Annotated in this window: 55 protein-coding genes and 1 pseudogene (1 of these 56 cut by a window edge); 32 read left to right on the top strand and 24 right to left on the bottom strand. The window is 66.7% G+C overall.

Features of this window, described 5'->3' with window-relative positions:
• The 9 genes and pseudogenes from AC6LJW_RS15670 to AC6LJW_RS15630 form a co-directional block, all read left to right on the top strand.
• On the top strand, positions 1–1,230 hold the 3' portion of the coding sequence (locus AC6LJW_RS15670) for a CmpA/NrtA family ABC transporter substrate-binding protein (protein WP_082579078.1). 69 nt of this gene lie to the left of the window's left edge; the window shows 1,230 of its 1,299 coding nt (coding positions 70–1,299); the start codon falls outside the window, past its left edge; it ends in the stop codon at positions 1,228–1,230.
• A 25-nt stretch (positions 1,231–1,255) separates the two neighbouring features.
• A complete protein-coding gene (gene ntrB / locus AC6LJW_RS15665; RefSeq protein ID WP_056571656.1) occupies positions 1,256–2,086 on the top strand; it encodes a nitrate ABC transporter permease in 831 nt (276 codons plus the stop codon).
• A 4-nt stretch (positions 2,087–2,090) separates the two neighbouring features.
• Positions 2,091–2,969, top strand: coding sequence for an ABC transporter ATP-binding protein (locus AC6LJW_RS15660; protein ID WP_056571653.1), 879 nt, complete (start codon positions 2,091–2,093; stop codon positions 2,967–2,969).
• A 10-nt stretch (positions 2,970–2,979) separates the two neighbouring features.
• Positions 2,980–4,188 (top strand): annotated as a pseudogene (locus AC6LJW_RS15655) (NAD(P)/FAD-dependent oxidoreductase); the annotation flags it as partial.
• Positions 4,189–4,200: 12 nt separating this feature from the next.
• Positions 4,201–6,921, top strand: coding sequence for a nitrate reductase (locus AC6LJW_RS15650; RefSeq protein WP_498087728.1), 2,721 nt, complete (start codon positions 4,201–4,203; stop codon positions 6,919–6,921).
• 106 nt (positions 6,922–7,027) lie between these two features.
• The gene (locus AC6LJW_RS15645; protein ID WP_498087737.1) at positions 7,028–7,753 is read left to right on the top strand and encodes a hypothetical protein; all 726 of its coding nucleotides are present in this window, start codon (positions 7,028–7,030) and stop codon (positions 7,751–7,753) included.
• An 84-nt stretch (positions 7,754–7,837) separates the two neighbouring features.
• Positions 7,838–8,155: an ElaB/YgaM/YqjD family protein gene (locus AC6LJW_RS15640; RefSeq protein WP_056326638.1), complete on the top strand. Its 318-nt coding sequence runs from the start codon at positions 7,838–7,840 to the stop codon at positions 8,153–8,155.
• 68 nt (positions 8,156–8,223) lie between these two features.
• Positions 8,224–8,640 carry a phage holin family protein gene (locus tag AC6LJW_RS15635; RefSeq protein ID WP_056571644.1) on the top strand — a complete coding sequence of 139 codons (417 nt, stop codon included), beginning with the start codon at positions 8,224–8,226 and terminating at the stop codon, positions 8,638–8,640.
• A gap of 3 nt (positions 8,641–8,643) precedes the next feature.
• Positions 8,644–9,006 carry a hypothetical protein gene (locus tag AC6LJW_RS15630; RefSeq protein WP_056571642.1) on the top strand — a complete coding sequence of 121 codons (363 nt, stop codon included), beginning with the start codon at positions 8,644–8,646 and terminating at the stop codon, positions 9,004–9,006.
• Between the two features lie 63 nt (positions 9,007–9,069).
• On the opposite strand, the gene ubiD is transcribed toward AC6LJW_RS15630, so the two are convergent.
• Positions 9,070–10,614, bottom strand: a complete 1,545-nt coding sequence (ubiD, locus tag AC6LJW_RS15625; protein ID WP_056571639.1) for a 4-hydroxy-3-polyprenylbenzoate decarboxylase — start codon at positions 10,612–10,614, stop codon at positions 9,070–9,072.
• Positions 10,615–10,695: 81 nt separating this feature from the next.
• Between ubiD and AC6LJW_RS15620 the strand changes: the two genes are divergently transcribed.
• Positions 10,696–11,514, top strand: coding sequence for a lytic transglycosylase domain-containing protein (locus tag AC6LJW_RS15620; RefSeq protein ID WP_056571636.1), 819 nt, complete (start codon positions 10,696–10,698; stop codon positions 11,512–11,514).
• Between the two features lie 56 nt (positions 11,515–11,570).
• Here the strand turns inward: AC6LJW_RS15620 and AC6LJW_RS15615 are convergent, their stop codons facing one another.
• Complete coding sequence (locus AC6LJW_RS15615; protein ID WP_498087727.1) at positions 11,571–12,731, bottom strand: pyridoxal phosphate-dependent aminotransferase; 1,161 nt, start codon at positions 12,729–12,731, stop codon at positions 11,571–11,573.
• A 43-nt stretch (positions 12,732–12,774) separates the two neighbouring features.
• Here AC6LJW_RS15615 and AC6LJW_RS15610 point away from each other — a divergent pair, with 43 nt between their 5' ends.
• The 4 genes from AC6LJW_RS15610 (at position 12,775) to AC6LJW_RS15595 (ending at position 17,775) form a co-directional block, all read left to right on the top strand.
• The gene (locus tag AC6LJW_RS15610) at positions 12,775–13,680 is read left to right on the top strand and encodes an FAD-binding protein (RefSeq protein ID WP_498087726.1); all 906 of its coding nucleotides are present in this window, start codon (positions 12,775–12,777) and stop codon (positions 13,678–13,680) included.
• A gap of 132 nt (positions 13,681–13,812) precedes the next feature.
• Positions 13,813–16,101, top strand: a complete 2,289-nt coding sequence (locus tag AC6LJW_RS15605; RefSeq protein ID WP_498087725.1) for an NADP-dependent malic enzyme — start codon at positions 13,813–13,815, stop codon at positions 16,099–16,101.
• Positions 16,082–17,311, top strand: coding sequence for a patatin-like phospholipase family protein (locus AC6LJW_RS15600; RefSeq protein WP_235512334.1), 1,230 nt, complete (start codon positions 16,082–16,084; stop codon positions 17,309–17,311). The genes AC6LJW_RS15605 and AC6LJW_RS15600 overlap by 20 nt, the downstream gene beginning before the upstream one ends.
• A complete protein-coding gene (locus AC6LJW_RS15595) occupies positions 17,308–17,775 on the top strand; it encodes a barstar family protein (protein ID WP_056570977.1) in 468 nt (155 codons plus the stop codon). Before AC6LJW_RS15600 ends, AC6LJW_RS15595 begins: the two co-directional genes overlap by 4 nt.
• A gap of 1 nt (position 17,776) precedes the next feature.
• Here the strand turns inward: AC6LJW_RS15595 and AC6LJW_RS15590 are convergent, their stop codons facing one another.
• Positions 17,777–18,508, bottom strand: coding sequence for a 16S rRNA (uracil(1498)-N(3))-methyltransferase (locus tag AC6LJW_RS15590; RefSeq protein ID WP_056570975.1), 732 nt, complete (start codon positions 18,506–18,508; stop codon positions 17,777–17,779).
• 205 nt (positions 18,509–18,713) lie between these two features.
• Here AC6LJW_RS15590 and tkt point away from each other — a divergent pair, with 205 nt between their 5' ends.
• From tkt to AC6LJW_RS15570, 4 genes are all read left to right on the top strand, one after another.
• A complete protein-coding gene (gene tkt, locus AC6LJW_RS15585; protein ID WP_056570973.1) occupies positions 18,714–20,750 on the top strand; it encodes a transketolase in 2,037 nt (678 codons plus the stop codon).
• Between the two features lie 15 nt (positions 20,751–20,765).
• Entirely contained in the window at positions 20,766–21,776 is a 1,011-nt protein-coding gene (gap, locus tag AC6LJW_RS15580; RefSeq protein WP_056570971.1) for a type I glyceraldehyde-3-phosphate dehydrogenase, read from the top strand.
• A gap of 93 nt (positions 21,777–21,869) precedes the next feature.
• Positions 21,870–23,066, top strand: a complete 1,197-nt coding sequence (locus tag AC6LJW_RS15575) for a phosphoglycerate kinase (protein ID WP_498087724.1) — start codon at positions 21,870–21,872, stop codon at positions 23,064–23,066.
• 359 nt (positions 23,067–23,425) lie between these two features.
• Positions 23,426–25,114, top strand: coding sequence for a SulP family inorganic anion transporter (locus AC6LJW_RS15570; RefSeq protein WP_200949482.1), 1,689 nt, complete (start codon positions 23,426–23,428; stop codon positions 25,112–25,114).
• Positions 25,115–25,147: 33 nt separating this feature from the next.
• Here the strand turns inward: AC6LJW_RS15570 and fabI are convergent, their stop codons facing one another.
• From fabI to AC6LJW_RS15540, 6 genes are all read right to left on the bottom strand, one after another.
• The gene (fabI, locus tag AC6LJW_RS15565; protein WP_498087723.1) at positions 25,148–25,921 is read right to left on the bottom strand and encodes an enoyl-ACP reductase FabI; all 774 of its coding nucleotides are present in this window, start codon (positions 25,919–25,921) and stop codon (positions 25,148–25,150) included.
• Entirely contained in the window at positions 25,918–27,102 is a 1,185-nt protein-coding gene (locus AC6LJW_RS15560; RefSeq protein WP_056570965.1) for an acetate/propionate family kinase, read from the bottom strand. Before AC6LJW_RS15560 ends, fabI begins: the two co-directional genes overlap by 4 nt.
• Before the next feature lie 69 nt (positions 27,103–27,171).
• Positions 27,172–28,116: a phosphate acetyltransferase gene (locus AC6LJW_RS15555; RefSeq protein WP_056570963.1), complete on the bottom strand. Its 945-nt coding sequence runs from the start codon at positions 28,114–28,116 to the stop codon at positions 27,172–27,174.
• Between the two features lie 5 nt (positions 28,117–28,121).
• On the bottom strand, positions 28,122–30,731 hold the full coding sequence (locus AC6LJW_RS15550; RefSeq protein ID WP_498087722.1) for a DUF3141 domain-containing protein: 2,610 nt from the start codon (positions 30,729–30,731) through the stop codon (positions 28,122–28,124).
• Positions 30,732–30,920: 189 nt separating this feature from the next.
• Positions 30,921–31,553, bottom strand: a complete 633-nt coding sequence (gene yfcF, locus AC6LJW_RS15545; protein WP_056570959.1) for a glutathione transferase — start codon at positions 31,551–31,553, stop codon at positions 30,921–30,923.
• A gap of 116 nt (positions 31,554–31,669) precedes the next feature.
• Positions 31,670–31,999 carry a DHCW motif cupin fold protein gene (locus AC6LJW_RS15540; protein WP_056570958.1) on the bottom strand — a complete coding sequence of 110 codons (330 nt, stop codon included), beginning with the start codon at positions 31,997–31,999 and terminating at the stop codon, positions 31,670–31,672.
• Positions 32,000–32,201: 202 nt separating this feature from the next.
• On the opposite strand from AC6LJW_RS15540, the gene AC6LJW_RS15535 reads away from it, so the two are divergent.
• The 5 genes from AC6LJW_RS15535 to AC6LJW_RS15515 all read left to right on the top strand — a co-directional run bounded on the left by AC6LJW_RS15535 (position 32,202) and on the right by AC6LJW_RS15515 (position 35,228).
• On the top strand, positions 32,202–33,143 hold the full coding sequence (locus AC6LJW_RS15535) for a DnaJ C-terminal domain-containing protein (RefSeq protein WP_056570956.1): 942 nt from the start codon (positions 32,202–32,204) through the stop codon (positions 33,141–33,143).
• Positions 33,144–33,145: 2 nt separating this feature from the next.
• A complete protein-coding gene (locus AC6LJW_RS15530) occupies positions 33,146–33,460 on the top strand; it encodes a chaperone modulator CbpM (protein ID WP_056570954.1) in 315 nt (104 codons plus the stop codon).
• Positions 33,461–33,592: 132 nt separating this feature from the next.
• Positions 33,593–34,228 carry an AzlC family ABC transporter permease gene (locus tag AC6LJW_RS15525; protein ID WP_498087736.1) on the top strand — a complete coding sequence of 212 codons (636 nt, stop codon included), beginning with the start codon at positions 33,593–33,595 and terminating at the stop codon, positions 34,226–34,228.
• Positions 34,225–34,572: an AzlD domain-containing protein gene (locus AC6LJW_RS15520; protein WP_056570952.1), complete on the top strand. Its 348-nt coding sequence runs from the start codon at positions 34,225–34,227 to the stop codon at positions 34,570–34,572. The genes AC6LJW_RS15525 and AC6LJW_RS15520 overlap by 4 nt, the downstream gene beginning before the upstream one ends.
• Before the next feature lie 44 nt (positions 34,573–34,616).
• Positions 34,617–35,228: a glutathione S-transferase family protein gene (locus tag AC6LJW_RS15515; protein WP_056570950.1), complete on the top strand. Its 612-nt coding sequence runs from the start codon at positions 34,617–34,619 to the stop codon at positions 35,226–35,228.
• Positions 35,229–35,237: 9 nt separating this feature from the next.
• On the opposite strand, the gene AC6LJW_RS15510 is transcribed toward AC6LJW_RS15515, so the two are convergent.
• The 4 genes from AC6LJW_RS15510 to AC6LJW_RS15495 all read right to left on the bottom strand — a co-directional run bounded on the left by AC6LJW_RS15510 (position 35,238) and on the right by AC6LJW_RS15495 (position 38,808).
• The gene (locus AC6LJW_RS15510; protein ID WP_498087721.1) at positions 35,238–35,894 is read right to left on the bottom strand and encodes a DsbA family protein; all 657 of its coding nucleotides are present in this window, start codon (positions 35,892–35,894) and stop codon (positions 35,238–35,240) included.
• A gap of 108 nt (positions 35,895–36,002) precedes the next feature.
• Entirely contained in the window at positions 36,003–37,478 is a 1,476-nt protein-coding gene (locus tag AC6LJW_RS15505; RefSeq protein ID WP_056570946.1) for an inorganic phosphate transporter, read from the bottom strand.
• Positions 37,479–37,561: 83 nt separating this feature from the next.
• On the bottom strand, positions 37,562–37,687 hold the full coding sequence (locus AC6LJW_RS15500; RefSeq protein WP_255357224.1) for a hypothetical protein: 126 nt from the start codon (positions 37,685–37,687) through the stop codon (positions 37,562–37,564).
• Positions 37,684–38,808, bottom strand: coding sequence for a D-alanyl-lipoteichoic acid biosynthesis protein DltD (locus AC6LJW_RS15495; RefSeq protein ID WP_498087720.1), 1,125 nt, complete (start codon positions 38,806–38,808; stop codon positions 37,684–37,686). The genes AC6LJW_RS15500 and AC6LJW_RS15495 overlap by 4 nt, the downstream gene beginning before the upstream one ends.
• 264 nt (positions 38,809–39,072) lie before the next feature.
• On the opposite strand from AC6LJW_RS15495, the gene mog reads away from it, so the two are divergent.
• The 3 genes from mog (at position 39,073) to AC6LJW_RS15480 (ending at position 41,028) form a co-directional block, all read left to right on the top strand.
• Positions 39,073–39,705: a molybdopterin adenylyltransferase gene (gene mog, locus AC6LJW_RS15490; RefSeq protein ID WP_498087719.1), complete on the top strand. Its 633-nt coding sequence runs from the start codon at positions 39,073–39,075 to the stop codon at positions 39,703–39,705.
• A gap of 112 nt (positions 39,706–39,817) precedes the next feature.
• Positions 39,818–40,156, top strand: a complete 339-nt coding sequence (locus AC6LJW_RS15485; RefSeq protein ID WP_427986709.1) for a hypothetical protein — start codon at positions 39,818–39,820, stop codon at positions 40,154–40,156.
• 5 nt (positions 40,157–40,161) lie between these two features.
• Entirely contained in the window at positions 40,162–41,028 is an 867-nt protein-coding gene (locus AC6LJW_RS15480) for a peptidoglycan DD-metalloendopeptidase family protein (RefSeq protein ID WP_056570938.1), read from the top strand.
• Between the two features lie 96 nt (positions 41,029–41,124).
• Here AC6LJW_RS15480 and AC6LJW_RS15475 read toward each other — a convergent pair whose 3' ends face one another.
• From AC6LJW_RS15475 to AC6LJW_RS15440, 8 genes are all read right to left on the bottom strand, one after another.
• Positions 41,125–41,412 (bottom strand): hypothetical protein, encoded by a 288-nt coding sequence (locus tag AC6LJW_RS15475; RefSeq protein ID WP_056570936.1) that lies wholly within the window; start codon positions 41,410–41,412, stop codon positions 41,125–41,127.
• Positions 41,413–41,572: 160 nt separating this feature from the next.
• Positions 41,573–41,836 carry a translation initiation factor IF-1 gene (gene infA / locus AC6LJW_RS15470; RefSeq protein ID WP_056570934.1) on the bottom strand — a complete coding sequence of 88 codons (264 nt, stop codon included), beginning with the start codon at positions 41,834–41,836 and terminating at the stop codon, positions 41,573–41,575.
• A 14-nt stretch (positions 41,837–41,850) separates the two neighbouring features.
• Entirely contained in the window at positions 41,851–42,216 is a 366-nt protein-coding gene (locus AC6LJW_RS15465) for a hypothetical protein (protein ID WP_498087718.1), read from the bottom strand.
• Between the two features lie 154 nt (positions 42,217–42,370).
• Positions 42,371–42,910 (bottom strand): SRPBCC family protein, encoded by a 540-nt coding sequence (locus AC6LJW_RS15460; protein ID WP_498087717.1) that lies wholly within the window; start codon positions 42,908–42,910, stop codon positions 42,371–42,373.
• Between the two features lie 36 nt (positions 42,911–42,946).
• Positions 42,947–43,399, bottom strand: coding sequence for a GFA family protein (locus AC6LJW_RS15455; protein ID WP_056570999.1), 453 nt, complete (start codon positions 43,397–43,399; stop codon positions 42,947–42,949).
• Between the two features lie 211 nt (positions 43,400–43,610).
• Positions 43,611–44,117, bottom strand: a complete 507-nt coding sequence (locus tag AC6LJW_RS15450; protein ID WP_498087716.1) for a GAF domain-containing protein — start codon at positions 44,115–44,117, stop codon at positions 43,611–43,613.
• A complete protein-coding gene (locus AC6LJW_RS15445) occupies positions 44,114–45,088 on the bottom strand; it encodes a Bug family tripartite tricarboxylate transporter substrate binding protein (RefSeq protein ID WP_498087715.1) in 975 nt (324 codons plus the stop codon). The genes AC6LJW_RS15450 and AC6LJW_RS15445 overlap by 4 nt, the downstream gene beginning before the upstream one ends.
• Before the next feature lie 59 nt (positions 45,089–45,147).
• Positions 45,148–46,983 (bottom strand): gamma-glutamyltransferase family protein, encoded by a 1,836-nt coding sequence (locus AC6LJW_RS15440; protein WP_427984797.1) that lies wholly within the window; start codon positions 46,981–46,983, stop codon positions 45,148–45,150.
• A gap of 111 nt (positions 46,984–47,094) precedes the next feature.
• Here AC6LJW_RS15440 and AC6LJW_RS15435 point away from each other — a divergent pair, with 111 nt between their 5' ends.
• The 3 genes from AC6LJW_RS15435 (at position 47,095) to AC6LJW_RS15425 (ending at position 48,770) form a co-directional block, all read left to right on the top strand.
• Complete coding sequence (locus tag AC6LJW_RS15435; protein ID WP_056570924.1) at positions 47,095–48,051, top strand: LysR family transcriptional regulator; 957 nt, start codon at positions 47,095–47,097, stop codon at positions 48,049–48,051.
• Positions 48,048–48,209, top strand: coding sequence for a hypothetical protein (locus AC6LJW_RS15430; RefSeq protein ID WP_200949480.1), 162 nt, complete (start codon positions 48,048–48,050; stop codon positions 48,207–48,209). The genes AC6LJW_RS15435 and AC6LJW_RS15430 overlap by 4 nt, the downstream gene beginning before the upstream one ends.
• Positions 48,210–48,335: 126 nt before the next feature.
• Positions 48,336–48,770 (top strand): hypothetical protein, encoded by a 435-nt coding sequence (locus AC6LJW_RS15425; protein WP_056570922.1) that lies wholly within the window; start codon positions 48,336–48,338, stop codon positions 48,768–48,770.
• A 27-nt stretch (positions 48,771–48,797) separates the two neighbouring features.
• On the opposite strand, the gene AC6LJW_RS15420 is transcribed toward AC6LJW_RS15425, so the two are convergent.
• Both AC6LJW_RS15420 and AC6LJW_RS15415 read right to left on the bottom strand, forming a co-directional pair.
• Positions 48,798–49,211 carry a hypothetical protein gene (locus tag AC6LJW_RS15420; protein WP_235512332.1) on the bottom strand — a complete coding sequence of 138 codons (414 nt, stop codon included), beginning with the start codon at positions 49,209–49,211 and terminating at the stop codon, positions 48,798–48,800.
• 110 nt (positions 49,212–49,321) lie between these two features.
• Positions 49,322–50,635 (bottom strand): dicarboxylate/amino acid:cation symporter, encoded by a 1,314-nt coding sequence (locus AC6LJW_RS15415; RefSeq protein WP_427984792.1) that lies wholly within the window; start codon positions 50,633–50,635, stop codon positions 49,322–49,324.
• A 275-nt stretch (positions 50,636–50,910) separates the two neighbouring features.
• Here AC6LJW_RS15415 and AC6LJW_RS15410 point away from each other — a divergent pair, with 275 nt between their 5' ends.
• On the top strand, positions 50,911–51,810 hold the full coding sequence (locus tag AC6LJW_RS15410; protein WP_056570918.1) for an SMP-30/gluconolactonase/LRE family protein: 900 nt from the start codon (positions 50,911–50,913) through the stop codon (positions 51,808–51,810).
• A 147-nt stretch (positions 51,811–51,957) separates the two neighbouring features.
• Positions 51,958–53,022, top strand: coding sequence for a class II fructose-bisphosphate aldolase (gene fba, locus AC6LJW_RS15405; RefSeq protein WP_056570916.1), 1,065 nt, complete (start codon positions 51,958–51,960; stop codon positions 53,020–53,022).
• A gap of 106 nt (positions 53,023–53,128) precedes the next feature.
• Here the strand turns inward: fba and AC6LJW_RS15400 are convergent, their stop codons facing one another.
• A complete protein-coding gene (locus AC6LJW_RS15400) occupies positions 53,129–53,581 on the bottom strand; it encodes a GFA family protein (RefSeq protein WP_105240185.1) in 453 nt (150 codons plus the stop codon).
• Between the two features lie 243 nt (positions 53,582–53,824).
• On the opposite strand from AC6LJW_RS15400, the gene AC6LJW_RS15395 reads away from it, so the two are divergent.
• Entirely contained in the window at positions 53,825–54,706 is an 882-nt protein-coding gene (locus AC6LJW_RS15395; RefSeq protein WP_056570912.1) for a phosphoribosylaminoimidazolesuccinocarboxamide synthase, read from the top strand.
• Positions 54,707–54,871 lie beyond the last annotated feature (165 nt).

Genomic DNA, 54,871 nt, shown 5'->3' with positions numbered 1-54,871 from the left:
CGCAAATGGCTTGGCGGAACGGCGCGCGCGGTGGCCGGCGCCGGCCTGCTTTCGCTGGTCGACCCGCTGGTGCGCGCCGGCGCCTGGGCGGCCGGGACCGATGCGCCGGAAAAGACCGAGGTCAAGATCGGCTTCATCCCGCTGACCGACTGCGCGTCGGTGGTGATGGCGTCGGTGCTGGGCATCGACAAGAAGTACGGGGTCAAGATCACGCCCTCGAAGGAAGCGTCGTGGGCCGCCGTGCGCGACAAGCTCATGAACGGCGAGCTGGACATGGCGCACGTGCTGTATGGCCTGGTCTACGGCGTGCACATGGGCATCGGCGGACCGAAGAAGGACATGGCGGTGCTGATGAGCCTGAACCAGAACGGCCAAGCCATCACGCTTTCGAACAAGCTGCTGGAAGCCGGGGCGCGCGACGGCGAGTCGCTTGCGAAACTGATGGCCGCGGACAAACGTGAGTACACCTTCGCGCAGACCTTTCCCACCGGGACTCACGCGATGTGGCTGTATTACTGGCTGGCCGCGCATGGCATCAATCCCATGAAGGACGCCAAGGTGATCACCGTGCCGCCGCCGCAGATGGTGGCGAACATGCGCGTGGGCAACATGGATGGCTATTGCGTGGGCGAGCCCTGGGGCGCGCGCGCCATCATGGACAAGATCGGCTTCACCACCGTGACGTCGCAAGGCATCTGGACCGATCACCCCGAAAAGGTCCTGGGCGCCAGCGCAGACTTCGTGAACCGCAATCCCAATACCGCGCGCGCGGTCACCGCCGCGATCCTGGAAGCCGGCAAGTGGATCGACGCCTCGCCCGAGAACCGCCGCAAGACGGCCGAGACCATCGCCGCCAAGTCCTACGTCAACACCGACGCGGGCGTCATCGTGGACCGCATGTTGGGGCAGTACGAGGATGGCTTGGGCAAGAAGTGGTCGGACGCGCACGCCATGCGCTTCTACGCGGACGGCGCGGCAAATTTTCCGTACCTGAGCGACGGCATGTGGTTCCTGACGCAGCACAAGCGCTGGGGCTTGCTGAAGGAGCACCCGGACTACCTGGGTATCGCCACGCAGATCAATCGCGTCGACGTCTACAAGCAGGCCGCGCAGGCCGCGGGTGTCGCGCTGCCCGCCAGCGAAACGCGCACGTCCAAGCTGATCGACGATGTGGTCTGGGACGGCAGCAATCCCGCGGCGTATGCCGACGGTTTCAAGGTCAAGGCCTGACGGCCGCCACGAAAGGGGACTCGCAATGTCTACCGTAACGATGACAGGCCGCGGCGACGCATTCGCCGCCTTGTGGCGGGAACGCCTGGAAGCCGCGTTGAAGGCGGTCGTGGGGCCGGTCGCCGGCTTTGCGCTCTTCGTGTTGGTCTGGCAGGTGGTGGCGATGCGCATACCGGAGATCCCGACGCCCGGCGTCACCTGGCATGCTGCCGTCGATCTGTTCTCGGACCCGTTCTACGACAACGGCCCGAACGACAAGGGCATCGGCTGGAACCTGCTGGCCTCGCTGGAACGCGTGGCAGTGGGATTCGGTCTGGCGGCGCTGGTCGGCATCCCCGTGGGCTTTGCAATTGGCCGCTATGCCGCCGTGCGAGCCATGTTCTCGCCGATCGTCAGCCTATTGCGGCCGGTGTCGCCGCTGGCGTGGCTGCCGCTGGGGTTGCTGCTGTTCAAGGCGGCCAATCCCGCTGCGATCTGGGCCATCTTCATCTGTTCGATCTGGCCGATGATCATCAACACCGCCGTGGGCGTGTCGCGCGTGCCGCAGGACTACCTGAACGTGGCGCGCGTGTTGAACCTGTCGGAATGGAAGGTCACGACCAAGGTGCTGCTGCCCGCGGTGCTGCCCTACATGCTGACCGGCGTGCGGCTGTCGATCGGCACGGCTTGGCTGGTGATCGTGGCCGCTGAGATGCTAACGGGCGGCACGGGCATCGGCTTCTGGCTGTGGGACGAATGGAACAACCTGAAGGTCGAGCACATCGTCATCGCCATTTTCGTGATCGGCATCGTGGGGCTGCTGCTGGAAACCCTGCTGGTCGCGCTGGCCCGCCGTTTCACCTATACCGAGGAATAGCGCCATGAAGAAATTCGTACGCATCGAACGCGTGGGACAGACCTTTGACACCCGCAAGGGCGCCTTCGTGGCGCTGCGCGACATCGACCTGACGGTCGAGCAGGGCGAGTTCATCACGCTGATCGGCCATTCGGGCTGCGGCAAGTCCACCTTGCTCAACCTGATCGCCGGGCTGACCCGGCCGACGAGCGGCGTGCTGCTGTGCGCCGAACGCGAGATCACCGGCCCGGGTCCCGACCGCGCGGTGGTGTTTCAGAACCACTCGCTGCTGCCGTGGCTGACGTGTTTTCAGAACGTGCACCTGGCGGTCGAGCGGGTGTTCGGCGCCACGGAAAAGCGCGCCCAGCTGGTCGAGCGCACGCGCGCCGCGCTGGATCTGGTGGGCTTGCTGCCCGCGCAGAACAAGCTGCCTCGCGAGATCTCCGGGGGCATGAAGCAACGCGTGGGCATCGCGCGCGCGCTGGCGATCGAGCCGGGCGTACTGCTGATGGACGAGCCGTTCGGCGCGCTGGATGCGCTGACCCGCGCGCACCTGCAGGACGAGCTGCTCAAGATCGTGGCCAAGACGCGCACGACCACCATCATGGTCACCCACGATGTGGACGAAGCCGTATTGCTGTCGGACCGCATCGTGATGCTGACCAACGGACCGGCCGCGACCATCGGAGAGATCCTGCCCGTGCCGCTGCCGCGTCCGCGCGACCGCGTGCGGCTGGCCAATGATCCGACGTATCTGGCGTGCCGCGCGGGCGTGGTGGACTTTCTGCATCGCCGCCACGGCAATCCCGAGCGCTCGCAGGCCGCGGCGCAGGCAAATGCGGCGCTGTCGGTCGTGCCTGCGCCGCTGGAGCAGGCAGCGACGACGGCACGTGCCGCCGCGTAGGAGTGTCGTCATGCAAGCCAGGCAGAAGCTCGTCGTGGTCGGCAACGGGATGGCCGGCATTCGCACCGTGGAAGAGCTGCTCAAGCTCGCGCCGGATCTCTACGACATCACGGTGTTCGGGGCCGAGCCACACACCAACTACAACCGCATCCTCCTGTCGCCGGTGCTGACCGGCGAGCGCACGCTGCAGGACATCGTGCTGAACGACGAGGACTGGTATGCGCGCCATGGCATCCGGCTGCTGCGCGGCCGCAAGGTGACGGACATCGACCGCGCGCGGCGCATGGTGGTGGCCGCCGACGGCACGCGCACGCCGTACGACAGGCTGCTGCTTGCAACCGGGTCAAACCCGTTCATCCTGCCGGTGCCGGGCCACGACCTGGAAGGCGTGGTGGCGTTTCGCGACATCGGCGACGTCAACCGGATGATCGATGCCGCCTCGCGCTACCGGCACGCGGTGGTGATCGGCGGCGGATTGCTGGGCCTGGAGGCCGCCAACGGCCTGGCGGCGCGCGGCATGACCGTGTCGGTGGTGCACCTGGGCGCGGCGCTGCTGGACCGCCAACTGGACGGCGAGGCCGCCGCACTGCTGCGCGAAAGTCTGGAAGCACGGGGATTGACGTTCTTGCTCCAGCGTCAGACCGAGTCGATCCTGGGGGGCGCGGACGGGCGTGTGCGCGCGGTGCGCTTTGCGGACGGGACGGAAATCCCCGCGGACCTCGTTGTGATGGCAGCCGGCGTGCGGCCGAACACCGAGCTGGCGCAACGCTGCGGATTGCACGTGGACCGAGGTGTGGTGGTGAGCGACACGTTGCAGACGTTCGACCCGCGCATCTATGCGGTGGGGGAATGCGTCAGCCACCGCGGCACGGCCTATGGCCTGGTCGCGCCGCTGTTCGAGCAGGCCAAGGTTGCAGCCAACCATCTTGCCCTGCATGGGATCGGCCGCTACGAGGGCAGCGTCACGTCGACCAAGCTCAAGGTGACAGGCATCGACCTCTTCTCCGCGGGCGACTTCGCGGGCAGCGCGCAGACCGAAACCATCACGTTGGCCGACATGCCGGGCGGCATCTACAAAAAATTGGTGATCCAGGGCGACCGCCTGGTGGGCGCGTGCCTGTACGGCGACACGGCAGATAGCGCGTGGTACATGCGGCTGATCCGCGAAGGCGCGGGCATCGGCGCGCTGCGCGATCGGCTCATGCTGGGCGAAGCGGCGGGGGAGTAGGAAATGGACATGCCGATGGCGCGCCGGATTGAAATCATTACCGACGTGGCGCGGGAGGTCGCGTCGGTCTGCTGTTATTGCGGCACGGGCTGCGGCGTGCGCGTGCAGGTGCGCGGCGGCGCGGTTGCCGGCGTGCGCGGCGACGACGCGCATCCAGCCAATCAAGGGCGCCTGTGCAGCAAGGGGCTGGCGCTTGCCGACACGGTGCGGCGCGACGGCGCGCGCGTGCTGTCGGCGCAATGGCGCGAAACGCGCGGGCAACCTTTGCGGGATATCGCGCTGCCGCACGCGCTGGATATCGCCGCGGAGCGGCTGGCCGACGCGATCACGCGGCACGGCCCGGATACAGTGGGCTTCTATCTGTCGGGCCAGTTGCTGACCGAAGACTACGCCGTCTTCAACAAGCTGGCGCGTGCGCTGGCGGGCACCAACAACATCGACACCAATTCCCGCCTGTGCATGTCGAGCGCCGTCTCGGGCTACAAGCGCACGCTGGGCGCGGATGCGCCGCCCGCCTGCTACGACGACCTGGAATTGGCCGACACCGTGCTGATTGCCGGCTCCAACATGGCCTATGCGCACCCCGTGCTGTTTCGCCGGCTGGAAGCTGCGCGGGCCAGCCGGCCGCACATGAAGGTGATCGTGGCCGATCCGCGGCGCACCGACACTGCCGCGTTTGCCGACTTGCACCTGCCGATCACGCCGGGGTCGGACGTGGCGCTGTTCAACGCCATGCTGCATGTGATGCTGCGCGATGGCTTGGTCGACGAGGCCTACATCGCGCGCCATACCGAGGGCTTCGAGACGCTGCGCGCGCGCGTGCAGACGTGTACGCCCGAGGCGGCGCAGCGCCTCTGCGGCGTGCCCGCTCGGGACATCGTTCAGGCGGCGCGCTGGTTCGGCCAGGCGCAGGCGGCGCTGTCGCTGTACACGATGGGCTTGAACCAGTCGGTGGCGGGCACCGACAAGAATGCGGCGCTGATTCACCTGCATCTGGCCACCGGCCAGATCGGGCGCCCCGGCGCCGGGCCGTTTTCGCTGACCGGCCAGCCCAATGCCATGGGCGGGCGCGAAGCGGGTGGCATGGCGACCCTGCTGCCGGGCCATCGCGATCCCGCGTCAGCCACGGACCGCGCCGAGGTCGCGCGGCTGTGGGGGGTGGAGAGCCTGCCCGACGCGCCGGGCGCGCCGGCGCTCGACATGTTCGACGCGGTGCTCGACGGGCGCATCAAGGTGCTGTGGATCGCGGCGACCAATCCGGCGCAGTCGCTGCCGGATCAGGCGCGCGTGCGGGCCGCGCTGGCCCGCGCCGAGTTCGTCATCGTGCAGGAAGCCTTTGCCGGCACCGAGACGCTGGCCCATGCCGACCTGGTGCTGCCGGCGGCGACCTGGCCCGAGAAGTCCGGCACAGTGACCAATTCGGAGCGGCGCATCAGCCGGGTCCACGCCGCCATCGCGCCGCCCGGTGATGCGCAGCCCGACTGGCGGCTGGCGCAGGCGGTCGCCCAGCGGCTGGCGGCGCGTATCGCACCGGCCAAGGCGGCGCTGTTTGCCTATGGCGACGAAAGCGAGGTTTTTGCCGAGCACGCCCGCATGACCGCCGGCCGCGACCTGGACTACAGCGCGCTGGATTACGCCGTGCTGGCGCAGCACGGACCGCAGCAGTGGCCGTATCGGGCGGGGCAGGGCATCGCGCGCCTATATGCCGACGGCGTGTTTCCCACCGCCAGCGGCCGCGCCCGCTTCTGCGACGTCGCATGGCGGCCGACCGCCGAAACCGTCTCCGACGACTTTCCGCTGCAACTCACGACTGGCCGGTTGCGCGATCACTGGCACACGATGGCGCGCACTTCGCTGGCTCGGGCGTTGACGCAGCATGTCGAGGAGCCGTGGGTGTCGCTGCATCCGGACGACATGCGCCGCCTGGACCTGGTGCCCGGCGCGCTGGCGAGGCTGCAGTCGCGGCGCGGCGCGCTGGTGCTGCCGGCGCAGGCCGACGAGTCGCTGCGTCCCGGCCAGGCCTTCGTGCCGATGCACTGGGGCAGCGCCTTCATGGCCGGGTTGGGCGTGAACGCGCTGACCAATCCGGCCGCCGATCCGATATCGCGCCAGCCCGAGCTCAAGTTCAGCGCCGTGCGCGCCGAGCCGGCGGGCCTGGCATGGCAGGCAGCGGCATGGCGGCGGGGCGATGCCGCTGCGCTGCGGAACCGGCTGGCGCCATGGCTGCGCCGTTTCGACTATGCCGTCGTGCTGCCGGTTGGTGCGGGCGGCGTCCGGTTGCGGCTTGCCAGCCGCGACGCGCCGCAGGCCGCCGTGCTGCACGAATTGGCCGACGCCCTGGACCTGCGGCGTCCCGACGTGGCGTACGACGATCCGGCGCGCGGGCATTTGCGCCGGGTCAGCCCCGGGCAAGGCGAGCTGCGCGCCTTTTTGCTGACGGGCGATCTACGCGCGCAGGAGCCGCTGCTTGCGTGGGCCGCGGGGGGCGAGGCGCCCGCCAGCATCGCGGCGCTGCTGATGGGACGCGTCGCGGGCGCGGTGCGTTCGCGTACGGTGTGCGTCTGCAATGGCGTCAGCGAAGCGGCCATCCTGAAGGGCGTCGAAGGCGGTTGCGATCTGGCGGCGCTGAAGGACACGCTGGGCTGCGGCACCGGTTGCGGCTCATGTGTGCCGGAGATCCAGGCGCTGATGGCGCGCGCCCCAGCGGCGCCGGCGCTGGCGTGACGACACGTTCGGACATACGCCGGGCACGGCAACCGGTGTAGTATCAAGCCAGCTGTCCCCGAGGCGGGACGGCGCTTTCGGATTTCTGGAGTGGCTTGTGACGACGATGCGAAAAATGGCATCCCTGGTTTTTGCGGCCGGCGCGTTGGGCGTGGCCGCCTCGGCGCAGGCCGGCGTGTGCGATGCGCAGTTCATGCACGACGGCGGCGCCGTCCAGCTGACCGGCACGGGCAATCTGGCGCTGGGCGCGGATCTGACCTTCGCCGAAGTTACAAAAAGCAATGGCGACAACTGCCGCGCGCGCGTGCAGGGCGTTGCCCGATTCAGCTATGCGGGTCTGCCGCCCGGCAAGTCCAAGCTCGATTACCTGATGACCGTCAAAGGCGGCCAAGCCACGTTCCTGCGTTACGCCAGCGCCGGCGAAGCGCCCAAGCCTTCCGAGGGCCAGTTCGACCTGCGCATGCTGGGCCTCTTTGCCTACGACGGCAAGCTGGCTACGGGCCAGAAACTGCCCGGCTCGTCGTTCCGCCTGAAGATCGGCAAGGAAGCGCCAGTGGGCGGCCAGCCCAGCACTACAGTACGCATCGGCGAGAAGACGGTCGGCCAGAAAACCGCGCTGGATACCGCGCTGGGCAAGCAGTCCTGCCACCCGATCACCTACACGCGCAATTCAGACCCCACGATGGCCACGTTCCAGGGCCTGACCATTCCCATCCCCGGCATGAACACGACGGTTACCGATTGGTATTGCCCCGCCGTGAATCTGGTGATGAAGCAGGACATCGACCAAGGCGGCGTGAAATCCGCCGTTGAGATTACGCAGATCAAGTAGCACCCGGTAGCAAGCGGGCGATTGCGCCCGCATGGCGGCTGGTATCATCGTTTTCGTCATGGACACACAACAGGAGCTCAAAAAATGGCAACGAGAAAATCCGAAGACGTCGCAAAAGAAAAACTCATCGACAGTGTCAAGACCAGCCTGAACGACGCCGAAAGCCTGCTGCGCGAAGCCGCCAGCAGCACCGGCGACAAGGCCAACGAACTGCGCGACCGCGCCCTGACGTCGCTGCGGCGCACGCGCGAGGCCCTGTACGAAGCGCAGGACGCCGTCCTCGAACGTGGCCGCAAGGCCGCCCGTGCGACGGATGACTATGTGCACGACAATCCCTGGCAAGCCATCGGGGTGGCAGGCGTGACCGGCCTGCTGCTCGGCTTGCTGATCAGCCGCCGCTGACAGGGCAGGGCGTCCGGGCGGCAGGCGCGGCTTGATGCCGCTGCCTGCCGCCCGGCGTTCTTTCAGCCATGGGTCTACGAAAAACTGTTTTCGGTGTTGCCTCCAGCCTGGTCGGGCTGATGCGCACGCGGTTGGAGCTGCTGGCTCTGGAAGCCGCGGACGAAAAGGCGCGCCTGCTCAAGCTGCTGGGTCTGGCATTTGCGGCCCTGCTATTTTTGACGCTGGCGGTGCTGGTGGCCACCATCACCATCGCCGTGGCGTTCTGGCCCACGGAAGACCGCTACCTGGCCCTCGGGCTGCTGGCGGCTTTCTATGGTGTTGCCGGCGTGGTGCTGCTGCTCGTGGTGCGCCATGGGCTGGTGTACGGACCGGCGCCGTTCTCGGCCACGCTCGAAGAGCTGGGCCGCGATGCGGAATTGCTGGATCGCGTGCGCGATGCGCAAGCCGATGACGACACCGCGGTCCGCCGACGCGAGGGGTTCTGAGCCATGCACAAACGATCTCCCACCGTCGACCGCGCCGTGCGCATCGAACTGCTGCGCGCCCGCGCCGCGATCGAGCGCGAATCGCTGGCGCAGAACATCGTGTCGGCCGGGCGCAGGCTTGAACCCAGCGCGCTCATCCGCGGCATGCTGCCGGGTCTTGCGTCGGGCGGCGCGTCCCGCTGGGCCTTGCAGGCCATCACGCTGGCGCGGCGCTATCCCATCATCAGTTCGTCGCTGTCCGCCATGTTCATGCGCGGCGGCAAGCGCGGCAAGCTTCTGAAGCTCGCCGGCGGCGCCTTCGTGGGCTGGCAGCTCCTGAAGGTCTGGCGCGGCATGCGCCAGGACGACGACCGGGAACGCGACTGACGCCAACCGTATTAACAAAGCCCCGTTTCCGGGGCTTTGTTATTTGGGCAAAGAGGCCAATGGCTACAGGCCCAACTGCCCCCACATATCGTCCACGCGTTTCTTCACGTCGGCGTCCATCGTGATGGGCGTACCCCATTCACGATTCGTTTCGCCCGGCCACTTGTTGGTGGCGTCCAGTCCCATCTTGCCGCCCAGGCCGGACACCGGCGAGGCGAAATCCAGGTAGTCGATCGGGGTGTTTTCGACCAGCAGCGTGTCGCGCACCGGGTCCATGCGGGTGGTCATCGCCCAGACCACTTCCTTCCAGTCGCGCGGATTGATGTCCTCGTCCACGACCACGATGAACTTGGTGTACATGAACTGGCGCAGAATGCTCCACAGGCCGAACATGACACGCTTGGCGTGGCCCGCGTACTGCTTGCGGATCGACACCACAGCCAGGCGGTAGCTGCAGCCTTCGGGCGGCAGGTAGAAATCCACGATCTCCGGCAACTGGCGGCGCAGCAGCGGCACGAAGACCTCGTTTAGCGCCACGCCCAGCACGGCGGGCTCGTCGGGCGGCTTGCCGGTGTAAGTGGAGTGATAGATGGGGTTGCGGCGCATCGTGATGCGCTCGACCGTGAAGACCGGGAACCAGTCCTTCTCGTTGTAGTAACCGGTGTGGTCGCCGTACGGGCCTTCCAGCGCCATTTCGTAGCCGGTGTCGGGCGGCGGATTGACGCCTTCGGGCACCACGGGCTTGATGGCGCGCGGGTCTGACGACGGCAGCAGATGGCCTTCCAGCACGATCTCGGCCCAGGCCGGCACGGACAGGTTGCTGCCCAGCGCCTGCGCGACCTCGGTGCGCGAGCCGCGCAGCAGACCCGCAAACTGGTATTCGGACAGGCTGTCCGGCACCGGTGTGACGGCGCCCAGCGTGGTGGCCGGATCGGCGCCCAACGCCACGGCGATGGGGAAGGGCGTGCCCGGGTTGGCGATCGCGTGGTCGCGGAAATCGAGTGCGCCGCCGCGGTGCGACAGCCACCGCATGATGAGCTTGTTCGGTCCCAGCAATTGCTGGCGGTAGATGCCCAGGTTCTGGCGCTTGGCGTTGGGCCCGCGCGTGATGACCAGGCCCCAGGTCAAAAGCGGCGCCACGTCGCCCGGCCAGCAGGTCTGGATGGGCAGCCGGTTCAGGTCTACGTCGTTGCCTTCCCAGACGATTTCCTGGCAGGCGGGGCTTTTGACGTTCTTGGGGCTCATGTCCCACAGCGCCGACTTCAGCATCGACACCTTGGCCAGCGCGTCGCGCAGGCCCTTGGGCGCTTCGGGCTCGCGCAGCGAGGCCAGCAGTTCGCCGATGTCGCGCAGCGCGCTGACGTTGTCGGCGCCCATGCCGCGCGCCACGCGGGCAGGCGTGCCGAACAGATTGGCCAGCACCGGCATCTGCGCGGGCTGGCCATTGTGGCGGGCGTTTTCGAACAGCAGGGCGGGGCCTTCGGCCCGCAGCACGCGGTCGGAAATCTCCGTCATTTCAAGCTGCGTCGACACCGGCGCGGCAATGCGTTTGAGCTCGCCCATGCGTTCAAGTTGGGCGATGAAGTCTCTAAGGTCGCGGTATTTCACTACAGATCCCAGCGATTTGGTTACATTTCAGGTTCAAAGAGAGGTTAACATTGACTCCCTCTTTTTCACGCAGGAGGTTTTATGCCCGATGCGTCAGTGGCCAGCCTGTTCAGGAACATGGCCCAAGGAGTGCACCAATATCTTGCCGAATCCCTGCGCATTTGCTCTGTCTATCTGGGCATCGCGGTCATTGTGACGGTAAGCATGGGATTCGCCCTGCCTGGTTTGCGCGACCAGGCATTGCAAGTGCACAAAGCCTTGTTGACCGCCCTTGCGCCTTCATCCATGCAGGCCAGCTCCGAATCCGAAGCCGGCTCCGAACTGGGTGCCGACACGTCGTCGGCAATTGCCATGGCCGTACCCACTACACCCGCCAGCAACGCCACCGGCATGCTGGGTCCGGCCCGTGTTGCGCCGCCCGCGCCTAAGAAGACCGCTTCGGCGGCCACCGGACCGCAGGCCGAAGCACTGCGCAACTATATCTCGCGCAAGTACAAGGTTGCCTATGACGCGACCGGTCCGCTGCTGAACACCGTGTACAAGGTCAGCCGCGAAAAGCAGCTTGATCCCTTGCTGGTCCTGGCCGTGATCGCCATCGAATCGCGCTACAACCCGCTGGCCGAAAGCCATGTGGGCGCGCAGGGCCTGATGCAGGTCATGACCAGCGTGCATCAGGACAAGTTTGATGCGGTTGGCAAGAACCCGCTGGACCCCGCCGCCAACATCGGCGTGGGCGCCACGATCCTGCGCGACTGCATCAACCGCCGCGGTTCCGTGGACGGCGGCCTGGCGTGTTACGTCGGGTCCACCGGGCCGGACGACAACGGCTACGGCGCGAAGGTGCAGGCGGAACGCCGGCGCCTGGCGCTGGCATCGGGCATCGCGCTGGCGCGCGATTGATCCCGGTCCCCCTTTGCCAACAGGCGCGCTCCGCAAGGGCGCGCCTTTTCATTGGGTCAGCGTTGCAGCAGCACGCCCATCCGGGCCACCGCCTCTTCCAGGCGATCCAGGCCCGTGGCATACGAAAACCGCATCGTGTGCGCCGCATGCGCGGGTCCGAAGTCCAGGCCCGGCACGGCGGCCACGCCGGCTTCCAGCAACAGGCGCTGCGAGAACGCGGCGCTGTCCATGCCCAGGTTGCTGATATCGGCATAGATATAGAAGGCGCCGTCCGGCTTGACCGGCACGTCGATGCCCAGGCGCTCGAATTCCGGCAGCAGGTAGTCGCGGCGCTGCTTGAAGGCCTCGCGGCGGTGTTCGAAGATCTTCAGCGCGGCGGGCGTGAAGCAGGCCAGCGCGGCGTGCTGGGCCAGCGTGGGCGCGCAGATCGCCAGGCTGGAGGCGATCTTTTCCACCGGCGCGACCATGTCGTCGGGCACGATCATCCAGCCCAGGCGCCAGCCCGTCATGTGGAAGTACTTGGAAAAGCTGTTGATGACGATGACATCGTCGTCCAACGTCAGTGCCGAGCGCGGCTGGCCGTCATAGGACAGCCCCAGGTAGATTTCGTCGACGATGGCAAAGCCTTCGCGTGCACGGACCTGCGCCAGCAGCTCGGTCAGCTCGCCGTGGGCGATGGACGTGCCGGTGGGATTGCTGGGCGAAGCCACCATCACGCCCTGCGTGGCGGGCGTCCAGTGCCGCGCGACGTCGTCGGCGGACAACTGGAAGCGCTTTGCCGCCGCGCTGGGAATCAGGCGCGGCACGCCGCCGGCGGCCAGCACGAAATTGCTGTTGGCGGGATAGGACGGATCGGGCATCAGCACTTCGCCGCCGGTGTTCACCAGCGCCGCGCAGGCCAGCGTCAGGGCGCCCGAGGCGCCTGCGGTCACAATGACGCGGCGCGGGTCGATGGCGGCGCCGAACTGGTCACGGTAGAACTGCGCGATGGCTTCGCGCAGCGGGGCGATGCCCGCGCCCGGGCTATAGCCGCTGAGGCCGGCGCGCGCGGCGCGGTCCAGCGCTTCCACCACCTGAGGGGGCGCGGTAAAGTCCGGTTCGCCGATGCCCAGGCTGATAATGTCTCGTCCGGCCGCCTGCAGCGCCTGCGCCTGCTTGAACAGTTCCATCACCTGGAACGTCAGGAAATCGTGAGTGCGGGTAGCGAGGCGGGGCATCGGAATCTCGAAAGCGTCATCTAGCAAAAAAGGAATTGTAGTCATGCAGCCATCCCGGCGCGCCTTTCTCATGGGCCGGCGGCCCGTCCAGACGCCGTGGGCAGCCTTCGTGCAACGCCTGGCGCTGGTATGCCACGGCAAGGTCCGCGACCTGGGCGAGGGCGGGGCGGACGGCACGTGCGCCATTCTCACGCCCGCGTCCGAGGCGGACGTCGTCCAGGCGCGCAAGCTGTGCGCGGAATACCGCGTGACGCTGGAACTGGAAGGGGCGGAGGGGCCCTTTTCGCCCTCCGCCCGACCGCGCCTGCGGGTGGATCCCGTGTTGTTGACCGAATTGACGCGCCTGGACGGCGACGTGGCGCAGTGGCGCGCGCAGCCGGGCGTGACGCTGGCCGAGCTGGCCCGCGCGGGGTTGCGGCAGTTCGCCGGGCTGCCGGGCGACATGACGCTGGCCCAATGGGTGGCGGCCCCGGCGCCCTGGCCGGCGGGCCATTGCGCGGCCTCGGGCCTCATGGCGGCGGACGTGCTGCTGGCCGATGGCGTTGAGGAGACGCTGGGCGCGTTCGGCGAAACCGACGTGCAGCCGCTGCGATCAGCCACCGTGCAGCGCCTTGTGCCCGCGCTGTTCCAGCTGGCGTCCGGCGGCGATGCGTTCGCCACCAACGACGGCTATCACTGGCTGGGCCGCTACCGGCTGGACGCGCTCAAGCCCGTGGCGCCGGGCACCGTCAACCTCGCGCAATTGCTGCTGGGCCATGGCGGCACGCTGGCCTGGCTGCAGGGCGCGGTGCTGATTGACGTGCCGCCCGGCGACGACCGCCAGGCCGAAGGCGGGGCCGGGCCCACCCTGGCCGCCCCGGGATTGGCGACTGTGCGTCTGGACGGACGTGTCAAAACCCAGTTCGACCCCGACGGCTGCTTCCCCGAAATCCGGTGGCCCGAAGTCTGACAATCGTTCAGCGTGCTGTAAGATTCCGGCGCTCGACCTCAAGAAAGACGCAGGTCCGCGTATCGCGCGGCCTGTCATGGGAATAGAATTCCTCCCTCTTTCGTGTCACACACTCTAGCCAGTAGCCGACCTATGGATGCCAACCTTCGCAAAGCCGCCCTTGAATATCACGAGCACGGGCGCCCCGGCAAAATCTCGGTCACGCCGACCAAGCAACTGACGAACCAGCGCGACCTGGCGCTGGCGTACTCGCCCGGGGTGGCGGCGGCCTGTGAGGAAATCGTGGCGGATCCCGCCAACGTGTTCCGTTACACGGCCCGCGGCAATCTGGTGGGCGTCATCACCAACGGCACCGCGGTGCTGGGCCTGGGCAACATCGGCGCGCTGGCCTCCAAGCCGGTCATGGAAGGCAAGGCGGTGCTGTTCAAGAAGTTCGCCGGGCTGGACGTCTTTGACATCGAAATCAACGAGACCGACCCGGACAAACTGGTCGAGATCATCGCCGGCCTGGAAGCCACCTTCGGCGGCATCAATCTTGAAGACATCAAGGCCCCGGAATGCTTCACCGTCGAGCGCAAGCTGCGCGAACGCATGAAGATCCCGGTCTTTCACGACGACCAGCACGGCACGGCGATCTGTGTGTCGGCGGCCTTCATCAACGGCCTGAAGGTCGTGGGCAAGGACATCAAACAGGTCAAGGTCGTCACGTCCGGCGCGGGCGCTGCGGCGCTGGCTTGCCTGGACCTGATGGTCGATCTGGGCCTGCCGCTGGAAAACATCTGGGTGACCGACATTGAAGGCGTGGTCTACGAAGGCCGCACCACGCTGATGGACCCGGACAAGGCGCGCTTTGCGCAAAAGACCGACGCCCGCAAGCTGGCCGAGGTGATTCCCGGCGCCGACGTGTTCCTGGGCCTGTCGGCCGGCGGCGTGCTCAAGCCGGAAATGGTCGCCGCCATGGGCTCGCGTCCGCTGATCCTGGCGCTGGCCAACCCCACGCCGGAAATCCTGCCGGAAGTGGCGCACGGCGTGCGCGACGATGTGGTGATGGCCACGGGCCGTTCGGACTATCCGAACCAGGTCAACAACGTGCTGTGCTTCCCGTACATCTTCCGCGGTGCGCTGGACGTGGGCGCCACGACCATCACGCGCGAAATGGAAAAGGCGGCGGTGTACGCCATTGCCGAACTGGCCGAGGAAGAACAGAACGAAGTCGTGGCGGCCGCCTATGGCACGTTCGATATTTCGTTTGGTCCCGAATACCTGATCCCCAAGCCGTTCGATCCGCGCCTCATCGTGCGCATCGCGCCGGCCGTGGCCAAGGCTGCAATGGAAGGTGGCGTCGCCACGCGTCCGCTGGCGGACCTGGAAGCGTACGAAGAGCAACTGCAGCAGTTCGTGTACCACTCGGGCGCGTTCATGAAGCCGCTGTTCTCGGCGGCCAAGCGCATCGTGCGCGAAGGCGGTCCGGCGCGCATCGTGTTCGCGGAAGGCGAGGACGAACGCGTGCTGCGCGCGGTGCAGGTGGTGGTGGACGAAGGCCTGGCTCGCCCGATCCTGGTGGGCCGTCCGTCGGTGCTGCTGACCCGCATCGAAAAGCTCGGCCTGCGCCTGCGCCTGGGCGAGGACGTCGAAGTCACCAACCCCGAATACGACGAGCGCTTCCATCAGTATTGGACGACCTACTGGGAACGCATGTGCCGCCGCGGCATCACCAAGGAAATGGCGCGCGTGGAAATGCGCCGCCGCATGACGCTGATCGGCGCGATGATGGTGCACCTGGGCGATGCCGACGGCATGGTCTGCGGCTCTGTTGGCGCCTACCACGACCACCTGCGTTTCGTGGACGAGGTGATCGGCCGCCGCCCGGGCCACAACGTGTATGCCGCCATGAACATCCTGCTGCTCAACGAGCGCACGGTGGTGCTGGTGGACACGCATGTGAACGATGAGCCCACCGCTGAACAGATCGCGGAATTTACCGTGGCCGCCGCGCGCGAGATGCGCCGGATGTACCTGGCGCCCAAGGCCGCGTTGCTGTCGCGCAGCAATTTCGGCTCGGGCAGCTCGGCGTCGGGCGCCAAGATGCGCCGCGCGCTGGAACTGGTACGCCAGATGGATCCCGAGCTGGAGATCGACGGCGAGATGCACGGCGACTGCGCCTTGGACGAGGCGCTGCGCATGCGCATCCTGCCGTCGTCCACGCTCAAGGGCGAAGCCAACCTGCTGGTGTGCCCGAACGTCGACTCGGGCAACATCGCCTACAACCTGCTCAAGACAGCGGCGGGCGGCAACGTCGCGGTGGGTCCGTTCCTGCTGGGCGCCAATGCCCCCGTGCACATCCTGACCTCCAGCTCCACCGTGCGCCGCATCGTCAACATGACCGCGATGACGGTGGTCGATGTCAATACGCCACGTTGAAGTCAAGCCGGCCGGCAGGGCGTGCCCACGCACGCCCACCGGCCTGGTCCTGACGGGCGGCGGCGCGCGTGCCGCCTATCAGGTCGGGGTGCTCAGCGCCATCATGGAGCTGCTGGACCCGGACTGGCATTCCCGGTTCCAGAACCCCTTCGACATCATCTGCGGCACGTCCGCCGGCGCCATCAACGCCGCCGCGCTGGCCTGCCGCGCCGACCGGCCCCATCTGGGCGTGCGGCGCATCCGCCGCCTCTGGTCGTCGCTGAACACCGACATGATCTACCGGGCCGACGCGCCCGGCCTGATCCGCACCGGCGTGCGGTGGCTGGGCCTCTTGTCGCTGGGCTGGATGTATTCCGGCTTGACGCGCAAGCGCCCGCATTCGCTGCTCGACAACACTCCGATGCAGGGGCTGCTGGAGCGCGTGCTGGACTTCAGCAATCTGCGCGCCAACCTGGAGAGCGGTTCGCTGTCCGCGCTGGCCATCACTGCGTCGGGCTACACCAGCGGCGAGCACTTGACGTTTTACCAGGCGAATACGCCGATCGAACCCTGGCACCGCTATCTGCGGCTGGCGATCCCCACGCCCATCGGCATCGAACACCTGATGGCGTCGTCGGCCATTCCCTTCGTGTTTCCGGCGCGCCAGGTGCAGGTGCATGGCAAGGGCGAATGGTGCGGCGACGGCTCGATGCGCCAGCTCGCGCCCATCAGTCCGGCGATCCACCTGGGCGCGCACCGCGTCATGGTGATCGGCACGGGCTACCGCGATGACACCCATCCCGAAAACCGAGAAGCCTCGCCGCCGTATCCGTCGCTGGCGCAGGTGGGTGGGCATGCGCTGTCGAGCATCTTCCTGGATGGTTTGTCGGCGGATGTCGAGCGCCTGGAGCGCATCAACTACCTGATGGACCACGCGGACCCGAACGGCGGGCCGCCCACCGTGCGGCGTATCGAGGTGTTGACGATCACGCCCAGCCAGTCGCTGGATTTGATGGCGCTCGAACATTTGCACGATATGCCCGCACAGGCGCGTGCGCTTTTCCGCGTACTCGGTGTATCGTCCGATCCAAACCGTCCGGGGGGCGGGGCGCTGATGTCCTACCTCCTGTTCGAAGCCGGCTACACCAAGCGATTGATCGAACTGGGTTATGCCGATACGATGCGACGTAACGACGAAGTGATCGCCTTTTTCAGGGAGGCACAGGCATGACGCGCAATGGCCAATCTACTTTGCAGCGGCAGCTGATGCGCGGCGGAGCGCTGGCTCACGACGGGCTCGACAAGAAAGCCGTGGTGGACGCCGCGCACGAACTTGGCCTGTCCTTGTTTGTTGCCAATTGCGACCCGTGCCGCAGCCGCTCGGCGGTCTTGCGTGCCATCGTCAAGGCGGTGGATTTTCCCGAATACTTCGGCGGCAACCTTGACGCCCTCTACGACTGCCTGTGCGACACGGTGCTGGATCACAAATCCGGTGTGGTGCTGTGGCTGTACCGCCTGCACTCCGGCGATCCGGCGCTTGAAGAAGACGCCGGCCGCATCGAAACCGTGTGCTCCGACGCGGCGGATTTCGCGCACGAAAATGGCCGCGTGTTCGCGTATGTCATCGAGCACGCTGGCGCGCACCCTGAACCCGAGCCCGGCGTGGCTGCCGCGCCCTACGGCGAAAACGACTGACCTACCACCCGCGCAGCGCGCTGATCGCCGATAACAGCGCCAGACCGGCCGTCTCGGTGCGCAGCACCCGGGGGCCAAAGCGCACGGCCTGCACACCCGCCTTGCGGGCCGCTTCCAATTCCTTGTCCGACCAGCCGCCTTCCGGGCCGACCAGCAGGGTGATGGCCGCCTGATCCGGCGCGCCTTGCAGGGTGGCGGCCAGGTCTTGATCGGCCTCGGGATGGCACAGCACGCGCAGCCCCTCGGCGGGTTGCGCCAGCCAGGCTTCCAGCGTCAGCGGCGCGTCCACGGTCATCAGCCGGTTGCGGCCGCATTGTTCGGCTGCCGATTGCGCAATGCGCTGCCAGTGCGCGACGCGCTTTTCCAGGCGCGGGCCCGACAACTGGAGCACGCTGCGCTGCGCGGCGATCGGGCTGACCCGGGCCGCGCCCAGTTCCACGGCCTTTTCCACCACCCAATCCATCTTGTCGCCCGACGGCAGTCCCTGGGCCAGGATGATGCGCCCGCCGAGTTCGGCCTCGCGGGGATTGAAGTCGCCAAGCTGGGCAAAGCCCGCCTTGCCCTCGACGTCCAGCACGGCCGGGTACTCGCCGCCCTGGCCATTGAACAGGGTGATGGCCTCGCCGGCCCGCAGGCGCAGCACGCGCAGGGCGTGATGGGCAAGGGCGTCGGGCAGGGCGATGCGGGCGCCGGCGGCCAGCGGGACGTCGCAATGGAAACGGGGGGCGGGCATGGTAATCGGGCTTCGAAATGGGTGGGGACTGACGAGTTCGCGTAGCCTACCACTCCCTGCCGATTCCTCTGGAAACCCGCGATTACATAGGGCATCCGGCCGATGGCCTCCGGGAAATCCCCTGATGCTAAAATCACCTGCTTCGCAACCTACTCAACCGGCCCTATTTCCTCTGTAGGCGCGCCGGTTTCAAAGAGCCTTCCGAATGAGCAATCCGACCGCCCCTAAACTTGCCTTGGCGGATGCCATCCGCGCCCTCGCGATGGATGCCGTGCAACAAGCGAACTCCGGGCATCCGGGTGCTCCCATGGGCATGGCGGAAATCGCCCAAGCCTTGTGGGCCGGCAACCTGCGCCACAATCCCAAAGATCCCGCCTGGGCCAACCGCGACCGCTTCGTGCTGTCCAACGGCCACGGTTCGATGCTGATCTACGCCCTGCTGCACCTGACGGGCTACGACCTGCCGATCGAGGAAATCAAGAATTTCCGCCAGCTGCATTCCAAGACGCCGGGCCACCCCGAAGTGGGCATCACCCCCGGCGTGGAAACGACCACCGGCCCGCTGGGCCAGGGTCTGGGCAATGCCGTGGGCATGGCGCTGGCCGAAGCGCTGCTCGCCGCCGAATTCAACAAGCCGGGCCACACGCTCGTCGATCACCACACCTACGCGTTCACCGGCGACGGCTGCCTGATGGAAGGCATCTCGCATGAAGTGTGCTCGCTGGCCGGCACGCTCAAGCTCGGCAAGCTGGTCGTGCTGTACGACGACAACGGCATCTCCATCGACGGCCATGTGGAACACTGGTTCGCCGACGACACCGCCAAGCGCTTCGAAGGCTACGGCTGGAACGTCGTCCGCGGCGTGGACGGCCATGACGTCGCCGCCGTGGACGCCGCCATCAAGGCCGCGCGTTCGCAGTCGGACAAGCCCACGCTGATCGTGTGCCGCACCGTGATCGGCAAGGGTTCGCCCAACATGGCCGGCACGCACAACGTGCACGGTGCGCCGCTGGGCAAGGACGAGATCGCCGCCACGCGCACCGCGCTGGGCTGGTCGTCGGAACCCTTCCAGATTCCGCAAGACGTCTACGACGGCTGGGATGGCCGCAAGCAGGGCGCCGAATCCCAGGCCGAATGGCAAAAGCGTTTCGACGCCTACGCCGCAGAATTCCCCGCCGAGGCCGCTGAATTCACGCGCCGCATGAAGGGCGAAATGCCCGCCGGCTACGCCGATCAGTTCAAGGCCTTCCTCTCCGCCACCCTTGAAAAGGGCGAAACCGTCGCCACCCGCAAGGCCTCGCAATTCGCGATCGCCGCGATGGCGCCGTTGCTGCCGGAAATGCTGGGCGGCTCGGCCGACCTGACCGGTTCCAACTTCACCGACTGGAAGGGCGTTGCCGCCGTCCGCGCCGGCGACAAGGGCATCCAGCTCGGCCGCCACATCAACTACGGCGTGCGCGAATTCGGCATGGCCGCCATCATGAACGGCATCGCGCTGCACGGCGGCTACCTGCCGTTCGGCGGCACGTTCCTGACGTTCTCCGACTACTCGCGCAACGCCATCCGCATGGCCGCGCTGATGAAGCAGCGCGTCGTCCACGTGTTCACCCACGACTCCATCGGCCTGGGCGAAGACGGCCCGACCCACCAGTCGATCGAGCACGCGGCCAGCCTGCGCCTCATTCCCAACCTGTCGCTGTGGCGTCCTTGCGATACGGCCGAGACCGCCGTGGCCTGGAACGCCGCCGTGACGCGTCCGGCCAGCATCGGCATGGACGTGCATGACGGCGGCCCGACGGCCCTGTTGCTGTCCCGCCAGAACCTGCCGTTCGTGCCGCGCGACGCGGCCACGGTCGACGCCATCGCTCGCGGCGGCTACGTGCTGCGCGACGCCGAAGGTGCCCGCGCTGTCATCATCGCCACCGGCTCCGAAGTCGCCATCGCCCTGGACGCCCAGGCGCAGCTGGCCAAGGAAGGCATCGCCGTGCGCGTGGTATCCATGCCCAGCACCGACGTCTTCGACAAGCAGGACGCCGCCTGGAAGCAATCCGTGCTGCCCAAGGGCCTGCCGCGCGTGGCTGTTGAAGCCGGCGTCACCGCCTTCTGGCACAAGTACGTGGGCCTGGAGGGCGCCGTGGTCGGCATCGACCGCTACGGCGAGTCCGCACCGGCCGGCGCACTGTTCAAGTTCTTCGGGCTGACCGCCGACAAGGTGGCCGAGACCGTCAAGCAAGTTTTGTAAAAAAGGAGCTTAGTCATGACCATTCGCGTCGCCATCAACGGTTACGGTCGCATCGGCCGCAACATCCTGCGTGCCCACTACGAAGGTGGCAAGAAGCACGATATCGAAATCGTCGCCATCAATGACCTGGGCGATCCCAAGACGAACGCGCACCTGACGCGCTACGACACCGCCCACGGCAAGTTCCCGGGCACCGTCGAAGTCGACGGCGAGTTCATGGTCGTCAACGGCGACAAGATCCGCGTGCTGGCCAACCGCAACCCGGCTGAACTGCCGTGGGGCGACCTGAAGGTCGACGTCGTGCTGGAATGCACGGGCTTCTTCACCACCAAGGAAAAGGCCGGCGCGCACATCAAGGGCGGCGCCAAAAAGGTCATCATCTCGGCCCCCGGCGGCAAGGATGTCGACGCCACCATCGTCTACGGCGTCAACCACGGCGTGCTGAAGTCGACGGACACCGTCATTTCCAACGCGTCGTGCACCACCAACTGCCTGGCCCCGCTGGTCAAGCCGCTGAACGACAAGCTGGGTCTGGAAAACGGCCTGATGACTACCGTTCACGCCTACACCAACGACCAGGTCCTGACCGACGTCTACCACGAAGACCTGCGCCGCGCGCGTTCGGCCACGATGAGCATGATCCCCACGAAGACCGGCGCTGCCGCCGCCGTGGGCCTGGTCCTGCCGGAACTGAACGGCAAGCTGGACGGCTACGCCATCCGCGTTCCGACCATCAACGTGTCGCTGGTCGACCTGTCGTTCGTGGCCAGCCGCGACACGACCGCCGAAGAAGTGAACAGCATCCTGAAGGCCGCCTCGGAAGGCGAGCTCAAGGGCATCCTGGACTACAACACCGAACCCCTGGTCTCGGTCGACTACAACCACAACCCGGCCTCCAGCACCGTTGACGCGTCGCTGACCAAGGTCTCGGGCCGCCTGGTCAAGGTCTCGTCCTGGTACGACAACGAGTGGGGCTTCTCGAACCGCATGCTCGACACCACCGTCGCGCTGATGTCGGCCAAGTAAGCACTCCGCCAGTTCATAAGGGGACGGATTTGTTTTCCGCCAATGCGGAAAATGGGTTCGTCCCCTTTGTTCGCCTACCGAAGGAATCCAAATATGTCCAAGGTCAAAACTTTGTCCGCGCTGGCCAAGGCCGGCGCGCTGTCCGGCAAGCGCGTGTTCATCCGCGCCGACCTCAACGTTCCGTTCGATGACGCCGGCCGCATCAGCGAAGACACCCGCATCCGCGCCTCGGTGCCCGGCATTCGCCTGGCGCTGGACGCCGGCGCCGCCGTGATGGTCACGTCCCACCTGGGCCGCCCCAAAGAAGGCGTGCTGACCGACGCCGATTCGCTTGCCAAGGTCGGCCAGCGCCTGTCCGAACTGCTCGGCATGCCCGTGCCGCTGGTGCGCGACTGGGTCGATGGCGTGAAGGTCGATCACGGCCAGGTCGTGCTGCTGGAAAACTGCCGCGTGAACGTCGGCGAAAAGAAGGACGACGAGGCGCTGGCCAAGAAGATGGCCGCGCTGTGCGACGTCTACGTCAACGACGCCTTCGGCACGGCGCACCGCGCCGAAGCCACCACCCACGGCATCGCGCGCTTTGCCACCGTGGCCTGCGCCGGCCCGCTGCTGGAAGCCGAACTCGACGCCCTGGGCCGTGCCCTGCACGAACCCAAGCGCCCGCTGGTCGCCATCGTGGGCGGCTCGAAGGTGTCGACCAAGCTGTCCATCCTGCAATCGCTGGCCGACAAGGTCGACCAGCTGGTGGTGGGCGGCGGCATCGCCAACACGTTCATGCTGGCCGCCGGCCTGTCCATCGGCAAGTCGCTGGCCGAGCCCGACCAGGTCGATCAGGCCCGCGCCGTCATCGACATCATGAAAAAGCGCGGCGCGGCCGTGCCGATCCCCGTTGACGTGGTGTGCGCCAAGTCGTTCGGCGCCGACGCCGAGGCCACCGTCAAGGCAGCCACCGACGTGGCCGACGACGACATGATCCTGGACATTGGCCCCAAGACCGCCGAACAACTGGCTGGCATCCTGAAGCAGGCGGGCACGATCGTCTGGAACGGTCCGGTAGGCGTGTTCGAATTCGATCAGTTCGCCAACGGCACCGAAGTGGTGGCGCGCGCGATTGCCGACTCCGACGGCTTCTCGATCGCCGGCGGCGGCGACACCCTGGCCGCCATCGCCAAGTACAAGATTGGCGAGCAGGTCGGCTACATCTCGACGGGCGGCGGCGCATTCCTGGAATTCCTGGAAGGCAAGACCCTGCCCGCCGTGGCCGTGCTGGAAGCCCGCGCGGCGGGGTGATTCCGGCCGTACACGCCGTCCTGCGAAGGGGCGGCGTGCGGCGGGCGTCTGACGTTTTCGGGCGTCAGATTCCGTCATGGTGGGACGGGTGTCAGACACCCGCGGCACGCTGCCGGCATGCCTGGGGCTGGCGCAGGGGTGTCAGACACCTTCGCTCCAGGTGTCTGACACCCTTATGCGCTGGACGCCCAGATCGAACGGGTGCTGCACGGGTGTCTGACACCGGGCCACAGCTCAGACGCCAGACACCCGCATCGGCCGCCTTGATTCGTCGCGCGCCGCTTGGCTTGGGGTTGGTGTAGGCTTGGGCGGTCATCCCGCCGCTCGCGGGAATTCACTTGTGATCGTCTCGCTGCACCATGAATCTCCGCTTTATTCCAGGCCTGGCCAACTTCCAGGGCATCACGCGTGAATCGGCGCGGCGCGACATCATGGCGGGGCTGAGCGTTGCCGCCGTGGCGCTGCCGGTGGGGCTGGCCTATTCCGCGATGATGGGCGTGCCGCCCGTCGCTGGCCTGTGGGCAGCCATTGCCGGCATGCTGGCGTATGCGTTCTTCGGTTCGTCGCGCACCCTCATCGTGGGTCCCGACACCGCCACCTGCACCCTCATTGCCGCCACGCTGACCGGCATGGCGCTGACCACGCCCGAATCGCGCCTGCTCGGCGCCACCAGCATTGCGCTGACCGTGGGTGTGGGCTGCCTTATCGCGCGTGTCTTGCGGCTGGGCGTGCTGGCCAATCTGCTGTCGCGGCCGGTGCTGATCGGCTACATGGCCGGTGTGGCGATCACGCTGGCCATGTCGCAGTTAAGCGGTCTGACGGGCGTGGGGCTGCGCAACAGCGGCCTCATTCATCCGTTCATGGAGCTGTCGCATCGCCTGTCCGAGATCCGGATGCCGACGCTGTTCCTGGGGCTGGCGTCGTGCGTCTTTCTGGTGGCGGTCAAGCGCTGGCGGCCGTCGTGGCCCGGGCCCATCCTGCTGGTCGTCGCGACCTGCCTGCTGTCGTGGCTGTTCAATTTCCCGGCGCTGGGCATCGCGGTCGTGGGCGACGTGCCGGCCGGGTTGCCGTCGTTCAATCTGCCGGTCAGCCTGCAAGGCGTGGACGGCATTCTGCTGGGCGCGGCGGGCGTCCTGGTTGTCAGCTTTTCCAGCGGCATCGTGACCGCGCGCAGCTTTGCGGCGCGCACGGGCGAACACGTGGATCCGAATCGCGAGCTCGTGGGCTTCGGCGCGGCCAACGTGGCGGCCGGGCTGTTCCAGGGCTATGTCGTGACGGGCGCGGACTCGCGCACCGCGGTCGGGCTGGTGGCAGGAGGCTCGTCGCCGCTGGTCAGCATCAGCGCGGCCGCCGCGCTGGCCGTGGTGGTGGGCTTGTTGAGCGCACCGCTGTACTGGCTGCCGCAGTTTGCGCTGTCGGCCATTCTGCTGCTGGCTGCGGCCAGCCTGTTCGATTGGCAGGCGTTCAAGCGGTTGGCGCGCATCTCGCGGATCGAGCTCGCGTTCGGCGTGCTGGCGGCCGTGGGCGTGGTGGGATTCGGCGTGTTGCAAGGCGTGGCCGTCTCGGTGGGCGCGACGCTGCTCTACGCCATGTACGTGTCCGGCAATCCCCGCGATGCGCTGCTGGGCAGACTGCCCGGAGAAACCGTGCTGGGCAAGCTGCACCTGAATCCCGAAGCCAAGCCGGTGCCGGGCGCCGTGATCTGGCTCTTCGAATCCTCGGTCTGGTTCTTCAACGCGGACGCGTTCCGGCGCCGCGCCCGCGAAATCATCGAGCAGGCGGGCGACGTGCGCTGGTTCTTGCTGGACGCCGAAGCCATGACGCAGGCCGATGCCGACGCTGTTGAGGCGCTATATGAACTGAAGCGCAATCTGGACGAGCGCGGCATCACGCTGCTGGTGGCTGGCGGCCACGGCAAGTTCCGCGAGGCGCTGCAGCGTTCGGGCCTGGTCAAAAAGATCGGACCGGACAGAATCTTCGGCAGCCCGGAACAGGCGGTCGACGCCATCGAGCGCTGGCGCCAGGGCGGGCCGGCGACGCTGGCCTGACCTTCCAATGACGGGGGTGTCTGACACCCCGCGTCAATCAATGATGTGATACCCGCCGTCGATGTACAGCGTCTGCCCCGTCATCAGCCGCGCCGCATCCGTGGCCAGCCACGCAGTCGCTTCGCCCACATCGTCAATCGACACCAGGCTGCGCGCCGGCGCCTTGGCCTGCGCGCGGTCCAGCATCGTGTCGAATTCCGCGATGCCGGACGCCGCACGGGTCTTCAGCGGTCCCGGCGAAATCGCGTGCACGCGGATGCCCTGCGGACCCAGCTCGGCCGCCAGATAGCGCGCGGCGGATTCCAGGGCGGCCTTGACCGGGCCCATCATGTTGTAGTGCTCGACCACCATCTGCGAGCCGTAGTAGCTCATGCAGAAGAGGGCGCCGCCATTGCGCATCAGCGGCTCGGCCAGCTTGGCCATGCGGATGAAGGACCAGCACGACACGTCCATCGCCTGCAGAAAGCCCGCGCGCGAGCAGTCCGTGACCCGCCCGTGCAGATCGTCGCGCGGCGCGAACGCCACCGAATGCAGCACGAAATCCAGCGCGCCCCATTCGTCCGTGATACGGCTGAAGACGGCCTCCAGCTCGCCGTCGTTCAGCAGGTTCATGGGCATCAGCAATGGCGCTTCAACCTGCTGCGCCAACGGCGCCACGTGCGGCAGGGCCTTGTCGTTCAGGTAGGTGACCGCCAGTTCGGCGCCCATGGCGCGAAACGCCTTGGCGCAGCCCCACGCGATGGAGTCGGCATTGGCGATGCCGGTCACCAGCCCGCGCTTGCCGGCCAGCGGCAGATGCGCGCTCATCGCTGCCTCACGAGGGCGAGCGTGTGCTGAGCAATGACCAATTCTTCGTTCGTGCGCACCACGTAGACGCCGATGCGGCTGTCGTCGGTCGAGATGCGTGGCCCGTGGCGGGCGTTGCGCTCGGGGTCAAGTTTGATGCCCAGCCAGCCCCAGTGGTCGCTGATCGCCTGGCGGATCTCGGCGGAGTTCTCGCCGACGCCCGCCGTGAAGACGATGCCGTCGATGCCGTTCGTCGCGCAGCCCAGGCCGACCATGCCTTCGGCCACGCGCCACGCGAAGTATTTCAGCGCCAGCTTGGCCGACGGCGCATTGCTGGCCAGCAGTTCGCGCATGTCGTTGCTGATGCCCGACAGGCCTTTCATGCCGCAGTCGTGATACAGCATGTGCTCGATCTCGTCGTGGCTCATGCCCTGTTCCATCATCCAGAGCACCACGCCGGGGTCCAGACGGCCGGGGCGGGTACCCATCGGCAGGCCTTCCAGCGCGGTAAAGCCCATGGTGCTGTCCACGCTCCTGCCTTGGTGCATGACGCAGGCCGATACGCCGGAGCCCAGATGGGCGACGACGATCTTGCCCATCGCGATGTCGGGCAGCGTCTGCTTCAGGCGCTGTGCGATGTACTCGTAGGACAGCCCATGAAAGCCATAGCGGCGCACGCCTTCCAGATACAGGCGCTCGGGCAGCGCATAGCGGTCGGCGACGTCGGAATGGCTGCGATGGAACGCCGTGTCAAAGCACGCGACCTGCGGAATCCACGGCCGTCGTTCGCGGATGACGCGGATCGGCGCCAGGTTGTTGGGTTGGTGCAGCGGTGCGAGCGGCGTGAACGTTTCAAGCCGGGCCAGAATATCGTCGTCGATCAGCACCGGCTCGGACAGATCCGGCCCGCCGTGAACCACGCGATGCCCCACCGCCAGCGGCGCGCCGCCCAGGTGGCCGCTCAGCCATGTACCGACGACTTCCTGCGCGTTGGGCACGTCGGGGGCGTGGCTGGGCGCGATGTCGCGCTCGACCAGCGTCTCTCCCGCCGCGTCGCGCACCCGCAGGCGCGGATGCGTGGTGCCGATGCCTTCAAGCTGGCCGCCCAGCCGGGGCGCCAGTTCATGCTTGTCGGCGATGTCGTAAAGGTAGAACTTGATGCTGGAACTGCCGGCGTTGATGACGAGGATGGTGTCGCTCATGGCGGTGTGCTTCCACGTTGAGACAAGTCGCGCGAAGGCCCGCGAGGGCGGGCCGGGGGCTGACGGTTGTCAGGCCAGCGGTCTGGCCTGCTGCTGGGCAAGGTAGTTGGCGTAGATCGCCGCCACCGCGCAAGACGCCAGGCGCGAACGCGGGCTGTCGGCGCGGCTGGTCAGAATGATCGGCACGCGTGCGCCCAGCACGATGCCGGCCGCCTCGGCGTTGGCGAGAAAGGTCAGGTTCTTGGCCAGCATGTTGCCGGCTTCCAGATCGGGCACCACCAGCACCTGGGCCACGCCGGCCACGGGCGAGCGGATGCCCTTGATGCGCGCGGCGTCGGGGCTGATCGCGTTGTCCAGCGCCAGCGGGCCGTCCAGCACGCCGCCCGCGATCTGGCCGCGGTCGGCCATCTTGCACAGGGCGGCTGCCTCGATGGTGCTGGGGATGCTGGGGGTGACCTGTTCGACCGCCGACAGGATCGCCACGCGCGGTTCGCCCAACCCCAGTCCGTGATGCAGGTCGATCACGTTGCGGATGATGTCGGCCTTGGTTTCGAGGTCCGGAAAGATGTTGATGGCCGCATCGGTGATGAAGAGCGGCTCGGCGTAGGTCGGCACTTCCATGATGAACACATGGCTGATGCGCCGGCCGCTGCGCAGGCCGGTGGCGCGCGCCACGACCTCGTGCATCAGCTCGTCGGTGTGCAGGCTGCCCTTCATCAGCAGGGAGGCCTCGCCGCTGCGCACCAGCGCCACGGCGGTTTCCGCGGCCGCATGGCTGTGCGGCGCGTCCACGATGCGGGCGTCGCCCAGGTTCAGCTTGAACTGCTCGGCCGTGTCGCGGATCTTGCCTTCGGGTCCGACCAGGATGGGCCGCAGCAGGCCCAGATCGCGCGCTTCCAGCGCGGCCGACAGCGACGGTTCATCGCAAGGATGGGCGATCGCGCACGGGGCCGCCTCCAGCGTTTGCGCGCGCGCGATGAGTTTGTCGTAGTGCGTGGACGTGGGGAGGCTCATGGGTCTCAGGCCTTGGCGGGTTGACGGGCGGCGGCGCGCTTGGCGGGCGCTTTGGCCGGGGTCGCGTCCGCGCCGGACTTGGAGGCGGACTTGGATGCGGACTTCGAAGCGGGCTTCGACGCTGCCTTGGCGGCGCCATTGGCCGCCGGCTTTGCCGTTTTGGCGGCGTGCCTTGCCGGGGACTTCGATGCCGCTTTCGACGCGGCGTTGGGCGCGGCTTTCGATGCGGCCTTCGTCGCGGCCTTCGATGCCGACGGCGGCGCCTTCTTGGGCGGCTCCGCCTCATTGACGGCCTTTCCCGCTGCGTCAGGATGCGGCCGGGCGGTCTTGGCGGGCACCTGGGCGGCCAAGTCGACCAGATCCTGGACTGGATAGACGGCCTTCGCGGCGGCGGCGCCGCGCGATGCCGCAGGCGCCTGGCCTTGCTTGCGCCGTTGCGCGCGGCGTTCGGCGGCTTCGAAGATGCGCTCCATTTCGTTCAGACTTTCGCGCGCCGCGTCGCTCAGCGGCTCGGCCGCTTCCAGGACGCCCTTCATCGCGACCAGGCTGGCGCGGATTTCGGCGGCCGTCGAGTCTTCCAGAAGGCGGGGCATGGCCTGGATGGCGGCGTCCGAATCCAGCGTCATCATCAGGGCCTGTTCGCGGATAACGTCCTTGAACGCTTCCAGCGTCAGCGCGTTGTCGGCTTCGGCGCGCATCTTGCGGATCAGCGCGAAACTGCGCTCGTCCAGGCCGCCCTCGGCGCCGGACACGTACAGCAGCATGCGGATCGCGGCCACGCGCAGTCCGCCTTCCTGCAGCATGGAACGCAGTTCAGCGGCGCGGTCTTCCATGAAGCGGCGATGCTCCGGCGAGACGCCGGGGTGCCTGCGGGGCGGGCCGGACTTGGCGCCCAGGCCGGCCAGATCCTGCACCACGGGCGATCCGTAGACGCTCATGAAGGTGCGCTCGTCGGCCGAATCGCGCAATTCCTGCCAGATGTTCAGGCTGGTCTCGATCCAGTTCGAGAACATCTCTTGCGCCACCACGAACGGATTGGCGGGCGCGGCCTGCTGGCGGTTCTCGCGCACCTGTTCGGCGACCTTGGCGATGGGGGCGATGAGCGGATTGCGGTCGGAGATCAGTTCGTAGGGCAGGCGCAGCGGGTGCATGCGCTGCATCCACTCGGCCGATTGCGGCGTGACCATGGCGCGCAGCCAGGGCTGCACGAAGCTGCGGTACATGCCCAGATTGATGTCGGAGATGCGGGCCACCGCGGCAAAGCGTTGGTCATCTTCTTCCTTGCGGTCAACAATGGCGCGCACGTCGTCCAGCTTGCGCTGTTCGAAGGACAGCACGTAGTTGCCGAAAGCCAGATCGGCGTTGGGCGTGTCGGGCGTCTTGTCGGCGATTTCGGCCTGGTAGATGCCCGGCGGCAGCACATCGATCATGTCGATGTTGGAGGTGAATTCCTGGTGTTCCTTGCGCGCCACGCTGCCGGACACGAAGATGCCCAGGTGGCCGATGCTTTCGTGGATGGCGTAGACGATGGTCTGGCCGTGGGCCAGGACTTCGGCTTCGTTCTGGTACAGATCGGGAATCCAGCCCAGCGCCTGCGGGGGCGGGGTGATGTTGTCGCCCTTGGAGCAGAACACCACGATGGGCGAGCGGATGTTGCGCAGGTCGATGCGGATGCCGTCGGAGGTCACCAGGCCCGCGGTGGCCAGACGGTTGCCCACGAACAGGTTGTCGACGATGTATTGGATCTCGGGCCCGTTCAGGAAGACGTGGCCGCCCCACCATTTTTCAAAGCTCAGGTAGCGGTCGGCCTCGGTGTCGACCTTGGCGTACAGGTTGTACTGCTTGGACCACAGGGTGTTGGCGGGATTGAGGTTCTCGAAGTTCTGCACCAGCCAGGCGCCGTCGAACTTGCCGTTGCCCAGGTCGCTGGTCATGGCCGTGAGCCAGCTTCCGCCCAGCAGGCCGCCCGCGTAGCGCATGGGATTCATGCCGCGCCAGCCCGCCCAGTAGGACAGCGGCGCGCCAGCGACGATGATCGGCCCGAACAGTTCAGGGCGCACCGCCGCGGTCATCATGATCTGCCAGCCCGCCTGGCAATTGGCCACGACGACGGGCTTGCCCTCGGCATCCGGGTGCAGCGCAATGATTTCTTCCAGAAAGCGCGCCTCGGCCATCATCACGTCTTCGACGGTCTGGGTGGGCATGGGCTGCGGCAGGAACGTCGCGAAGTAGCAGGGATGCCCCGCGCGCACGGCCACGCCGATTTCGCTTTCAGGCTTGAAGCCGCCGATGCCCGGGCCGTGGCCCGCGCGCGGGTCCACCACCAGGAAGGGGCGCTTGATCGGGTCCGTTTCCACGCCGGCCGGCGGCGTGATCCGCAAGAGGCCGTAATTGACGGGGCGGGGCAGCTCGCGGCCATCCAGCACCAGCTCGAATTCCATGCTGAGCACGTTGGGCGCGCGCTTGGCCATGTGATCGTGATATTGGTTGCCGCGCTGGCGCATCACGTCCGCATAAAGCACGCCGCGTTGCCAGGCGTCCACCGCGTATTCGTAGGCGGCCGTCCAGGGGTTGAGGGACGGGGCGAGCATGTGATCGGTGCCGGATCCGGCCATGGCGATCTCCTGTAATGAGCTGCCGGCGACAGACCGCCGCCGAGCCGGCCCCCAGTGGAACCGGCGGAATTGACCTCCCCATTACACCGCATCAGATGGTGCGGTGCAACATCGGAACGCTTGCGGGGTGTCAAATCGGCGCTCAGCCCGGCTTATTCGGACCGATGGCAGACCACTGCTCAGCTCAACTCACCGCGCGGCGGCGTTGTGTTCCAGCCACTTCTGGACGGCGGGCCGCTGCCATTGCACGTCTGCGTAGGCGCGCAGCGTGTCGGGCAGGTCGTCGTTCGACAGGCGCTTGAGCATGACCGCCAGATCGAGATCGGCGATGCACCATTCGTCGAACAGCGTCGTCTGGCCAACGCCGACCAGATAGCTGGCCACGCGAATCAATTTGGCGGAGGCCGCATGGGCGTCGTCGGACAGAGGCTGGCCGGTTTCGCCGTAGAACACGGTTTCCGTGGGACGTTCCTGGCGCAAGGCGCCCAGGTCGCTGCGCAGCCAGGCCTGCAATTGGCGGGCGCGGGCGCGTTCCTGCAGTGCGGCCGGAAACAGGCCGGTGTGTTCGGGAGGGGGAAAGGCTTCGTCCAGGTATTCGGCGATGACACTGGATTCGGTCAGATTGAAGTCCGCGTGCGTCAGCGCCGGCACCCGCGACGTGAGCGCGCGGCACTGGAACGGCTGCATGCGCTGTTCGCCGGCGCCCAGGTCGATGGGACGCACTTCAAAGGGCAGCCGCTTTTCGGTCAGCGCCACATAGACCGACATGGCGTAGGGGCTGAGAAACAGGGAATCGACGTATAGCGTAATCGGGGCGCCCAAAGCTTGTCTCCGGTCAGGCGGGGTAACGTATGGTCAGGCCGCGCGCGGCGCCTGATTTGCAAAGCGTAACGCAAGTGCAATGCGGACGTGTCGCGCGGGCGCGTCAGCCACAAGGGTCAGTCCACAATGAACAGCTTGGCGCCGGTCTGCGTGGACGAGCGATGCGGTTCGGCCTGATCGGCCACCTGGTAGCTCATGCCCGGGGTCAGCACGAACTGGCGGCCGTCTTCCAGTTCGGTGTGCAGTTCGCCTTCCAGACAGAACAAGATGTGGCCCTTGGTGCACCAGTGGTCGGCCAGGTAACCGGCCGTGTATTCCACCATGCGCACGCGCAGGTCGCCGAAATTACGGGTCCGCCAGTACGCCATGCCGGTGTCGCCGGCGTGTTCGGTGCGTTCCACTTCGGACCAGTCGGTGGTGCCGAAGGGGATGTTGCTCATCTTCATCGTGGATCCTGCCTGTTGGGTCCGCCCCCAAAATCCGGGCGAAAAAACACATACTACGCCAATCAGGCGGCCAGCTTGTGCTGCCGGCATATGCCACGCGGCCGCACATTGAAAAATCGGTCCATAACCCCTATCTTCTGGCTATTCAAGGCCGGATCCGGCTGTGCCGGACGCGGCCTCAACCCTCTACGTGAGCTGGAACATGGAGTTCAAGGACTACTACAGCATTCTCGGGGTGGAGCAGGGCGCATCCGACGACGATATCCGCAAGGCCTATCGCAAGCTCGCCCGCAAATATCACCCAGACGTCAGCAAGGAAAGCGACGCCGAAACCCGCATGCGCGATGTCAACGAAGCGTATGACGTGTTGCGCGACGCTGAAAAGCGCCAGGCCTATGACAATTTGGCTGCGGGCGTCACGCCCGACGGCGGCTTCCAACCTCCGCCCGGCTGGGACGAAGGCTTCGAATTCCACCGCGGCGCCGCGCCTGGCGACGAGGCGCAATTCAGCGAGTTCTTCTCGTCACTCTTTGGCGGCCGGGGGGGCCGGCACGGCGCGCGCCAGCAGGACTTCCGCACGCGCGGCGAAGACCATCACGCCGCGATCGAAGTCGACCTCGAAGACGCGATCAAGGGTGCGACGCGCGACATCAGCCTGCGGTCCATGCAGATGGACGATCAGGGACGGCCGCACATGCAAAGCCGCACCCTCAGCGTCAAGATCCCGGCCGGCGTGCGTGAAGGCCAGTACATCCGGCTGGCCGGACAGGGCATGCCCGGCTATGGCGGCGGCGAAAGCGGCGATCTGTATCTGGAAGTGCGCTTCAAGCCGCATCCGCGTTACCGCGCCGAAGGGCGCGATCTCTACATGACGTTGCCGGTTGCCCCGTGGGAAGCCGCGCTGGGCGCCAGCGTCCAGGCGCCCACGCCCGGCGGCACGGTCGAAGTGTCCGTGCCGGCCGGTTCCGGCAACGGCCGCAAGCTGAGGCTGCGCGGACGCGGCATCCCCGGCGATCCGCCGGGCGACCTGTACTTGGTTCTGGATCTGGTGCTGCCGCCCGCCGACAGCGAAGCCGCCAAGGCCGCCTACCGCAAGCTCCAGCAGGATCTGCCTTTCAACCCGCGCCGCAACCTCGGGGTCTGAGCATGAACAAGATAGTGATCACCAGCGCCACCGTGGTCGGCAAGTCGCAACCGCTCAGCACCGACGACCTGGCGCGCGCCTGCGGCGCGGAAGTGGAATGGGTGGCCCGGCTGGTCGAGGTCGGCATCGTCAACGCCAGCGGAACCGGCCCGGCGGAATGGCGTTTCTACAGCGTGGACTTGCAACGCGCCTTGCACGCGCGACGGCTGGAACACGACTTCGGCGCCGGCCTCGACGCCGTCGCGCTCATTCTGGACCTGAGCCAGGAGGTGCGCCGCCTGAAGTCGCAGCTGCGGGCGTTGGGGGCGATGCCTTGACGCACCGCTGAGTAAAATGGGCGCCCGCCGCAACAAATAAAAGCGATGAGCGCCTTGGAGACTCCCCCCGCCGCCGCGCGCGCCCCGTCCGGCGGCGCGCGCATCGATGGTCTGAAATCCTGCCTGCCGGTCATGATCGGCTACTTTCCGGTGGCCGTGACGTTCGGCATTGCCGGCATCGCGGCCGACCTGACCCCGCTGCAGGTCATCCTGATTTCCGTGCTGGTCTACGCGGGCGCCAGCCAGTTCCTGCTGCTGGCGTCCATCAAGGCCGGCACGCCGTGGCTGTGGGTGGTGGCGCTGTGCTCGCTACTCAACGCCCGGCATCTGCTCTATGGCCCGCTGCTGTCGCGCTTTCTGCCGGCGGCGCTGCGCGATCGCCTCAAAGTGGCTTTCCTGTTGACCGACGAAGTCTTCGCCACCGCGTTCAACCGGCTGCACGGCGTGGAACCCGCCCGGCGCCAAGGCTGGATGATCGCGCTGGGCCTGGGCGCCTGGCTGACGTGGATCGCCGGCACCGCCGTGGGGGTGTACGCGGGCGACGGCCTGGAACGGCACTATCCGATGCTGTCGCAGGTCATGCGATTTGCGCTGCCGGCGCTGTTCATGGCGCTGGTGTGCCAGAGCGCCCGGCGCGGCATGGGACTGCCCATCCTGGCCGCCGTCATCGGCGCCGGACTGGTGGCCGCGCTGGGCTACACCAGCCTCGCCATCCTGGCGGGCGCGGTCATCGGCTGCGTCGCCTATCGCGTGAGGAGGGCCGCATGAACGCCAGCGGATTGGAATTCTGGGGCGCCGTCATCGCGATGGCGGTCATCACTTATCTCACACGCGCGCTGCCCTTCATGCTGTCCGAGCGCAGCCGATTGCTGCGGCACCTGTCCCGCGAGGGCTCGGCGCTGTCGGCGCTGGGGCCGTCGCTGCTGGCGGGCATCGCGGCCGCCGTGATCGTGCCGGATCTGCTGGGCGCCGCAGACGAGGCCGCCCGCATCGCGCCGTACGTGGGCGGGCTGGCCGTGACGGGCGTTGCGGCGCGCCTGGTCAGCAATACGGGCGTGGCCGTGCTGCTCGGCATGGGCGGATACGGGATATTGCTAGCCTTGGCGGCGTAGCGGCCCGCAAGGCAAAATGGTCCGATCCCCCAAGGAGACCGACCATGCTTACGCTCTACCACGCACCGCGTTCGCGGTCGTTCCGGATACTGTGGCTGCTCGAGGAACTGGGCGTGCCCTACGACACCGAGATGGTGTCGATCCGCGGCCACGACAGCACGGGGCACATGCCTGCCGATTACATCGACATCCACCCGCACCGCAAGGTGCCGGCGCTGGTGCATGACGGCGTGCCCGTGTTCGAGACTCCCGCCATCGCGGTGTACCTGACCGACCTGTTTCCGCAGGCGGGGCTGGGCCCGGTCGTCGGCGACGCGCAGCGCGGCCCCTATCTGACGTGGCTGGCGTATTCCACGGGCGTGTTCGAGCCCGCGATGGTCGAGCGGGCCTTCAAGACGCCGCATCAGGCCGCGCTGGGATGGGGATCGGCCGACGAGGTCGAAGAGGTGCTGACGCGGGTGCTGCAGGCGCGGCCGTTTTTCCTGGGCGACAGGTTCTCGGCCGTGGACATCGTGCTGGGCGGCTCGCTGCAGTACATGATGCGGATGAAGATCGTGCCCGAGACCCCCGTCTTCAATGCGTACGTCGAGCGTCTTGGCGAGCGCCCGGCGATGCATCGCGCCTTGCAGCGCGACGGGGATATCGAGGAGTCCTGATTCGCGACGTCAGGCGCCGCCCTGGATGCGTGCCGCCAGGTGGTCACGCCATTGCTCGGGACGGCCGAGATACCGGCTGGGTTCCAGCAGGGTAAAAGCGCCGTCGCGCTCCAGCGCCAGCGTCGGAAAGCCCGTGCCCCCGACCTGGGCCAGCAGCCGGCGGCTCGCGGCAATGTGCGCCGCAGTCTCGGCGCCCTGTGCCTGTTCGTAGGCAGCGTCGAAGGCCTCGGCGTCCAGGCCGATCTCCACGGCCAGTGCGCGCAGCACGGCGGGATCGGCGATGCGACGGCCCTCCACGTAATGCGCCTGCTGCATCCGGTGCAGCAGGTCCAGGCCGCGGCCCGCCAGCGTTTGGGCGGCCAGGATGGCGGTGGTGGGCGGTTCGGAATCGAACACGGCGCCGCTGTCGCGCAGCAGGCCGTCGAAATAATCGGTGCCGAACGGCTGGCCGGTGAGGCCCGCGATGCGCTCGTCGTGCGGCATGACGTAGCGGCGCAGGGCGTCGGTGACCAGTTGGCGGTTGCCGCCGGTCATCATGCCGCCGCCATGCGGCTCGATGTTCAGGCCGGCAATGGCGCGGGCGGCCGCCACCAGCGGCGCGGCGCCGTAGCACCAGCCGCAGAGCGGATCAAAGATGTAATGCAGGGTGGGGGATGCGGTAATCATGGCGCCATCGTAGACGGCGCCGGGCGCGGGCGCATAGGCCGGCGCAATAGCCAGAGTGTTGCAGCGGCCGTGCAGATTGCCTGCACGGCCGGATCAGTCAGCCCGAGATCAGCCCGCGATCTGCACGCCGATCCAGAACAGACCGGCGGCCAGCAGCATCGAGGCGGGCAGCGTCAGCACCCAGGCCAGCAGGATGTTGCGCACCGTGTTGCCCTGCAGCCCCGTCTTGTTGGCGATCATGGTGCCCGCCACGCCCGAGGACAGCACGTGGGTGGTGGACACGGGCAGGCTGAAGACGTTGGCAAGACCAATGGCCCCCACGGCGGTCAGCTGCGCCGACATGCCCTGCGCGTAGGTCATGCCCTGCTTGCCGATTTTTTCGCCGACCGTCAGAACGACGCGGCGCCAGCCGACCATGGTGCCGGCGCCCAGCGCCAGCGCCACGGCAACGATCACCCAGAAGGGCGCGTATTCGGTGGTGGCGGTCAGGTCCGCGCGCAGCCGTTGCAGGTCGGCGGCCTCGCGGGCGGGCAGACCTTCCAGGCGCGCCACCTTCTTGGCGGTGTCGTCCAGGCAAAGCAAGTAGCGGCGCACATCGATGCGCTTTTGTGCGGACAGGTCAGCGTAGTTGGAAACCCCGTGCAGGTCCCTTTGCAGCGCCATGATGGTGGGCACGGTCAGGGCCGGGTCGCAGCGGAAGTTGGCGGGCAGGTCTTCCTGGATGTCGGTGCGGCGCAAAGCCAGGAAATCGCCCAGCAGCGCTTCGTTGCGCTGGTAGAACACCATCAGGTGGTTGGCGGCGTCGCGGGTGCGTTCGATCTGGTAGGTGGTGCTGTGGGTGTCCAGCACGAAGTTGGCCGGCACGATGCCGATCAGCACCAGCATGATGAGCCCGATGCCCTTCTGTCCGTCGTTCGAGCCGTGCACGAAGCTCACGCCCATGGCCGACAGCACCAGCACCAGGCGGTTCCAGAACGGCGGGTGCTTCTTGTTGTCGATGGCGCGGCGCTGTTCGGGCGTCTTGTGCATCTTGGACAGCGGCAGCCAGCGCTTGAGCGCCAGCAGCAGCAACCCGGCCACCGCGAACCCGGCGATGGGCGAGGCCACCAGCGACAGGCCGATGTCGATAGCCTTGCCCCAGTTCACGCCTTGGCCCAGCGGCAGGTCGGTGATGAGCGCATTGGCCAGGCCCACGCCCAGGATCGAGCCGATCAGCGTGTGCGAGCTGGAGGCCGGAATGCCGAAGTACCACGTGCCCAGATTCCACGCGATGGCCGCCGCCAGCATGGCGAAGACCATTGCCAGCCCGCGGCCGGTGTCCACATTGATCAGCAGTTCGACGGGCAGCAGATGGACGATGGCGTACGCGACGCCCACGCCGCCCAGCAACACGCCCAGGAAGTTGAAGATGCCGGACAGGACCACCGCAAGATGCGGCGGCATGGCCTTGGTGTAGATGACCGTTGCCACGGCGTTGGCCGTGTCGTGAAAGCCGTTGATGAATTCGAAGGCCAGGACGAAGGTCAGGGCCAGCACAAGACTGAGGCCAACCCAAAGGTCTAGGCCGTGGAAGAGGTCGAACATGGGGGAGGGGGGCGAGGTTCCGGCGAGAATGCCCCGATTATTGCAGATTTATGACCTGTCCCTGAATGACCCGGCCCTCAATCTTAGAACTTCGAATACTGGAATTCGATCTCCATCGGTTTACCCAGATTGGCCGACGTATCCGCCTGGATCACCATGACGGCCAGAATTCCCAGATACAGCAGGCAGAGCCACAGCGTTCTTTTCATGGGCGGAATACCTCGGCGATCTTCTGGTTGACGCGCAGCCAGCCCAGCTCGCCCAGATGCTGCACGTCGCGCAGCGTGCCGACCTCGAAGGGCGCGTCATACATATCCATGCAGGTCATTGCGTAACGCTGGCACAGGCCGGCAACTTGCTGCTGGATCGGATCGAAGCGGTGCAGGTCATTGAAGACCATCGGGTGCAGCGGCTGCATGACGAACAGCGCATTGACCTTGTGCTGGTGCAGCAGCGCCATGAGGGCGTCGAGTTCGCGCAGTTCGTCGCGGCCGGTCAGTGGCTGGGGCTGATAGGCGGTTTTGCCGCCTTCGGGGATGCTGCGCAGGTACTTGTTGAAGAATTCGTCACGCACGGCATAGCGATTGTCCGTCATGAGTGCCTGCTCGGCGGTCTGCGCCTGGCCGGCCAGCGCATCCCAGTCCACCACGCGCGCCGCCGCCGCGGGGCCTTCGCGTTCCGGTTCGGGGATGGGCGCGGCGTACGCGGGGGCCCACAGGCTGGCCAGGCGCTGGCGGAAGACGTACGCCTGCTCGGCCGCCATCGACCAGTACACGCCGGCGTCGCCCTTGGCGTCCAGCCACCGCAAGACTTCGGACCGGCCATCGGGTTGGCGCAGCAGGCGGGGCAGCAGCGGGTTGGCGTGCTCCTTGAATTCGTCCGGCCCCAACCCGCCTTCGCCGTCGAACCAGCCGGGCGACAGCATCACGACCACGCGCGAGGCCGGCGACAGGTCATCGGCCAGCGCCGCCAGCACGAACTGCATGCCCAGCGACTGGAACCCGGAATGGCCATACGCCAGGACGGGCATCTGCAGCTCGTCGGCCAGGAAACGGTACGGCACGAAGCGCAGGTCGTTGCTGGTGAGTTCCGAGGACCCGAGGATCACCAGACGGTCGCCCGTGCGCAGCGCCTGGCTGAGCCGCGACAGATTGCGCGTCTGCTCGTCCAGCGTATTACCCAGGTTGGGAATGTAGATGCCGGGTGCGGCCGCGGGCACCGGTTCGGTCTTCAGGGCCAGCGTATGCAGGGCCGCCCAGCCGGCCACGGCCGCGGCGGACAGGGCCAGCGCCGCGGCAAGCGCGTGCTGCCGAAGAGTGCGTTTGAACATGGGAAACCCGAAAATGCGCCGCGCCTCAACAATGGGGCGGGATTGTTAGCGGATGTTATCCAGCGTCCATGACGCGAACAAGCGCGGGAAACCCTGGGCGGCGCGCCGATTCCCCTTTTTGCGACACTTGGCCCGGCCGCGCCCCGCCACGTGCCCCCAGGCGGAATGCGATAGCATCAATGTCGCGCGCCCGGCCGGGATCCCTGGCCGGCCGCGCCGCCTGCCGCGAACGCGGCGCTTCACCGCCGGATTTCCTCCTACGCCATGACCGACATTGCCCGAATCCCCCGCCGCCATCCCGACGAACTTATCGTGGGCCTGGTGTCCGTTTCCGACCGCGCCTCTACGGGCGCCTACCAGGATCAGGGACTGCCCGCGCTGCGCGAGTGGCTGGGCGGGGCGCTGTCGTCGCCCTGGCAGGCGGTTGATCGGCTGATTCCCGACGAGCCCGCCCGCATCTCGGAGACCCTGATCGAACTGGTCGACGGCTGCGGCTGCGACCTCGTCCTGACGACCGGCGGCACCGGCCCGGCGCGGCGCGACGTCACGCCCGAGGCGACGCTGGCGGTCGGCACCAAGGAAATGCCGGGTTTTGGCGAACAGATGCGCCAGATCAGCCTGCGTTTCGTGCCCACGGCCATCCTGTCGCGGCAGGTGGCCGTCATCCGCGAAACCGACGGCCATGCCGCCCTGATCGTGAACCTGCCCGGCCAGCCCAAGTCCATCCGCGAGACGCTGGAAGGGCTCAAGGGCGAGGACGGCGCGGTGGTGGTGCCGGGCATCTTCGCCGCCATTCCGTACTGCATCGACCTCATCGGCGGTCCCTACGCCGACACGCGTCCCGAGGTCATTGCGGCCTTCCGCCCCAAGTCCGCCCGGCGGCCCGCGCAGGCGTAAAGCGCTGCGATTGGCCGCCTTGGCGCGACATTTCTGCGCCGAGGCCCGCCAAGGCCGTGCGGTATAGTTGGCCGCCCCGATCAACCCCTACTGACCGAGAGTTTTCATCGTCATGAAGGTTCGTACCATCCTGTCCCTCACCGCCGTGGCTGCCCTGTCGGCTTGCGCCAATGTCAAAGACGTCCGCGACCGCGAGCCCGTGTTCTACGGATCCACGCAGCGCACCGCCCAGGACTACACGCAATGCGTGGCGGCCGCCTGGAAGGGACTGGGCGTGAACTTCGAACAGAAGCCGGTGCGCAACGGGTACGAGCTTGTCCTGCACGGCAGCCTCGGTGTCGAGGCCGTCCTGACGACCACGCACTGGCAGGGCAAGACCGAGACGCGCCTGTCCACGCGCATCGCCCGCCGCGATCAGACCATCATCGAACCGGCCAACCTGTGCCTGTAAGCGCCATGGTTGACCGCCGCAGTGTCCTGCGCGCGGGGCTGGCCGCGGCCGCCCTGTGTTTGGCCTTGCCCGCGCGGGCCCAGCAGGCCAGTTACATCAGCCGCAAGCTCGACGCTCGCGTGCCGGGCGGCGTGGCGGTACTTAGCCTGGGCGACGGCGCGGCCGCGCCCCAGGTCACGTACCTGGACCGGCCCGTGCTGGTGGTGCGGGAGGCGGGCAAGCAGTGGATCGCCGTGGTCGGCATTCCGCTCAGCGTCAAGCCGGGCCAGGAGCAGGTCCAGGTCAAGGACGCTGGCGGCAACCGCCAGGTGGCCTTCACCGTGCGCGCCAAGGACTATGTGGCGCAGCACATCACGCTCAAGAACCAGCGCCAGGTGGATCCGAACCCGGACGACCTCAAGCGGATCGAGCGCGAGCTGGCCGAGCAGGTCGAGGCCTATCGCGGCTTTCGCGCCGGTGTCACGCCCAGCAACCTGATCCTGGATCGTCCCGTCAACGGCGGACGCCTGTCCAGCCCCTTCGGCCTGCGCCGCTTCTTCAACGGCCAGGAACGCAATCCGCATTCAGGGCTGGATTTCGCCGTGCCGGCCGGAACGCCCATCAAGGCGCCAGCGGCCGGGGTAGTGGTGCTGGTGGGGGATTATTTCTTCAACGGCAAGACGGTGTTTCTGGACCATGGCCAGGGTTTCGTCAGCATGTTCTGCCACATGTCGGCCATCTCCGTGAAAGTCGGCGACGAGGTGCCGCGCGGCGGCGTCGTGGGCAAGGTGGGGGCGACGGGGCGGGCGACGGGCCCGCATCTGCACTGGAATGTCAGCCTGAACGATGCGCGCATCGATCCGGCGATCTTCATTGGGGCGTTCAAGCCCTGACGCATTCAAGCCCTGACGCATTCAAGCCGGATGCATTCAAGCCGGATGCGTTCAAGCCCAGATGCGTCTAAGTCCAGATAAGACTGCGAGCCGCGCTCAGGCCTGCTCGGCCTCGAGCGCGATGCGCTTGAGCACGTACTGGTGCATGCGCTCGGCGTATTCCATCTGCTGCTGCACGTTGCGCTGACCGGCTTCCTGGTCATCCAGGCAGTTGTCGTACTTGGTCTTGGCTTCGGAGTAGGTCAGGCCGGTATTGCGCAGGCTGTTGATGAACGCCTCGCGCGACTGACGCAGCAGGCGCAGGCCTTCCTCGCCCTTTGCGAAACGTCTTCGCGAGAGGGCAAGCTGGTCTGCGGCGGCTTGCAATTCTTCTTTCAGGTCCATCGTGCTTCGTGCGTATCCGGCCTGGCGTTGCGCCAGGCTAGGAGCGCCATTCTTTCATGAACAGGCGATCCACGCATTACGGCAGCGCGCGAATCCGGCTTAAGGATTCGCGAAAAGAGGGAGCCGGGCGCCGGCAAGAAAGCCGGCCCGGGCGGCCGGCTTAGCGGCGGTGGTGCTGGGGACGCTGCATCGTGGGGGCGCGCTCGTCCTTATGGCGGAAGTTGATGCGGCCCTTGGTCAGGTCGTACGGGGACATTTCCAGGGTGACGCGATCGCCCGCGAGGATGCGGATGCGGTGCTTGCGGATACGGCCCGACGCGTAGGCGCCGACTTCGATGCCGTTGTCCAGTTTGACGCGGTAGCGGCTATCGGGCAGCACTTCGTCAACGATGCCATCCAATTCGATGAGTTCTTCTTTAGCCATCTTCTACTCCTTGATCAAAAAGCGCAGTCATGCCTGCGGCATGACACGCCGCGCGAGGCGGCAAGCGCGTCGGACTCGGATAAACCGGTCCAGCGGTTTGAACGCAAAAAAACGTTCGGGCAAGCGTGGGTACGGGCCACGGCATCCGGATGGATGTCTGAAATGGCGGATACTCGCGCCCTGAGGTAAGTGCGCGCGATGCGCGCTGTGGTCGCGGCGGCGGTGCTGCGGGCACCTTGCCGGATGAAGCGGGGTTGCTGCGTGTGCGGCAACGCCTGGCGCCACGGGGACTGCAGCGGCGTGCTGGGCAGTGACGGGGAGCACCCAAAAGCGGTGGCCCCAATAAAAAACCGGATCTCGTTCGCGTCGCTGACGTTCATTCAGTAGCGCCCTTTCGAGGGCGCTACAAGTTGGCACGCAGGATGACCGAAGTCCGGTTTTTGCGGAAAAATCACGGATCCATGTTACTGCAAAGCATGCCGATTAGCCAGCTTTTATGCCGGCTTGGCCCGCGATAGTTGCGCTTGAACGACTCTATCGACGCGGGATGCGGCGCTGGTATTCCGCTTCCCAGGCGGCATTGGCCGACCAGAAGGGACCCGGGTCGCGTCCGGCCAGGCGTGCCGCCAGGACATTCAGGTGCGTGTGCCACCCGCCCGCCACGTCGACCATGTCTTCCCGGGTGGCCAGCTTGCGGTGCGTAAGCACCAGTTGGGCGCCGTCGTCCTGGGGGGACACGTCGAACGTCACTTCAGACGGGGCGCCGGCCGAGCCGCCCCAGGTGTAACTGAGCACGTGCGGCGGTTCGCACCGGGTGATGAGGCCCTGCGTGGTCAGGCCTTCCTCGTAGGGCTTGTAGGCCTCGGGCGTCGGTTCGCGCACGGAGGACAGGTCGGCATGCAGGAACCGCAGGGTGACGCCGCCGCCCTCCATCAGGTCCATGTCGCCAAATGCCAGCCATTGGCCACGCTTGTCGGATTCCGTCAGCCAGGCCCACACCTCCTGCACGCTGGCAGGCAGCCTGCGCGTGAATTGCAGGGTGGAGGGGTCCAGTACGACGCCGTAGTCGCTCATATCAGTCTCCTGTGAAGTCCGGAGCCGGACGTGGGTTCATCTTCCGTGCGAAAAGGTCAGGGGCGACACCTGCGGTTCGTGCTCCGGGGCTTCGTCCATGGCGCCGGGGTGCTGGGGCAGCGCGTCCGTGATGTCGTACCAGGGCGCCTTGCTGGCGACGTGGTAATGCGCCTCAGGCTTGACGCCCGGATCGTCATCCAGCGCGCCGAGCGGCAGGCCGTAGACGTCCGGCGTCTGGTCAAAGCGGCTGAGAAGCGGCGTGCCGCAAGCCTCGCAGAATCCCCGGTAGTTGCCGGGCGACGAGGCATACCAGGTCACATGGTCTTCGCCTTGTGTCCAGACGAAATCCTTCGCCTGGACCGTCGCTCGGCTGCGGAAGGCCGCGCCGTGCGTTTTGCGGCACATCTCGCAATGGCAGTTGAGGGCATCGGTGAGCGGACCGTTGATCTCGTACGCGACGCGGCCGCACAGGCAGGAACCTTTGATCATGATGAGCGCCAGGCAATTGGGGAATAAGCCCAATATACCCGCGGCGCTGGCCGGCGACTTTGGCATTTGTGAGCGATGTCTTTCAGATCGTTGCCGGGGGACATTCCTGCGGCGGGCGTAACCTGCGGCGGGCGTATCCCGCGGCGGGCGTATCCCACGGCCGGCGTCGCCGGCAGACACCGTCATGCTCACGGCATCTGCGCCTTCCCCTTCAGGACGCCCGTTGCAGCGCCTGGAACGCGGGCAGCGCCAGCAGACCTGCCAAGCGCGCTGCGTGAACGTCGTCGTCGGACACCGCCGGGCGCGGCATCAGGAAGTTGACGGTGCCCAGGCACGCGCCGTCGTACGCCACCGGCACGTTGATGACCGATTGCAGCCCCAGGCGGTGGATGGCGTCGTGGTCGTTGAAGAATTCGCGGATGGCGGCCTCTCCCTCGCCCACGAATACCCGCTGCTCCAACAGGACGTGCCGGCCCCATGCCGTGCCGGCCTTGTCCTTGCTGCCGCCCGGGGGGTAGGCCTGTGGATTCGAGCTGTACAGGCGCACCACGCGCATGGCGTCGGCATCGTAGCGATTAACCGTGCACAGCGCATGCGCCAGGTGCAGGCGCGCGTAATCGTCGATCGCCTGGAAGGCGGCGGACGGCTGGCCGTCCGCGTAGGCGCGGGCAATCGCCTGCACGCCGGCCAGCGCCGCGCTGGGGGATGCGTCCGTCATTCCGCCGTGATTCCCAGTTCTTTGATCAGCTTGCCGTACTTGTCGGCATCGCGCGCCAGGATCTGGCCGAACTGCTCCGGCGTGGTTTCGGTCAGCAGCACGCCCATGTCGCCCATTTTCTTGATGACCTCGGGCCGCTTCAGAATCACGTTGATCTCGCGGTTCAGCTTGGCAGCCAGTTCGGGCGGCATGCCGGCCGGGCCAAATGCGCCGTACCAGACCGCCAGCTCATAGCCGGGCAGCGTTTCGGCCACGGTGGGCACATCGGGCAGCAGCGGCGAGCGTTGTTCCTCGGTGACGGCCAGCAGCTTGAGCTTGCCCGACTGCACGTGCGGCAGCGTCTGCGTGCCCGCGCTGAACAACACCTGCGTGCGGCCCGCCACCGTATCCAGCACGGCGGGCGCGCCGCCGCGATAGGGGATGTGCATCATCTTCACGCCGGCGGCTTTTTCGAAGAGGACTGCGCTCAGGTGGTTGGTCGAGCCCTGGCCCGCCGAGGCGTAGGCCACGGTATCGGGATTGGCCTTCACGTAGGCGATGAATTCCTTCAGGTTCGATGCCGGCACCGACGGATGCACGACCATCGTGTTGGTCACGAGGGCCAGCTCGGCGATGGGTGTGAAATCCTTCACGCCGTCGAACGGCATGTTCGAATAGAGCGCCTGGTTCATTGTGTGCGTGCTCATCGAGCCCACCAGCAGCGTGTAGCCGTCCGGCTTGGCGCGCGCGACGAATGCGGTGCCGATGTTGCCCGAAGCGCCCGACCGGTTCTCGACGATGACCGGCTGGCCCAGCGATTGCGTCAGCCCTTCGGACAGCACGCGGGCCAGGATGTCCGTGGAGCCGCCAGCGGCCCACGGCACGACCAGCGTGATGGGCTTCTCGGGCCAAGCGGCGTGCGAGAGGGCGGGCGCGGCCATCGCCAATCCCAGCGCGAACGTGCGCAGCAGTCGTTTGAAGTGCAGTGTCATGGTGTTTACCCCTTGCGTAGTGTGTCCGGCTTCTGAGAGCCGGTCGTATGAAAATCGATTTAGCGGCCGACGGCGTATCCCTGCATCCCGCGGGGATTGGCCGCGGCGCGCAGCAGCAAGCGTCCGCCCTCGGCCGGCTCGCGCGTGCAGGCGCTGATGCGGCCTTCGGACCAGTCCGGCCCAACCTTGACGTCGTGGCCCGCGGCGCGCAGCGCATCCAGCGTGGCGGCGGGCATGCGCGATTCGACCGTCAGGCGGTTCAGCGTCTGCGAACGCGGCCAGAACGATCCCGGAAAGTGATCGATGTGCCAGGACGGCGCGTCAATGGCCGCCTGCAAATTCATGCCCATGGCGTGACGTAAAAAGAACGCGACGGTCCACTGGTCCTGCTGGTCACCGCCGGGCGTGCCGAACGCCATGTAGGGCAGCCCGTCGCGCAGCGCCAGACCGGGCGACAGGGTGGTGCAGGGACGCTTGCCCGGCTGCAACTGGCCCGGCACGCCGTCGTCCAGCCATGTCATCTGCAGACGGGTCGTCAGCGAAAAGCCCAGCTCGGGAACCACGGGGCTGGACGACAGCCAGCCGCCCGACGGCGTGGCGGCCACCATGTTGCCGTCGCGGTCGATGACGTCGATCTGGCAGGTGTCGCCCACGAAGAGTTCGCGCGTCGCCCACTCCGAGACGGGCGGCAACGCGGCAAAGGTCGGTTCTCCCACGCCGTAGCGCGTGTCCGACGCGGCCAGCGTGCGGATCGCGGCCTCCAGGTCGGGCAGGCGCGGCGCCAGTCCGCCGGGGCTGCCGGGCTGCAGTGTGGTTGAAGCGCGCTCGCCGATGCCGGCGGCGCGCGCTCGCGCATAGTCGTCGCTGAGCAGGGCTGCGAGCGGCACCTGCGTGTGATTCGGATCGCCATACCAGGCGGTGCGGTCGGCGAACGCCAGCTTGGCGGCCTCGGCGACGCGGTGCACGAACTGCGGCGACAGCGGGTCCAGTTTGTCGACGTCCAGGTGGCGCAGCAGCGCGAGCTGTTGCAGATGCACGGGCCCTTGCGACCACACGCCGCATTTGGCCACCGTGTAGCGGCCGTATTGCGTGGTCAGCGGTTCGTCGTACGTGGCGCGCCAGTCGGCCAGGTCCGATTTGCGCAGCAGCCCGGGGTTGCGCTGGCCGGTGGTGTCCAGCACGGCCTCGTTCGTATAGAAGCTGTCAATCGCGTCGGCCACGAAACCGCGATACCAGACGTCTAGCGCCGCGTCGATGCGGCCGCGCCGGTCGGTGCTGGCGGCGTGCGCTTCGTCCAGGATGCGGGAGTAGGTGGCCGCGATGGCGGGTGTGCGGAACAGCGCGTCGGGGGCGGGCACGCGGCCGCCCGGCAGCCAGACGTTGCCCGAACTCTTCCATTCGTCGCGGAACAGCGCCTGCACCGCCAGAATCGCTTGCGAGATCCGCGGCACCAACGGGAACCCGTCGCGCGCATAGTCGATGGCCGGTTGCAGCACGTCGGCCAGTTCCCACGTGCCGTAGTCGCGCAACAGGGTCAGCCAGGCGCCGAACGCGCCGGGCACCGTCGCGGGCAGCAGGCCGATCCCCGGCACCAGGTCCAGCCCCATTGCGCGGAAGTATGCCGGCGTGGCCAGCGCGGGCGCCGGGCCCTGTCCGCACAGCGCGCGCATGCGTTGATCGCGCTCGCTCCAGAACAGGATGGGGACTTCGCCACCCGGCCCGTTCAGATGGGGCTCGACGATCTGCAGGACGAAACCGCCGGCCACGGCGGCGTCGTAGGCATTGCCGCCGCGTTCCAGCACGCTCATGGCCACTTGCGACGCCAGCCAGTGCGTGGACGACACCACGCCGAATGTGCCGCGTATTTCAGGTCGGGTGGTGAAGGACGGATTCATCGGGCGGGTCCGCAAGGCAGGAAAGGATGCGAGCAGTATAGGATCCTGAAATAACTGGTCTTATCTTTGTGGGCATAATTGCATAACCAAATGGTTATTGAGAAAACCGCCATGAGCCGGGATGCCGTTCGTCTTGCCAATCGTCTCAAGCACCGTCATCTGACGCTGCTGGTCAATATCGACCGCCATAAATCGCTGACGCGGGTCGCCGCGCAGACCGGCATCAGCCAGCCCGCAGTGACCAAGGCGCTGGCCGAAATGGAGGACATTTTTGGCGCGCCGCTGTTCCTGCGTACGGGCAGCGGCCTGCAGCCCACCGCGCTGGGCAATTTGGCCCTGGTACGCGCGCGGCACATGCTCAGCGACCTGGATCTATGGGAGCGCGAGGTCGAGGCGCTGCATGCGGGACGGTCGGCGCATCTGCATGTGGGCGTGGTGCCGTACGTGTCCAGCGCCTTGCTGACCGCCGCCATCAGCCGCCTGCATCAGCGGCATGGCGTGACGCTGAGCCTGCACCGCGCCACGACGGACCACCTGGTGCCGATGCTGCGCCAGCACGAACTGGACTGCATCATCAGCCGCGCCACGTCCACGGTGATGCACGAAGACCTGATGCATCGTGTGCTGTACCGCCAGCGGCCTCGGCTCATCGCGCACGGCCGACTGGCCCAGCGGCTGGCGCGCCGCAAGCCGGACTGGGCTGCCGTGGCAGCCCTGGACTGGGTGCTGCCGGCGTCCAACACGCCGACGCGGCAGTTGATCGTCGAGCATTTCATCCGCGCCGGGCTGCAGCCGCCATCGCCGGTGCTGGAAGCCTATTCCACGGACGTGATCGAGGGAATCCTGTCGCTGAACGAATCGTCGATCTCCGTCGTGCCCGAGGACATCGCGCGCGAACTGTGCCAGCGCGGCAGGCTGGGCATGGTGCCGTGGGATTTCGGCTGGGAGCTGCCGCCGATCAACCTGATCCGGCGCAAGCGGGAACAGGCGTTGACGGCGGAATCGCAGTTTTCGGATATTCTGCTGGACCTGTGCGCCAATGCAGCCGCGCCTTCGCAAAACCCATGACTCCCATCGTGACCGCCGTGGCGCTCAGCGCCTCGCACACCTTCACCAAACCCGTGACGGCGTCCATCCGGTTGCTGGCCGGATTGGGCGTGGAGGGCGACGCCGCACCTGGGCGTCACCGTCAAGCACCGGTCTGGCAAGACCTGCGCATGTCCTAGGCGCAAAAACGTCGCTTCCCGCCACAGACGCAGGAGCCCGCATCTGGTTAAATGGCCGAAAGGCCTCACAGCCTAGGGCAAGCCGCTGCCTTTTCCGGCCTGCCATTTCAATTTACGGAGCCCCCGATGGCACGATTCAATTTCACCCAGGACCTCGAAGAACCCGATCTGTGGGCGGCGGAAAACGTCCCCGCCGGAGAGGGCCGGCCTCCCATCCACGTCATGATCCAGACCGACGGCGAAGAGCCTCTTGCCGGCGCCTCCAAGGTGGTCAAGGGCATCCTCGACACCCTGGACGACCAGATTCTCGCTGCGGCCGAGTTCCTGCTCGACAACTATTCGTACGAGCACTACAAAAAGCTGGGCATCGAAGACGACCAGCTCCTGGCCGAAGAAACTGCCGAAGCCATGGCTGAAAAGGCCGTGCTGCGCGCCCTGTGGCTATTCGACGAAGACGGCGATGGCTATGAACTGTGGTTCACGCTGCCCTGGGATCCGGTGCACACCTACGACGTGGAATTCGAAGACGGCGCGCCCGTTTCCTGCTCGGTGAACGACTAATCCCGCCTGCGGCGGCACCCGCGCGGGCTAGCGCGCCAGCTCGTAGTGGGTCGCCAGCGTCTGCCCCAGCGATTCGTCGTATCTGTAGCGCACCTTCAGTGGCTTGCCGCGCAGGATATTGCGCGCGGCCACGTTCTCCAGCACCACGTCGACGTCCTTGTCCACGAATTCGGCGCAGTCGGTGTCTGCCCGCTCGCCGTCCGGAATGCCGGCGGCTTTTACCTTCAGTTTGAACAGCACCTGGGTCAGTTCCGTGCCGTCGGTACGGAACTGCCGGAAGGTGGTGGGAAAGGTGGTAACCGTGCCGGAAAGGTCGCACGAAAGGCGGGTCCAGCCATGGGCGGCGGGCAGGGCGGCAAACAGGCCGGCAGCAAGCGCGGCGGCTGCGGCCGCCCGGGGAGACAGAAGATTCATGGTGTGCGGGCCAAACGAGGCGCCCATGCGCGCCGCGCCGGTACGTGGTCGAAATGGGCCTTTATGTTGCGCCCGGCCGCCCGTGACGGTCAAGCGGACGCCACCCATGAAAAACGGGCCATTGCGGCCCGTTTTCCTTATGCGTTCTGGCTGGCGGTCCGGCTGGGCTGCGCCTCGTCCGGGGCCTGGGCGGACGCGGTGTCTTCGTTGCCTTCCTCGCTGCCTTCTTCCTGGCCTTCCAGCTTGGCGATGACGGCGGTGGCCAGGCTGTTGCCCACCACGTTCGTCGCGGTGCGGCCCATGTCGAAGAACTGGTCGATGCCCATGATGAGCAGCAGGCCGGCTTCCGGCAGATGGAACATCGGCAGCGTCGCGGCCACCACGACCAGCGACGCGCGTGCCACGCCGGCCATGCCCTTGCTGGTCACCATCAGCACCAGCAACAGGGTCAACTGCTGCGTGAAGCTCATCTCGATGTTGTAGGCCTGCGCGATGAACAGCACCGCGAACGACTGGTACATCATCGAGCCGTCCAGGTTGAACGAATAGCCCAGCGGCAGCACGAATCCCGAGATGCGCTTGGACACGCCAAACCGCTCCAGCGCCTCGATCGTCTTGGGATAGGCCGATTCGCTGCTCGCGGTCGAAAACGCCAGCAGGGTCGGTTCCTTGATGAGGCCGCCCAGACGGAACGTGGACTTGCCCAGGAACAGGTAGCCGACGCTAAACAGGATGGCCCACAGCAGCGCCAGACCCAGGTAGAACTCGCCAATCAGCTTGCCGTAGCTGACCAGCACGCCCAGGCCTTCGGTCGTGATGGCGGCGGCCATGGCGGCAAACACGCCCAGCGGCGCAAAGCGCATCACATAGTCGGTCACGCGGAACATGATCTTGGCCAGCTCGTCGATCATGTTGTAGATCGTGTTGTGGCCCTTGCCGCGGATGAACGACAGCGCCGCTCCGAAGAACAGCGAGAACACCAGGATCTGCAGGATCTCGTTGTTGGCCATCGCTTCGGCGATGCTCTTGGGGAACACATGCGCGATGAACGCCTTCAGCGTGAAATCGCCCGTCTTCAGGCCCGAGGTCAGGCCCGCGTCCGGGATCGCCAGGTTCATGTGCGCGCCGGGCTGGAAGATGTTGACCAGCGCCAGGCCCAGCAGCAGCGAGATCGCCGAGGCGGCGATGAACCAGATCATGGCCCGCATGCCGATGCGGCCCACCGCGCTGGCGTCGCTCATGCTGGCCAGGCCGGTCACCAGGGTGGCGAACACCAGCGGCGCGATGATCATCTTGATCATGCGCAGGAAGATGTCGGTGACCAGGCTGAAGTACGAGGCGATCTGCGCCGCCTCTTGCGGGGTCTGCGCGAACTTGTTGCAGACATAGCCCACCACGATGCCCAGCACCATGGCGATGCCGATATAACGCGTCAGCTTCTTAGTGTTCATTTGAATACGGGATAACGGGGAGCCGCCGCTTGGCCGAGGGGGGGGCCAGGTCCGCCGGCATGAGGCGGGGGCAGGCGGTCCGGTGACGGACATGCCAGGGTCCAGGTGCTGCTCGGGTTAACCCTTGGGGCGCGATGTTAACGCCGTGAACCTGACAGTGAGTTGTCAGTTCGGGGACGGATCAGCCGTGCCAGAATGCCCCTTCCGGCTTCATCAAGAAGGCCGGGCGCCACCTGGGAACCAGCCCCGCGCGGGGCGACAAAGGAGACAAAGCAATGCCGAATCGCGAATTGTCCGTACTGGCTTCCGGTTACACCTATCTGGAAGGGCTGCGCTGGCACGAAAACCGCCTGTGGGCTTCGGACTTCTATACCGGGCAGGTCATCACCGTCTCGCTGCAGGGGGCGGTGGACCGCGTCTGTCTGGTCCCGCAGCAACCGTCCGGGCTGGGCTGGCTGCCCGACGGGCGCCTGCTGATCTCATCCATGAAAGACCGCAAGCTGCTGCGCCGCGAGACGGACGGCACCCTGTCCGTGCACGCCGACCTGTCCGCGCTGACCGGCGGCCATATCAACGACATGGTGGTGGACGCGCAGGGCCGCGCCTACGTGGGCAATTTCGGATTCGACATCATGGCGGGCGAACCGGTCCGCACGACCACGCTGGTGCGCGTGGATCCTGACGGCGTGGCGCAGGTGGTGGCGGATGGCCTGTGCTTTCCCAATGGCTCGTTCATCACGCCCGACGGCAAGACCTTGATCGTCAACGAGACCTTCGCCAACCGGATTTCCGAATTCGACATCGAGCCCAACGGCGTGCTCGGTCCGCGCCGCGACTGGGCCAACTTCGGCGAGCTGCCTGAAACCGACGACCTGACCGCCCTGATTGCGGCGTCCAAGATTGCCCCGGACGGCGGCGCGCTGGATGAGGAGGGCGCGCTCTGGGTGGGCGACGCCATCGGCAAGCGCATCGTGCGCGTCGAAAGGGGCGGGCGGATTCTTGAGCAGATCGACACCGGCGAGTTCGGCATCTTTGCGGCCGCACTCGGCGGCCCGGACGGCAAAACGCTTTTCATGGCCGCCGCGCCGGATTTTGTTGAAGCCAACCGGCGCGCAAAGCCGCAGGCCCGCATCCTGGCCACTCGGGTGGATGTGCCGCACGCGGGCAGGCCGTAGTCCACACCCGTCCTAAGCCTTACGGTTTCACCTGAATGGATAGGATACCGGCCGTTGCAAGACCTTTCTTCGATTCCCCCGTAAAATCACGCCATTCAGCAAGGCTTCAACCATCTCTCAATAGACAGTACTCAAGGAGGACCACTCATGGCCCTAGTCTCCATGCGCCAGTTGCTCGACCACGCCGCCGAGCACGGCTACGGCATTCCGGCTTTCAACGTCAACAACCTGGAACAGGTCCAGGCCATCATGGAAGCCGCGGCGGAGACCGACAGCCCGGTGATCATGCAGGCCTCGGCCGGCGCGCGCAAATACGCGGGCGAAGGCTTCCTGAAGTACCTGATCCAAGCCGCCGTTGAATCCTACCCGCACATCCCTGTGGTCATGCACCAGGATCACGGCCAATCGCCCAAGATCTGCCAAGGCGCCATTGACCTGGGCTTCTCCAGCGTCATGATGGACGGCTCGCTGAAAGAAGACGGCAAGACCATCGCTGACTACGACTACAACGTTGAAGTCACCAAGAAGGTCGTGGACATCGCGCACAAGCTGGGCGTGACCGTCGAAGGCGAACTCGGCTGCCTGGGTTCCCTCGAAACCATGGAAGGCGACAAGGAAGACGGCCACGGCGCCGACGGCAAGCTGACCATGGATCAGCTCCTGACCGATCCGGAACAAGCCGCCGACTTCGTGCGCCGCACGCAACTGGACGCCCTGGCGATTGCCATCGGCACCAGCCACGGCGCCTACAAGTTCACGCGCAAGCCCACCGGCGACATCCTGTCGATCTCCCGCATCAAGGAAATCCACGCCCGCCTGCCCAACACCCACCTGGTGATGCACGGCAGCTCCAGCGTGCCGCAGGAACTGCTGGCCGAAATCCGTGAATTCGGCGGCAACATGAAGGAAACCTACGGCGTGCCCGTCGAGGAAATCCAGGAAGCCATCAAGTACGGCGTGCGCAAGATCAATATCGACACCGATATCCGTCTGGCCATGACCGGCGCGATCCGCCGCTTCTTCGCCGAGAACCCCGAGAAGTTCGACCCGCGCGAATACCTCAAGCCCGCCCGCGCCGCCGCCAAGGCGATCTGTGTCGCTCGCTACACGGAATTCGGCACCGCCGGCAACGCCAGCAAGATCAAGGCGCTGCCGCTGACCGAGATCGCCGCGCAATACGCCTCGGGCAAGCTGTCGCAAGTGGTGCAATAAGGTTTTCGCCATCGCCGCCCTCACACGAAGGCGGTCCAGGCAGGTAAAAGAGCTGGTCCTCGCGGGCCAGCTCTTTTTGTTTTTGCGGCCATGACGGACGCGTGCGTTACGCCGGGGAATTCTTCCCGAAGCTTGGCACCGTCCGGTCCACGTGGTGCCACGAAGGCGCCGAGTCCGTCCACAGGCTCACCTTGGAATGAAACGCTTCAGGGTCATCGAGCGACCCCGCGCGCACGACTTCATAGCCCATGCCTTCCGAACCGCCGAACAGCGGCGTGCCACAGGACGCACAAAAGCTGCGCATGACGGTGTGGCCGGAGTCGCCCTGGTAGCGGTGTTCCTTGGGCTGGCCGCGCAGCAGCGTGACGGTGCCTGCCGGGAAGATCAGGGCGTGGGCTGGCGCGCCGCCGCTGGAATACTGGCAGTCGCGGCAATGACAGGTGGCGGCGGTGATGGGCTCGTCGGTGAGGGCGTAGCGGATGGCGCCGCACTGGCAGCCGCCTGTCATGTGGACCTGCGCGTCGGCGTGGGGCATGCGTTTGGGGGAAGCATCCTGCATACGGCTTTGTCTCCGGGCGGTGTTGCGCCGTGACGCTGGGGGCGGTCGGCGCGAATCATGGATGGGAAAGAAAGCCTACCCCGCGCCTCGGCCTGCGGCAAGGCGAACTTATTTGCAGTAATCTATGCGCTTTGCAGGAGCCGCCGTCCGGCGCCGCTTCCGCCCAGTGTCCGATTTCGTTTCCCTTCCCGCCCTGGCGCCTGCCCGCGGCGGGAATGTTCATTTTTGCCATAGGCCATTCCCGTGACTTCTGCTTTGCATGAATCCAGCATCAAGTCCCTGCCGCTGCTGGGACGCGGCAAGGTGCGCGATATGTACGCCGTCGGCGACGACAAGTTGCTGATCGTCGCGTCGGATCGCATCTCCGCATTTGACGTGATCCTTGACGACCCCATTCCCGGCAAGGGACAGGTGCTGACCGAACTGACCGAATTCTGGTTGCAGAAGCTCGCGCACATCCTGCCCAACCACTCGACCGGCGTGAAGCCCGAAGACGTGGTGGCGCCCGATGAAGTGGACCAGGTGCGCGGCCGCGCCGTGGTGGTCAAGCGTCTGAAGCCCATCCTGGTGGAAGCGGTGGCCCGCGGCTACCTGATCGGTTCGGGCTGGAAGGACTACCAGGCGACCGGCGCCGTGTGCGGCATCAAGCTGCCGGCCGGCCTGCAACAGGCCAGCAAGCTGCCCGAGCCCATCTTCACGCCCGCCGCCAAGGCCGAGTTCGGCATGCACGACGAAAACGTGGACTTCGCGCACGTGGTCAAGGAAGTCGGTCAGGAAATGGCCGAGCGCATCCGCGACGTGACGCTCAAGCTCTACGCCGAAGCCGCCGCCTTTGCCGCGACCAAGGGCATCATCATCGCCGACACCAAGTTCGAATTCGGCCTGGACGACAACGGCACGCTGCACCTGATGGACGAAGTGCTGACGCCCGATTCGTCGCGCTTCTGGCCCGCGGACGGCTACCGCGTGGGCATCAGCCCCCCGTCGTTCGACAAGCAGTTCGTGCGCGACTGGCTCGAAACGCAAACGTGGGACAAGACCCCGCCCGCGCCGCGCCTGCCGCAGGAAGTGCTGGAAAAGACGGCCGCGAAGTACCGCGAAGCCTTGGACCGCCTGATCGCCTGATCGGACCAGCATTGAAAAACCCGCTCCCGCCGATCGGGTTTTTTTTCGTCGCGTGTTCTTGACCGGCACCTTCAACCGGTGTCTGACACCCTGGTGAGAAGCGCTTCATCTTGAGCCCGCGGCCCAAGGGTGTCAGACACCGGCCGGCCCCGCCGCCGCAGCCGC

It is taken from the genome of Achromobacter sp. 1012554356, assembly GCF_059760815.1.
The sequence above is the reverse complement of the archived record's forward strand: the minus strand, read 5'-3'. Positions and strand labels throughout refer to the sequence as shown.

Excerpts from the sequence above, each read along its gene's own strand:
- AC6LJW_RS15485 (WP_427986709.1), top strand. The coding sequence starts at position 39,818 with ATGAAGGTTCGTACCATCCTGTCCCTCACCGCCGTGGCTGCCCTGTCG.
- AC6LJW_RS15430 (WP_200949480.1), top strand. The coding sequence starts at position 48,048 with ATGACTCCCATCGTGACCGCCGTGGCGCTCAGCGCCTCGCACACCTTC.
- AC6LJW_RS15535 (WP_056570956.1), top strand. The coding sequence starts at position 32,202 with ATGGAGTTCAAGGACTACTACAGCATTCTCGGGGTGGAGCAGGGCGCA.
- AC6LJW_RS15520 (WP_056570952.1), top strand. The coding sequence starts at position 34,225 with ATGAACGCCAGCGGATTGGAATTCTGGGGCGCCGTCATCGCGATGGCG.
- AC6LJW_RS15420 (WP_235512332.1), bottom strand. The coding sequence starts at position 49,211 with ATGGGCGCCTCGTTTGGCCCGCACACCATGAATCTTCTGTCTCCCCGG.
- AC6LJW_RS15515 (WP_056570950.1), top strand. The coding sequence starts at position 34,617 with ATGCTTACGCTCTACCACGCACCGCGTTCGCGGTCGTTCCGGATACTG.
- AC6LJW_RS15550 (WP_498087722.1), bottom strand. The coding sequence starts at position 30,731 with ATGGCCGGATCCGGCACCGATCACATGCTCGCCCCGTCCCTCAACCCC.
- AC6LJW_RS15455 (WP_056570999.1), bottom strand. The coding sequence starts at position 43,399 with ATGATCAAAGGTTCCTGCCTGTGCGGCCGCGTCGCGTACGAGATCAAC.
- AC6LJW_RS15620 (WP_056571636.1), top strand. The coding sequence starts at position 10,696 with ATGCCCGATGCGTCAGTGGCCAGCCTGTTCAGGAACATGGCCCAAGGA.
- AC6LJW_RS15440 (WP_427984797.1), bottom strand. The coding sequence starts at position 46,983 with ATGAATCCGTCCTTCACCACCCGACCTGAAATACGCGGCACATTCGGC.
- AC6LJW_RS15400 (WP_105240185.1), bottom strand. The coding sequence starts at position 53,581 with ATGCAGGATGCTTCCCCCAAACGCATGCCCCACGCCGACGCGCAGGTC.
- AC6LJW_RS15445 (WP_498087715.1), bottom strand. The coding sequence starts at position 45,088 with ATGACACTGCACTTCAAACGACTGCTGCGCACGTTCGCGCTGGGATTG.
- AC6LJW_RS15415 (WP_427984792.1), bottom strand. The coding sequence starts at position 50,635 with ATGAACACTAAGAAGCTGACGCGTTATATCGGCATCGCCATGGTGCTG.
- AC6LJW_RS15500 (WP_255357224.1), bottom strand. The coding sequence starts at position 37,687 with ATGAAAAGAACGCTGTGGCTCTGCCTGCTGTATCTGGGAATTCTGGCC.
- AC6LJW_RS15570 (WP_200949482.1), top strand. The coding sequence starts at position 23,426 with ATGAATCTCCGCTTTATTCCAGGCCTGGCCAACTTCCAGGGCATCACG.
- AC6LJW_RS15575 (WP_498087724.1), top strand. The coding sequence starts at position 21,870 with ATGTCCAAGGTCAAAACTTTGTCCGCGCTGGCCAAGGCCGGCGCGCTG.
- AC6LJW_RS15435 (WP_056570924.1), top strand. The coding sequence starts at position 47,095 with ATGAGCCGGGATGCCGTTCGTCTTGCCAATCGTCTCAAGCACCGTCAT.
- AC6LJW_RS15595 (WP_056570977.1), top strand. The coding sequence starts at position 17,308 with ATGACGCGCAATGGCCAATCTACTTTGCAGCGGCAGCTGATGCGCGGC.
- AC6LJW_RS15605 (WP_498087725.1), top strand. The coding sequence starts at position 13,813 with ATGGATGCCAACCTTCGCAAAGCCGCCCTTGAATATCACGAGCACGGG.
- AC6LJW_RS15475 (WP_056570936.1), bottom strand. The coding sequence starts at position 41,412 with ATGGACCTGAAAGAAGAATTGCAAGCCGCCGCAGACCAGCTTGCCCTC.
- AC6LJW_RS15530 (WP_056570954.1), top strand. The coding sequence starts at position 33,146 with ATGAACAAGATAGTGATCACCAGCGCCACCGTGGTCGGCAAGTCGCAA.
- AC6LJW_RS15590 (WP_056570975.1), bottom strand. The coding sequence starts at position 18,508 with ATGCCCGCCCCCCGTTTCCATTGCGACGTCCCGCTGGCCGCCGGCGCC.
- AC6LJW_RS15555 (WP_056570963.1), bottom strand. The coding sequence starts at position 28,116 with ATGAGCCTCCCCACGTCCACGCACTACGACAAACTCATCGCGCGCGCG.
- AC6LJW_RS15600 (WP_235512334.1), top strand. The coding sequence starts at position 16,082 with ATGTCAATACGCCACGTTGAAGTCAAGCCGGCCGGCAGGGCGTGCCCA.
- AC6LJW_RS15510 (WP_498087721.1), bottom strand. The coding sequence starts at position 35,894 with ATGATTACCGCATCCCCCACCCTGCATTACATCTTTGATCCGCTCTGC.
- AC6LJW_RS15650 (WP_498087728.1), top strand. The coding sequence starts at position 4,201 with ATGGACATGCCGATGGCGCGCCGGATTGAAATCATTACCGACGTGGCG.
- tkt (WP_056570973.1), top strand. The coding sequence starts at position 18,714 with ATGAGCAATCCGACCGCCCCTAAACTTGCCTTGGCGGATGCCATCCGC.
- AC6LJW_RS15615 (WP_498087727.1), bottom strand. The coding sequence starts at position 12,731 with ATGCCCCGCCTCGCTACCCGCACTCACGATTTCCTGACGTTCCAGGTG.
- AC6LJW_RS15460 (WP_498087717.1), bottom strand. The coding sequence starts at position 42,910 with ATGAGCGACTACGGCGTCGTACTGGACCCCTCCACCCTGCAATTCACG.
- gap (WP_056570971.1), top strand. The coding sequence starts at position 20,766 with ATGACCATTCGCGTCGCCATCAACGGTTACGGTCGCATCGGCCGCAAC.
- AC6LJW_RS15645 (WP_498087737.1), top strand. The coding sequence starts at position 7,028 with ATGCGAAAAATGGCATCCCTGGTTTTTGCGGCCGGCGCGTTGGGCGTG.
- AC6LJW_RS15640 (WP_056326638.1), top strand. The coding sequence starts at position 7,838 with ATGGCAACGAGAAAATCCGAAGACGTCGCAAAAGAAAAACTCATCGAC.
- fba (WP_056570916.1), top strand. The coding sequence starts at position 51,958 with ATGGCCCTAGTCTCCATGCGCCAGTTGCTCGACCACGCCGCCGAGCAC.
- AC6LJW_RS15410 (WP_056570918.1), top strand. The coding sequence starts at position 50,911 with ATGCCGAATCGCGAATTGTCCGTACTGGCTTCCGGTTACACCTATCTG.
- AC6LJW_RS15505 (WP_056570946.1), bottom strand. The coding sequence starts at position 37,478 with ATGTTCGACCTCTTCCACGGCCTAGACCTTTGGGTTGGCCTCAGTCTT.
- AC6LJW_RS15425 (WP_056570922.1), top strand. The coding sequence starts at position 48,336 with ATGGCACGATTCAATTTCACCCAGGACCTCGAAGAACCCGATCTGTGG.
- ntrB (WP_056571656.1), top strand. The coding sequence starts at position 1,256 with ATGTCTACCGTAACGATGACAGGCCGCGGCGACGCATTCGCCGCCTTG.
- infA (WP_056570934.1), bottom strand. The coding sequence starts at position 41,836 with ATGGCTAAAGAAGAACTCATCGAATTGGATGGCATCGTTGACGAAGTG.
- AC6LJW_RS15495 (WP_498087720.1), bottom strand. The coding sequence starts at position 38,808 with ATGTTCAAACGCACTCTTCGGCAGCACGCGCTTGCCGCGGCGCTGGCC.
- AC6LJW_RS15540 (WP_056570958.1), bottom strand. The coding sequence starts at position 31,999 with ATGAAGATGAGCAACATCCCCTTCGGCACCACCGACTGGTCCGAAGTG.
- AC6LJW_RS15560 (WP_056570965.1), bottom strand. The coding sequence starts at position 27,102 with ATGAGCGACACCATCCTCGTCATCAACGCCGGCAGTTCCAGCATCAAG.
- AC6LJW_RS15630 (WP_056571642.1), top strand. The coding sequence starts at position 8,644 with ATGCACAAACGATCTCCCACCGTCGACCGCGCCGTGCGCATCGAACTG.
- AC6LJW_RS15635 (WP_056571644.1), top strand. The coding sequence starts at position 8,224 with ATGGGTCTACGAAAAACTGTTTTCGGTGTTGCCTCCAGCCTGGTCGGG.
- AC6LJW_RS15450 (WP_498087716.1), bottom strand. The coding sequence starts at position 44,117 with ATGACGGACGCATCCCCCAGCGCGGCGCTGGCCGGCGTGCAGGCGATT.
- AC6LJW_RS15465 (WP_498087718.1), bottom strand. The coding sequence starts at position 42,216 with ATGAACGTCAGCGACGCGAACGAGATCCGGTTTTTTATTGGGGCCACC.
- AC6LJW_RS15525 (WP_498087736.1), top strand. The coding sequence starts at position 33,593 with ATGATCGGCTACTTTCCGGTGGCCGTGACGTTCGGCATTGCCGGCATC.
- mog (WP_498087719.1), top strand. The coding sequence starts at position 39,073 with ATGACCGACATTGCCCGAATCCCCCGCCGCCATCCCGACGAACTTATC.
- AC6LJW_RS15660 (WP_056571653.1), top strand. The coding sequence starts at position 2,091 with ATGAAGAAATTCGTACGCATCGAACGCGTGGGACAGACCTTTGACACC.
- fabI (WP_498087723.1), bottom strand. The coding sequence starts at position 25,921 with ATGAGCGCGCATCTGCCGCTGGCCGGCAAGCGCGGGCTGGTGACCGGC.
- AC6LJW_RS15480 (WP_056570938.1), top strand. The coding sequence starts at position 40,162 with ATGGTTGACCGCCGCAGTGTCCTGCGCGCGGGGCTGGCCGCGGCCGCC.
- AC6LJW_RS15610 (WP_498087726.1), top strand. The coding sequence starts at position 12,775 with ATGCAGCCATCCCGGCGCGCCTTTCTCATGGGCCGGCGGCCCGTCCAG.